Genomic DNA, 56,086 nt, shown 5'->3' with positions numbered 1-56,086 from the left:
AACACATGGACTAGATCAGCAATGAGAACAACAGTGGCCCCTCCATTAGGAACCCAACTAGCAAGAATTAAAACTAACATAAGAGAGCAAATCGAGTCTGGAGTCCTATCTGAAGGCCAAAAATTACCCTCTGAAAGAGAACTTAGCGAGTTATTCTCAACCACGCGCATTACCATCAAAGATGCATTGATCGCACTCGAAACGGAAGGGCGAATCTATCGCGAAGAACGCCGTGGTTGGTATGTCTCTCCTCAACGAATTCGCTATAACCCTCTGTGCCGATCTCATTTTCATCAAATGATTCGCGACCAAAACCGTATTGCAGAAACCAGACTGGTGAATGTACGAAGTGAAATGGCGGCAGGTGAATATGCTCAAGCTCTAGAGGTCAACACAATCACACCAATTCATATCATCGAAAGACTGAGATGCATTGATGGACGAGCAGTGCTATTTGTCGAGAACGTTTTAAAAGCGTCTTTATTTGAAGGCATATTAAGCGAAAACCTGACTATGTCGTTGACGGGCATTTATCGTGATAAGTTCGGCTATGAGACTTTGCGCTCACGCTTTGACGTCATTCCCACCTCAGCTCAAGCACATGTTGCCAAGGCCCTCAATCTAGCAGAAGGCCAACCCGTACTAAAAATCTGTCGCGTGAACTACAAGCAAGACGGACAACTAATGGACTGCGAGCTAGAGTACTGGCGACCAGACGCCATGATGATCTGCATCGATAGTGTCGAGTGAACGCGGCACTGACTCTATTGGTAGACGCTCACTACGGACATGCAGTGGGTAACGGTTTGCTCCTTTTCACCGACGGGCGCAACATAGTGAATGGCACTCTCAACGGCTTCTCGGCCTCCAAGTTTGCCAATCACCCAAGCCGCCAAGTACTGTGAAGACAAACAGCCTCCAGCTGTCGCAATGTTGCCTTGCGCATAAAAAGGCGGCAGCCATAGCACAACGAACAAAGAAGATGTGGATTCAGTTAGATAAATACCGCTTCCAGTTTGTTTCCATCAAGGTCACGCACAAATGCAGCGTAGTAAGTCTCACCGTATTCGGGACGCAAATTCGGTTTGCCTGCACACGAACCTCCTAGCGCCAACGCGCTAGCGTAAAATCGATCAACCGCCTCTCGACTTGGCGCATTAAAAGCAATATGAGTTCCATTCCCGGCAGACGCACCCTCTTTGCATGGACAACCGACCCAAAACTCAAAATGCTCACCATAAGCCGCTGCTACATTTTCGATGTAATGAGAGCGTTTAATAGACAAAGTAGAAAGCAGTGAATCATAAAAAGCGACAGACGAGGTCACATTCGAAACACCCACTGAGACATGGTTTAGAATCAATTTAAATTCCCTTTTTAAATACATTACGCAAACAGTTAAACCAATTAAAATGAAAGTGACCAAACGTTGCGAATCATTCTTAAATTTATTGTTAGCTATGTTGTTAGTTAGACATGTATCTTTTTGCAAAATCACGAAGAACCTTTGCATTATTGGCCGTAAGCTCATCGCCGCAAACTTGGCCATCTACACTTATGTCTGGACTTGAATATGCCGGAATTATATCTTTTTCATAAGACATGACTGTTCCTCGACTTGAGCAAGTAGCACCAAAGCTATACCTCTTATTTTTGTTTGGAAACGTATAGTTAACAAAAGAGTCCACATCAAACTTCGGACTATACTCAAGTACTGTTTTCATATCATGATTTGCACCGCTTAAATGCCCAATTTCGTGCTCCATTGCACTATCGTAACAATTTAGTCCAATTACGAAGTAGTTAGATGTCGCCGATGCGACCCCACACCATTGGGACTTAAAACTGTCAGCCGCATTTGAAAACAAAATTGCTTTGAAAATAGGAACGCCAGAGCTGTTAGTTTCTGGGATTTCAGATTTAGAATGATAATTCACAAGGCTCTTGGCAGCATCAACGTCTTGGAACAAAGAGCTATCTATGTTTGAAGTATATTCTACTTTTGTGACTTTTCTTTCTATTGGGATGCATGAGTTCTCTAGCGTAAGATTTGAATAGTTCACCCAAGTATTAATTTTAGAATTGACGAACTTTTCTGAATACTCATTAAGCACACTTTTATCTATATAAAAGTAAATTTCCGTTTCCAATTTAGGAGAGTTAGGGCAATCAGGGAGCTTAAGCCCTACTGCGAAAACATAGGCACATTGTACTGACAAGAAAATACTGAATATTTGTACTGCTTTCATTACTACCTCAAGAATAGCTAACGCCATGTTAAGGGGTGAGCAACGCAATACCGAAGCCGCTGCATACCACCTTAATCACTAAAACCAGCGCATAGTGAAAATGCCAAACGTTGCGAATCATTCTTAAACGCGTTGTATGTTTATCTTATACTTTCGTATATCTCATTGGCGATAAATGGCTGTTTAATCTCTTTTTGCAGAGTGTTTAGTTCTGGGATACCAACGCCTTTTGGAGGCTCTTGCTTGAACTCATGCAAACCAACATACTGATTAAAAAACAGTTGTATGTCATCAGATTGCTTTGCCAATGACATTTCAACGTTATTGACCTCTTCGCTAATGCACGAATTGAAAGCATACTGCGCTAGATAACTAAGTACTTGTTTTTGCTTGTTTTCAGTTAGACTTCGTAACCATTGAGACTCAGGGAACGAATGTAAACCATTTTTAGCTTTCTCAAAACAGGCTTCTTTTTTAGCCATTAACTGACTATATGGCTGAGTTAAACTTGGAGGCGAAGCCGTACAACCAACCAATGATATAAAAGCAATGCTACAGAGCAGCTTCACTGACACACTTCCAAAACTTTTGTTCTTCACCATAAGTAAACAGCTCTTCTTGTTGAGCAAGATAGTAAACTTGCTTTCTCAATACAGGATTAATAGATGCCATCGCATGTTCGAGCAGAGAGTTTCAGTCCTTTAACGGAACAGTAGTCTTTTAAAGACATATGAACTCCAAACTAACAAATGTGAAGGCAGTTTAAACCAATAAAAGCCAACACATTGAGAAACTTGGTGCACACTGAATAGAAGTCACAGTATGTCGATAAACATAACGCCAAATTAAGGTGTGAACAAAGCCAACGCCTTACCTAAGGCATTGTGCCATAAACACTAAATTTGAAGTAAAAGCAAAAATACCAAGCGTTGAGAATCCCTCTTAAATTTATTGTTATAAGCGTGGTTTGAGCATGTACACGAACTGTTCGTCCTGCCCTGTAACCTCAAAGCCAAACCTTTTGTAAAGTTGCCCTACTCGGTTTCCTTGTAAGTAGCAAAGCTTTATCGGTAACAACTTTTGTGCAGCAAGCTCAATGACCGCTTTTAATACTTGGCTACCAATTCCTTTACCCTGATATTCTGGTAATAGGAAAAAACGACCAAAGTACAGATACTCAGAATGGCACTGCACCAAGTAACTGCCTACTGCGACTCCATCGACTTCGATTATGGTTGGCTTTTCTTCGCCCCACTCATTGTGATGAATTTCTCTTTGAACACTTTCGTCCCAACCAAATACAGCTTTGATTGGTTCAAATTCTGCTGATTTCTTAAGTTCGAATAGGAACTCATAGTCACTATTTTCAGCTTTACGGGTTTCGTACACCTAACTCTCCAAACCTACAACTACGGATAGATAATAACGCCAAATTAAGGTGTGAACAACGCAAGCCACCTTACTTAAACCATTGTGCCATAAACACTAAAATTGAAGTAAAAGCAAAAATGCCGAGCGTTGTGAATCACTCTTAAATTGATTGTTATGATTGCGGCCGAGAAATCGTATATTCATAGAAAACTACACTACTCTCATTAGCAGGTTGCCCTATAAAACCCAGCTTCTTGAGTAGCTTCGCTGAAGCAATATTAGATTGGTCAACACCGCCTATGAGTTTTAACCATGATTCGGATTTCTCGACTTCATTGATGAAGCCTTGAAGTAATTCACTAGCTAATCCTCGTCCCCAGTATTCTTCAGCAAGCAAATAACCGATATGAGCAGACTCATCATTTTCCAAATAAGCGAACAGGAAGCCTATTAGATTGTGCTCCTCGGTTTCCACTTGAAGTAAGCGGCTCTCTGACAACATTCGCTCAAGCCAGATTGTGGCTTGTTCACTAGAACCTATCTCGTGGAAATATGGAGGAAGATTTTCTACAACTGCTGGCGTGAGGAGTTGAGGAATTCGCTCTAGCAAATATGAGTGTTTAGACAAATCAAGTCCACCAGCAACTTCTACTACTGTCAGCCTCTGACTTTCGAATGATATTGCCATACAACCTCCCCATTTCGATAAAAATCATAACGCCAAATTAAGGTGTGAACAACGCCTCCGCCCAAACCTAAAGCATTGTTCCATAAACACTAAAACTGAAGTAGAAGCAAAAAAGTACCAAGCGTTGTGAATCCCTCATAAATTGCTTGTTATGTTCCCGGTCACTGATTACCTTAAAAGACCTAGAGACTCACCTAACTTAATTGAGTCAAACGGCATTCCATATAGTGACTGAATCTTTTGAATTTCCTTTAGATCAAGGCCATCAATGTATTGTGCATGATTTGGGAGCTCTGTTACTCCCATAGCATCAAATAGTGATTTTTGCTCTTGAGACAACTGACTTTCAGAGTCTTTCAAAGCCTCTCTTTCAGTTTTTGAGCAATTATCTCTATTGTCTATAGATAGATACAACACGACTCTTTTCTGATCTTCTTCATTCAGTGAGACAAACCAAGGAGTCATTGGAAAACTCTCTGAGTTTTCTAGTTCAATAACTTTGCATTCCTCAATTTTATTTGCATAGTCTTCGAACCTTTCTTCGAATGATGCGGCACAGCCAGAAACAGAGAAAATCGATAATGCCAAAAATAATTTATAGTGCAGCACGACTAACGCACCTCCAAAATTCACCTTCTTCTCCTTGTGTCATCCACGTCATAGGTTCAGCTATATCTCGAATCCGTTTTTTCGTAATAGCACCGCTAGCTTGAGCCAGTTTACCAAACTCTACCCAATCATATGCAGCTATGTCGATCAATTGATTAGCGGCATTCTTACGGCCTAAAAAAATGTCTAAAATGAGAACCGCTGATAAAGATAGGGTAAATAACCGACTACTTTCTATAATACTTTGAATTTGTTTTACGGAATCCCGACTTCGACTAGATAACTTTAAGTTATTAATAGAACAGTAACCAAGCTCTGCCATATGAACCTCACGAAAGTGTAATTCTTCTAAAGCAGACTAATTGCTCGCCAATCAAATGACAAAACGACCAATTAAAATATGCAGAAAGATCACTATATTATCGGATTTTCAAAGGACACATAACGCCAAATTAAGGCGTGAACAACGCTAAACACCTAACTCAAACCATTGCACCTTAAACACTAAAGCCGAGTCTAAACTGAGATCGCCAAGGGTTGTAAGTCACTCTTAAATGCTTGTATGGGAAATTCTGTTAAAGAACATCCTGACAAAACCTAAACAAGTACCCATCTGGCGATTGCACAATGAACTGCTTTTGTATAACAGACTTGGTACCACATTCATACGATTTAGATTCAAGCATTAGATAAATCGAGTCATTAGATTTCGAGCAAACTTCACTATATAAGCTTTCAATATCGTTAACGTCCCACTGAAAGTTCACACCACAGCCCAGTGGAAACTCGGGTTTACCAGTAAGCCACTTTCGGCTTTTACTCGATAGACCTTCTAGCATTAAATCGACACCATCTAGTGTCAAATATACAAACTGTTCTTCTGGTCTTTCATATTTGACGGAAAAACCGAGAATATCTGTGAAAAAAACTTTGCTCACATTTATATCGATACAGTACAGCTCTGGAACTACTCGTAATGTCATTATTTTTCCTATTCACATGACGCCGCATTGAGGTGTGAGCGGCTTGGCTATACTTGAGCGAAGCGAAACTGCCAAGCGTTGCGAATTACTCTTAAATGCCTTGCTATAACGCAGTTTTAGCCTTAGGTTTTTCACCTAAGTACTGCGAAAACCTTAACAAATAACCGTCGGGATCTTGGACAAGGAACTCCTTTTGTCCAGACAAACACTCACCCACGTCGTACCAAGTTTCTTTTAGTTCTCTGAAGAGTTTAATATTAGAAGCCTTAACTCGTTCATACACTGGTGCAATATCAGAAAGCTCAATCTGAAAATTCACACCCCTTCCAAGTGGCCAAACCAACTCATCTGTCACCCATGCTTCATCGTGGATTTGCTCCAACATAATTTGAATTTGCTCAAGCTCTAGGTAAACAAAATCTGGCTCTTTTCTCTGATTTCTAATTTTGAAGCCAATGATTTCACAATAAAAATATATAGAGTTAGTAAAGTTAGATACCGACAACTCAGGCACCATCGGGTTCCAATATTCTTCCATTTCAATCCTTAATATATGGCGTACTCAAATGGGTTGTAACGCCTTGTTATATCTGGTTTTTTATTTGGTTTGCAATTGCCGTGATACAACGCTTTGCTGAATTACACACGCCAGATAACTGAAAGAAACCATGAATGACACCTAAATAATGGTCTAGGTAAACGTCAACTCCTTGTGCAAGCATCAATTTGTATAGTTGCTCGCCCTCATCGCATAATGGGTCAAACTCTGCTGTGATAATAGTAGTGATAGGCAAACCACTAAAGTCACCGTTTAAAAGGTTAAGCTCTGGTTCATTAATTTCTTGACCGCTGCAGTTCGCGTACAGCTCGAAACCAGAAAGAAGCATATCTGCCGTTATAATGTAATCTGAACCGTTTTCTCTGTAGCTCTGCGTACTACCTTTTGGATCCAACATTGGATAAATAAGAATCTGCTGACGAGGTAACCACTGTTCTAGCTTCTTTAGCCTAAGCGTCGTAGCCAAAGCTAACTGCCCACCTGCGCTATCACCTATAAATACCAAATGCTCTGAATCACCACCATACTTATGCGCTTGATCCTTAATACCAAGTACAGCTTGGTATACATCGTCATGTGCTGCTGGATAAGTATATTCCGGCGCCAGTCTGTATTGAATGCAAACCACTATAGCGTTGGACTGAAGAGCAATTTGTCTTAGCTGAACATCATGTGTTTCAAAACCACCACTGATGAAACAACCGCCATGAAAATAGACCGCGATAGGTAAGTTCGCTTCACTTGTGGGCTTGTAAATCTTAACTGGAATACCATTAAGTACATCTAAGTATTCACTTTCAATTTTAGGACTCTCGCCTGCTAGTGCGGTGCTACCGATATAACCAGCACGGCGTTCAGCGATTGTTTGTGCTGAAGGGCAAGGTTTACCATTAGATTGAAATTCTTCGACTAGCTCTCTGATGCCAGCTTCTAGGTGGTTGGTCATTTTATAACTCTATAACGAAAAGATCGCAGAATAATATACCAACGCAGATTCATGTATATACATACAGTTAAGATGTGTGATGTAAATGAGATATAACGCCAAATTAAGCTATGAACAACGCTGACACTTTACCTAAAGCATTGTGCTATAGCCACTAAACTTGTTTAAAGTGAGGGCGCCAAGCGTTGTGAATCACTCTTAAATTTATCGTTATGTTCCGCCTTCAAAGTTTGTCACATTCCTTTTTATCCTTGAGCAAATTTGTAAAGGCTGTTGCCTCTGTGCGCTCAAAGTCCTGATATGCTTCAAACATGTCTCCATCTTTATATCCTAGGAAACAAAGAGCTCCTTGAATAACTGCTGTGAAAAAGGAAATAACTAAAACCAGAAAAGGAATTACGCCAAATAAGTCTAGAGCTAGAAAAACCGAAGATATCGCCATAGCGGCAAAGGAAACAACAACTTTGACTTTACTTGTAAGTGCCATAACCACTCCTTATGAATGACCACCGCACATAATATAGACATCTAATTGCACATAATGTCAGACAAATCACACTAGGCACATAACATTCCATACCGACAAAGTGAGAAGAACGATGCGAACGACGCCGAAGCGATATGCGAGGCTGTTTCAAGACCGAAAACCCGTTTTGTTTCGGTAAAAAGTGAAGAGCAACAAGCCGTACTTTGCTTGCATCGAATTCGTCACAGTCGCTTGTATGGGAAATTTTTATAGATATGCACCTACTACTGACATACAGTGCTGAACAGTGCTTTCTTTTTCACCGACTGGCGCGACATAATGAATTGCCGATTCAGCGTCAGCCCTACCCGATAACTTGCTAATTACCCACGCAGCCAAGTACTTTGATGACAAACAACCACCTGCTGTCGCTAGATTACCTTTAGCATAAAAGGGCTGTTCTAAAACAGTGATTCCTGATTCGACAACCCAAGGTTTCGTTGTTAAATCGGTGCAAGCTGGCATTTGATGCAGTAGACCAAGTACTGACATGAGCAACGTACCTGAACATTGCCCACCAATTAACTGGGTTTTAGGGTCAAGCTTTAGCCGTGAAAGTATATCTCGGTCTTGTGCAATATCGCGCGTTAGTACGCCGCTACCAAATAAGACGACGTTGGCATGATTCGCAAACTCAAGAGGTTGTTGAGATTGGATTGTAACTCCGTTCATTGAAGTAACGTATTGAGATGGACTCGTTATTTGCACATTCCAACCAGCGTCTTTCATTCGGTTCAGAATGCCCGCAGCTATAAATGAATCCAGTTCATTAAATCCGTCAAAAGTTAGTACAGCAATGTCCATATTTACTCCTATTTGCCTAACGCCGCATTAAGGTGTGAGCGGCGCTTGGCTATACTTGAGCGAAGCGAAACTGCCAAGCGTTGCGAATCACTCTTAAATGCTTTGTATGGGTGCGTAGCTTATTCATGTACGACCTTTACCCATTTTGAGCGCCATTCTTGTGCTTCCATAGGATCAGGCCAAAATTCTTTTTGCTTGATGATTAAACCGTTTTCAACGGTATGAAAAGTAATAGCGCGGGCTTTTTGAACACTATCTGTAATCGATACATCAGTTACGACCGTTGCACCGTCACAGACTACCGAATGAACTTCAAACTCCCAAACACCATTTGCAGGGTAATAAGAATTGATAGCTGTGAAATTTTCCCTACCCACTGTAAGTTCATTTGATTGAGGCCAAAAGCCTTCGAAATTAGGACTAAGCCACTCACTAGCTTTGGCAAAGTCATTAGTTTTCATCGCATCCCAAAAAGCTAGGACAACTTCCTTTGAATTCATTATTTCCTCCAAGCACCTAACGCCAAATTAAGGTGTGAACAACGCAACCACCTTACCTAAAGCATTGTGCCATAAATACTAAACTGACTTAAAGTGACGGCGCCAAGCGTTGTGAATCACTCTTAAATTGCTTGTTATGTGCATCTGGCCAGCATGAACTGCCAATCTTGTTCAGAAACCCAAGACTCAAAGACCTTCACTCTGTGATAACCTTTTTGAGTCAAAGACGTAACGCGAATATAAGGTCGACCTACTATTGATTTCTGATGCCTTAAGGCAGCAGGTATACCAAATAAGTAGACTTCTTGAGCGTCCACTGTCAGATTGCTATCACACTTACGTTTAGTAGAAATGTACTGAATAATAGCACCAACAAGCACGAAGCCATAAGCAATTAGGCTTTGCTCCATAGAAAAAGCAAAGTCCATTATCAGTAAGATGGACGCACCGCCAAAGGCGGACGATAGGCTGAAAGAAAGCGCTCGGGAATGAGCGATAAACTTGATTTTACGCATCATGGAACCTCCTTCTCTCATTGTTCACGAAAACTAGAGAATGAAAGTGAGATTCAATAAACAATGCGAGTTTATTCACAGTAAATCATGCACATAACGCCGCATTAAGGTGTGAGCGGCGCTTGCCTATACTTTGAGCGAAGCGAAAACGGCAAGCGTTGCGAATCACTCTTGAATGCTTTGTTATGTGAATTTTTTGCCATCAGCACTGAACTCCCAAAGACTTTAAAGCTTGCTCACATTGAGAGGCACTTTCGAACTTAATAGATTTTATACCAACTGATTCTGCGCCTTCCACATTATATGGCATATCATCAATGAAGACGGTTTCTGAAGCATTTAAACCGTACTGGGAAAGAAGCAATTCGTAAATTTCAGGTTGTGGCTTCAATAGACCAACCTCAGCTGAAACTATTGCGCCTTCAAATAGGTCCCAAAATGTATAAAACGCTTTTAAGTGAGACACAATTTCATGGACGTTATCAGTTAATGCAAAGACGTGATATCCGGCAGATTTACAGCGTCTAATGAGTTCGACAGAGCCATAAATCAAAATCTGAGTTTGCTTTACGTAGTAAAACAGGCGCTCACATTCTAATTCAGTTAAACCTAGCTCCTTGCGATACTGAGATTTAGCACCGTTTTCAGATAGCAGCCCTTTATTCAAGTCTAACCAAATATCAGACTGAAATATCGATTTCGCTTTCTCTTCTAGGGAAGGGCTATCGCCAAAAGTAAGCCGAGTTATCTCTAAAGGAGCCCAACGCACAACAACATTACCGATGTCGAAAACTACATTTTTGATGTTTTCAGAACTCATTATTTACTCCTTTCACATAACGCCAAATTAAGGTGTGAACAACGCAACCACCTTACCTAAACCATTGTGCCATAAACACTAAACTGGCTTGAAGTGAAAGCGCCAAGCGTTGTGAATCACTCTTAAATTTATTGTTATGTAATAATTCTAATTGGCAGTATTTCTGATTACACCTAGTTGCTTGTGCCTAATAGGTGTTAAGCCATGAGGAAAGTCTATATCTGAAGACATACCTAGAATAACAACTTGATCTTCGATCTCATGGTAGTGAGTCGTTGCCTTTAACTTGAATGTGTAGGTATTGTTAGTCCCATTAAATGCAAACTCACTATCACAGTACATCTGTACTTCAAACTCCAGTTCTTCGCCATTAGACAGGACCACATAAAATCGAGTTTGGGTTAAATAGTCGCTCGGAAAGTGCCAACCGCCACAATCTATAAATACCACTGTTTGACAATGAAGCACCATCCGATCACGTTGATTTCGATAGGCTCGGATATCACAATTACTGAACGAAACTTCCAAATTGCCCCCTATTACATAACGCCAAATTAAGGTGTGAACAACGCTTACACCTTAGCTAAAGCATTGTGCCATAAACACTAAACTTGCTTGAAGTGAAAGCGCCGAGCGTTGTGAATCACTCTTAAATTTATTGTTATGCAATTATGAGAGCTGTTCGATCGCTTCTTTAATTAATGAAGCCAATTCCTTATACTTTCTTGCTGCATAGGCTTTCTGTTCAGGATTTCTAAACTGAACAAACTGGTCATTAATAATATTTAGTTCACTCAGGAGCTCCATTGTTGATGGGAGCTCTTCAATTGCCAAATAAACTTTAATAATACTTTCAGCGTGTTCTTCATCAAGCAACCCAAGTTGATTAAGTAGTTGCTGATATACATCATTAAACACAACTAAAGGTAGATAACCGTCACCCTCGTAATTAAAAGGACGCTCAAGTTGAATTGCTCGTGCTTCAAATGTACCAAGATTCACCCTTAACTCAGCTTTTAAGGCCGCCAATATTGTGAGCTTATTGTGGGCGATACGCTCTCTTTCTTGTCTTCTAGCAAAGTAGCCATTTGCGATAAGAGAAAGAATAACCCCAACGAAGCCAATCAAACCAGCTACCAATGTTTGGTAGTGAAAAATCACCTATATACTCCTATATTCCCGAATTGCATAACGCCGCATTAAGGTGTGAGCGACGCTTGGCTATACTTGAGCGAAGCGAAACTGCCAAGCGTTGCGAATCACTCTTAAATGCTTTGTTAGCCGTCTGTTGGAGCTGTTATATCGAAAATAATTTTACTCGATTCCTGCGACGTTTGAAAACTATAGCTAGCGCTATCACAGTCATAGTGTAAACCATTTTCATTGAAGTCCTGACAACTTAAATTACCCCACATATCCTCATAACATATTGCGTACACTTTTGATTCATGAGTTGCAGAGCTTAATAAATACTGACCGAAGTTACCTTTAGATAAAGTGTTTGATATTCCCGAAAGAAAACCTAACTCTACTTCGTTATTACAGGCTTCGACGCCCACCCATTTGTGGATTTTAAAAGTGATCTCGCTAAGTTTATGACCATTAATTACCAAGTCTTTATCATCTATGCTTGATATGTGGTCATTCATTATAATTAAACTATGAATAGCTAAAGCGAATTGAGACCGGCTCATCATAGACAATGCATCATCATTTTTCATTAGCGCTCTCATTGCTTCAGCAGCACCGTTCAAATCCATACCGCCAGACGCTTTGGTTGAAGCTAGAAAATCAGAAACTTTTGCATAGTCTTTAAGGTAGTGCGTCGTTACACTTTTAAAGTAGTAACTCTTATTTGAGGTGCACAATACACTTACTGAAGGGTTGATAAAAAAGTCAGGATCATACTTTTTGAGCCTACTAAGCTCGCTTCCTTTTATATCACTTGAGAAACCAAACAATACTGTGGGTGCGTAACCACCGATCTCTCTGAACTTCCTGAACTTTTCAATTGTAGTTTTTACTTCGGTCGCATTTAATGTACTTTTTACTTCAAAGTTATACTTTACAGCTTCTACAGGAACAAACGTTAGATCGTTTTTCATGTAGAGTGGTAATATTTCATTATCGTATATCAGAATGTCCGTTTCATGTGATTGCTCACCTTTTGAGTTTTCAATAATGCCCTTTGTAACCTGATACCTTTGGGGAATCACATCCTTTATTAAACTAGCCAGTTCAATCTCGTTAAAGCCACCTTTAACACCTTGATGCTCAATGTCTTGATTAACCTCGAATTCATTTTTTAAACTAGCTATCTTCGCACTGAATTTCCTAGATATTATACTCATATTCCAATACTCGTTGAGGTTACAATAATTTGAATTGACGGCTAACGCTTATTAGCAGGCAAAGTGCACTACTAATCGGTTTATACGTTGCATGCTTAATCGCTCACTATTTCAAAATACTATCACATAAAAGTATGAAACTAATGGATTAATTGGTTGAGCTTGTGTCGGCTACTTCGCAATTAGGCGGCAAAGTGTCGACTAATTATTGAAACAGTGCGAATAGAAGAGGACTGTACATAATATCAGTCGAATCACTGTCGGGGTCTAGGTTGAAAAGTCAGTTTTTGCTTAGCGTAAAAGAGCACATGTATGCTCGCCATTATTCGGCCAAAACCATCGAGGCCTACTTACTGTGGATCACAAAATACATCGTCTTTAACGGCAAGGTTCATCCCTCAAAGTTAAATGAACAGCACGTAGAAGACTTTTTAACCTACCTCGCGGTCGAGAAAAACGTCGCCGCTAAAACACAGGCATTGGCACTCAATGCTGTCTGTTTCCTCTATCGTGACTATTTTCGAACTCCCCTTTCTGTCGAGATGAAGTTCCAAAAATCTTCGCTAGATCGAAAACTCCCCATTGTTCTCACAAAGCAGGAAGTTCGTCGCTTCTTTAACCAACTAGACCCACGCTATCGACTGCCCATTATGCTGCACTATGGGTCTGGTTTACGTGTAATGGAGTGCGTCCGCCTGCGGGTCCAAGATATCGATTTCGATTACAAGGCTCTACGCGTCTGGCAAGGGAAAGGAGGCAAAAATCGCATCGTCACTTTGGCCGTTGAAGCCATTCCACTGCTAAGAGAGCAGCAAAGCCTCGCATTGCGATATTACAAAAAAGACATTCACTCGGCGGGTTATGCTGGTGTGCACATTAGCCCTTCCCTACAAAGAAAGTTCCCGCAGGCAGAGTTAGATTTTAATTGGCACTTTTTATTCCCTTCTCATCGCTTAACAGCCGATCCTTACTCCGGAGAGCTGCGGAGACATCATATTAATGCAACGTCGATACAGAGAGCCGTAAAGCGCACGGCAATAGAAGCGGGCATAAAAAAGGAGAGCCTAAGCTCCCCTTTTCTTAATCCTAATCACTAACTCTAATTAAAGAGCAGCTTTCGCCTTTTCAACTAGAACTGCAAATGCAGCTTTGTCGAATACCGCGATGTCAGCAAGGATCTTACGGTCGATCTCGATAGATGCTTTCTTAAGACCGTTGATGAAACGGCTGTAAGATAGACCATTTTGACGAGATGCAGCGTTGATACGTGCAATCCATAGTTGACGGAATTGACGTTTCTTGTTGCGACGGTCACGGTAAGCGTATTGACCAGCTTTAGTAACTGCTTGGAAAGCTACGCGGTAAACACGTGAACGTGCACCATAGTAACCTTTAGCTTGTTTTAGAACTTTCTTATGACGTGCACGAGCTTGTACACCACGTTTTACGCGAGGCATTATGCTTCTCCTAAACTAAACGATTAATAAACTAAAAAGAATTATGCGTATGGTAGCATACGAATTACTGCAGCCACTTCACACTTAGGAAGGATTGCATTTGGACGTAGCTGACGCTTGTTCTTAGTAGTACGCTTAGTCAGGATGTGACGTTTTGTAGCGTGCTTGTACTTAATACCACCAGCAGTTTTCTTAAAACGCTTAGCAGCACCTTTGTTGGTTTTCATCTTAGGCATGATGAATAACTCCGCATTGTTGAGTTGTATAAACAATAGTAATTAGGGCGAACAAACCCCGCCGTTTTAACAACGGCAGGGTTAATTACTTGCAAAGCCGTTAATTACTTCTTCTTAGGGGCAAGAACCATGATCATTTGACGACCTTCGATCTTCTTAGGGAAAGATTCTACTAAAGCGATTTCAGCAGTGTCTTCCTTCAGACGATTTAGAACGTCAACACCGATCTCTTGGTGTGCCATTTCTCGGCCACGGAAGCGAATTGTTACCTTCACTTTGTTGCCTTCTTCAAGGAAACGCGTCAGGTTGCGTAGTTTTACCTGATAGTCTCCAATATCAGTTCCAGGACGGAATTTTACTTCCTTAATCTGAACCTGTTTTTGCTTTTTCTTCTGCTCTTTAGCAGATTTGCTCTTCTCAAAGAGGAATTTACCGTAGTCCATTACACGACATACTGGTGGCTCAGCGTTTGGACTGATTTCTACCAGATCCATGCCTGCTTCTTCAGCTGCTGCTACTGCTTCTTGAATAGAAACGACACCAACTGATTCGCCATCAGCGCCAGTTAAACGAACTTCACGAACGCCACGAATTTCACCGTTTAAACGATGAGCATTTTGTTTGGCCGGTACTTGGCCGCGTCTTCCGCCTTTAATAGTTTATTCCTCCAGATTGAGCTTACGGGTAGAGATCTCGTCTTGGATGTAGGAAATAAAATCATCCACTTTAAACTTACCGAGGTCTTTACCTTTACGAGTACGTACTGCGATTTCACCAGCTTCCATTTCTTGGTCGCCACAAACAAGCATATACGGTACACGCTTCAAAGTATGTTCGCGGATTTTAAAGCCAATCTTCTCATTTCTCAAGTCCGCTTTAGCTCTAATTCCACATTTTTGTAGTTTTTGTGCCACTTCCTGAACATAATCTGACTGTTTGTCAGTGATATTCATGATTACAGCCTGTTCTGGCGATAACCAAGTTGGGAAGAAGCCGTAGTATTCTTCGATCAAAATACCGATGAATCGCTCTAGTGAGCCCAGAATCGCACGGTGAATCATCACTGGCACTTGGCGCTCATTATTTTCATCCACGTAGGTAGCACCTAGACGACCCGGTAGGTTGAAGTCTAGCTGAACTGTACCACATTGCCATGCACGGTCTAGACAGTCATGCAGCGTGAATTCAATCTTAGGTCCGTAGAATGCACCCTCGCCTTCTTGAATTTCGTATGGAATATCCATCGCTTCAAGAGATTGCTTCAGCGCTTCTTCAGATTGATCCCAGATCTCATCCGAACCAACACGTTTTTCAGGGCGAGTAGATAGCTTAACTACGATGTTTTCGAAACCAAAAGTTTGGTATGTATCGTAAACCATCTTGATACAGCTAGTCACTTCTTCTTGAATCTGACTTTCAGTACAGAAGATGTGAGCATCATCCTGAGTGAAACCACGAACACGCATAATGCCGTGTAGCGCGCCTGATGGCTCGTTACGGTGACATGAACCAAACTCAGCCATGCGAAGTGGCAGATCACGGTATGATTTCAGGCCTTGGTTAAAGATCTGAACATGACCTGGGCAGTTCATCGGCTTAAGTGCGTAGTCACGGTTTTCAGAAGAGGTAGTGAACATTGCTTCTGCGTACTTGTCCCAGTGACCAGAACGTTCCCACAGAACACGATCCATGATAAGTGGACCTTTTACTTCTTGGTAACCGTACTCTGTTAGTTTCGAACGAACGAATACTTCTAGGTCACGGAAGATAGACCAACCATTGTGATGCCAGAACACCATACCAGGTGCTTCTTGCTGCATGTGGAATAGGTCTAATTGCTTACCGATTTTACGGTGGTCGCGCTTCGCCGCTTCTTCTAAACGAGTTAGGTGAGCTTTAAGCGCTTTTTTATCGTGGAATGCAGTACCGTAGATACGTTGCAGCATCTTGTTGTCACTGTTACCACGCCAGTAAGCACCAGCTACATTCAGTAGGGTAAAGTGCTGACAGAATCCCATGTGTGGAACGTGTGGACCACGACACATATCGACATATTCTTCGTGATGGTATAAGCCTGGACGATCATCACGTGCAACGTTTTCGTCCAAGATTTCCATCTTGTATGTTTCACCGCGAGCTTCAAATGCATCGCGTGCTTCCTGCCAGCTGACCTTTTTCTTGATCACTTGGTACTTAGTCTTTGCCAACTCGTGCATACGCTTTTCAATCTTTTCAAGATCTTCTTGCGTGAGTGAGTGCTCTAAGTCGATATCGTAGTAGAAACCGCTATCGATAGTTGGACCAATCGCCATTTTCGCTTCAGGGAAAAGTTGCTTGATCGCATGACCTAGCAAGTGAGCGCATGAGTGGCGTACGATTTCCAGACCATCAACTTCATCTTTTACTGTGATGATTTCTAGGCTTGCGTCTTGTTCAATAAGATCACAAGCGTCAACACGATTACCATCTACACGTCCAGCAATGGTTGCTTTCGCAAGACCAGGACCGATAGATTGAGCAACATCAAGAGTAGAAACTGGGTTGTCAAATTGACGCTGACTGCCGTCAGGAAGAGTAATAATAGGCATTTAACTGTCCTTTACAGTGGTGTTGCACACCAAGCAACACGTGTATTTAAAACGTATCTTTAACTAGAAAATCAAGGCGTTAAAGACAAGAGGATTTGTCCTTTTATATGCAAATACGGATGCACAACTCAGGAACGAGCAAGCATTGTAACGGATTAGCGTGAAATAACAATCGAAGTCACAGAAATGGCTGAAAAAAGTTCGATTATTAGTCAGAAAGCCAATTATTGAGAACCGTACGAGAGTGGTGCACCACATCACTCGCCAACAAGCCAATTTGGCCTTCTTGATGTGCCAGTTCATCTGCCGCCGCGCTATGGAGCAGCACTCCCACTTTCGCGGCATCAACCAACCCAAGACCTTGTGCAAGCATCGCAGCGATGATCCCTGTTAGTACATCGCCCATTCCACCTGTTGCCATACCTGCATTACCCGCATAACAGACAAAGATATCCGTCTCGTCGCAAACCAAGGTACCAGCACCCTTTAGGACGACGACACCGCCAAACTTCGCTTGCAACTCACGCACTGCCGAGAATCGATCTTGCTCCACTTGCTTGACACTGCATTGCAGTAATCTTGCGGCTTCCCCAGGATGCGGTGTGATAATTCGTAACGGATCCCGATGGCAGTCAAAAGCCAACAGGTTGAGTCCATCGGCGTCAACGATTTTGGGCTTGTCGACACAGACCGTTGCTCGATAAATTTCTTGCGCCCACTCATCCTTACCTAACCCTGGGCCAATCGCAATGACATCAGCCTCTGATATCGCGTGGTGCAAAGTATCGTGTTGATGGTTCCAAGCTTGAGTCATCACCTCAGGACAACTGACCTGAAGAGCGATGCTGGAATGGGCATGGCATAGTGCTCTAATCAACCCAGCTCCATTACGTGCGGCGGCGCTCGCACATAATCTTATCGCACCAGCAAAACCTTCATTGCCCCCCAAACAAAGCAAGCGCCCATGATGCCCCTTATGGGCTGTGGGTTTGCGACGCGGCAATACGTCACGCATCTCATCGATATCGAGCAGAGAGCTAGACGCTTTTTCACACTGAAGAAATTCTCCGTCTACCCCCAATCCTGCGAAGTGGATTTGCCCTGTTACCTCACGCGCCTGTCCCGTCATCAAACCCTGTTTTACACCGATAAACGTTATGGTGTGATTGGCGCGTATCGCTTTGCCGAATACACGTCCCGTATCGCTACACAGACCTGACGGAAGATCAATTGATAAGGTAGGCAGATCAAGATGATTTACGCGCTCAATCTGATTCTGGAGTGGTAGTCGAACATCGCCCGAAAGCCCCGTCCCCAGCAAACCATCCACTACCACGTCAACATCGAGCCTCTCTAGGTCAAGAGACTCAAGAGAGGTAAACTCTCCGCCGCAGTTCAGCCACTCTTGCTTAGCCTTCAGCGCATCCCCCGCGAGCTTGGACTCGTCCCCGTATAGCGCTACGGTGACGTTCATGCCATCCGCTTGAGCGAGTTTGGCCACAACGAAACCATCTCCACCATTATTGCCACTACCAACGAGTATCAACAAACGTGAGGCTTGAGGATAGAGTCGCTTGAGCAAGTCATAAGCCGAACCGCCCGCACGTTGCATCAAGGTGTACATCTCTACGCCGGCGAGTTGCGCAGCACGTTGTTCGCCTCGTTTAACTTGTTGGCCCGTAAAAAGTGAACTAGGGATAGAGAGTTTCATAGTGTGTATCTTGGCTGGAATCGACTCTATAGCTTAGACGACAACGCCAAGGAGTTCCTTGGCGTTGTTGGCAAATTATTGATTTATTGACACCAGAGCTTCTGCGGTCGCGTCTTGAATTGAAAGAAACAAGGATCGGATTTCCCCTGTTGGGGTTCGCATCGGATTAAGCGTGATGTTCTGGTACATAAAATCTGCTTGCTGAGTCACTGGGCGTACGTTGCGGCACTTAAACAAGTAAGGGCGTTGTTGCCAAGTGATAAAGCTTCGACAGCCTAAATCATAGACTGGTTTGGTTTTCAATCTGAACCACTCCTGAGGAATTTCAGGGAAGAGCTCAAACAAGGACTTACCTATCGCATCATGTGCTTGTACACCACTATGATGAGTCATGAAGCCGTTCCAAACCTGAACGTTATGATCTTTGTCGAGAACGACCAGTCCTAAGTCGACATTCTGTACCATATCGACCATCCAATGGAATTGCTCAAATTCAGCTGGAAGATTTAACATCAGAAGTCCTCCATCAAATAAGCGAGTTTGTTATCTAGCAACGGCAAAGACTCGTCGACAAACATAAACAACAAATCACAACGAATTGAAGTGCCATCAATGTTGTAGCTGACTTCAAATGTCATGGTTTTCTTAAACGATCCTGAAGTGGAAGAAATGACCGAATCGATAGAAATATGCTGCCCCAGCAGGACGGGTGAGCTTTGGAAAAAACGCACTTCTGCTTGTTGGCCAAGGCCATTGAGAAATGAGCCCACGAGTATGTTTGACACATCCATAAGCAGTTCCAGCTCCTCGAGCTCTTCACTATCAGCGGGAACTTTCATCAATTTCTTGAGATCAGAAACACTCGAATCACTAAGTAAAACTAACGCTTCTCCGGCAATCCCCTCACCACTAAAGCCTTGGCAAACACCAGAAACCTGATCGTTTTCGGCGAGATCTCGCAACGCCATGTGAAGTTCACTCACTTCAAAAATATTGACGTTGGGTAACGGTAAGTGAACAAACACATCGAAATGTCGCGCAAGTGCATCAGCAGCGCGGCCAATCGCGACGTTAGCGACCTCCATATAGACATCTCGACGACGCAAAATGGGTAGCTCGATGGAAACGGGCGTCACAATCCGAGGTTGAGTAACGGGTTCAACCAACTGTTTAAGAACGCTATTGAGGATATCTTTATCTATGGGCTTTTGGACAAATGCCTTAGCACCAAGAGACATCACTCGTTCTTTAGCTTTAGGTTGAATATCACCAGATACCACCACTACGGAGATATCGATGTTTCGATTCGCAATTTCCTCTAACGTACCAAAACCATCCAACTCAGGCATGGTCAGGTCGAGAAACATTAATTTAAATTCTTGCTTTTCCAGCTGTTCCAGAGCGTCTAAGCCGTGCACAGCAAAGGAAATGTCAGCATTTAGCGAAGCAGGCAGTGAGCGAGCCATTTGCTTTCTCGCTAAAGCGGAGTCATCGCATATAAGGACGGGAAAAGTCATGCGTACACCTACTCCTCTATTGGTTGTTGTAACAATCACAGTGTAGCAGACCACCGAGTTACCAAATACAGCGCATTGATGCTTTATTAGCCAAACAGTTACAAAAAAAATTAATTAGCAACATTTTAATGGTAGACCACGTGAAAATTGGCGCTCTAAAAATGCACTCACAGTGCTAAAAATAGTTTTGCTGACTCAGTTGCTGGGTGACGAAATCTTGCCACTCGATGAGAAAACGTATCGAGTTAGGAGAGAGAAGAAGAGAAGTGGCGAATTTAAGACCAAAAAGCCTTCCGAAGAAGGCTTTGACGATTGGCTATTTAGCCATACGAATGAGTGATTTACCAATTAACCACTCCAGTTCTTTCGCACTACCCTCACCGAATTGTGTTTCAGCCATCTTGTACAAGCGGTCAATGCCATTGCTTGCAAACTCGTGTGTGCTCTGAGATGTAACAATATGGTGAAAAAGCAAGCGAAGGATGGCACGAAACTCTTCATTATCCAACGCTGCGATCCAACTAGATGAAAAGGCATCCAACCCATTATCGAACTCTACGTGGTCAACAAACATCTTGAAGATTCGACCATCTAGTGCGGCGGTGAAATCGGTCTTCTTCGGAAAATGGTGGCTGATGCCGGTTCTCGAAACACCAGTTTGCTGGCTCAGTGTGGTGTACGACATTTTGTCATAACCGAGACGCAAAAGCTGATCAACAACCGCATCCATGATTTTCTGAATCGTGATTTCGGTATCTTCTTTACTACGCTTTGGCATGTTCAGGCTCTTCTCTCTGTAAATCCGTCTAAACTCATATTGAGTCAATTATTGACGCCAAGTGACTAGCTTTCACTTCAACCCGTCATGTAACAATAGAAACCATGTCTCTTATGAAACACAAAGATCAAACAACGGCTAAACCGCATGAACTACCTAATTGTTGTGCAAGCTAAATATTTATAGAGACACTTTGTGTGTTTCTATAACCCACAAGGCATTATTTTTTTTTAATATAATTGTGAGCTATCGATAATCTTACAAATTGTTAGTTCTGACAACGAAATGGATGGCATTCTGACAAAATAATGACACGTATTTTCGTCATTAGTTGATCTACCTCACAGTCAAACAAGAACTATTATCGAACAAAAGATTAAAAATTACTCAGCTGTCAACATATCATGCTGCGCTTACACTGAAACCTGACACAGTGCTTTTTATGGATAAACATCAAATAACTCGCTAATATAGCCACATTATTTGTAGGAGGATGTCTAAATGAGCACCGAACAAGATCAAGTATGCGAGGCATGTGGCTGCGCAGGCGAAATGGGTTTCATCATTAAAGAAGGCGATGATGTTGCTGAAGTAACCATCTATGCAGCAGGTAAAACCCTTTTAGAAGCTGAGCTAAACAAGTACATTCAACTCGCTCAGCAAGTGTGCGCGAATGTAGAGCACGAAGTAACGCCAATTGATGACGAGTCATCAGAGTTAACCGCTCGTTTTAAATTTGAAGTGAGTGCAGAGAAACTGATTTTTGAGTTAAAAACTCGATCGCTAGCACGATAATCAGTGATTTATTCTTTATAAAACGGGCGCTTGTGCCCGTTTTTTTGACTTTGCTTGTCATTGTCATTGACCTGCTCTAGCCTAGAACTCATAGTGACCTAAAAGTAACTCATCTACTGGCTATGATTCGCAACCCACTTTACTTAATCCCATTGCTCTGCTCGCTGTGTTTTGTTGCCTACGCACAACCACTCGACCAGTTCCGTATTCTCAATCATCTCGACAACTACGGTAATCTGGATTTGCGTAATAAACCCTATACCGAGCTTCCCGCAGGACTTGTTGTCCAAGGCAATCTCAACATCGCAAAAACCCAAATTCAACATCTTCCGCAAGGAATGGATATCCAAGGCAGTTTAGATGCCTCCAACAGTGGCTTAAAGAAATTGTCAAAAGGGATTAATATTCGTGGATTTGCTAACCTGATCGGTTCCCAAATTACTCGTTGGCCCAGTGGGGTGAAAGTCGGCGGCTATATTAATTTAACTGATACACCAGTCACCTCTCTTCCTCCACGATTCAGAGTAAAAGGCGATCTCAGTGTCATACGTACGCCACTCGAATCACTTCCAGAAGGCTTAACAGTCGATGGGAATTTGTATATAGGCGGTTCGAAGATCACTCAGTTTCCCGAAACGATGACGGTAAAAGGGAATATTTTCCTCGGTGGCAATCGCATTACTAAGTGGCCAACAAACTTAACGTTGGGTGGAGCCGTTGCTCCCTAGCCTAAGCCAATAAAAAAGCCCCATGCAGAACATGAGGCTTTAAAAACTCAACGCCTAGCCACTACGGGCGGTTCTTTACTGGGTTGGCATAACTGGCAACCAAATAAGGCTGGGCATCCTTTGGTAGTAAGTTCAACTTTTCGGCAAACGTCTTTTTGACCTGTTCATCCACTTGTTCATTGCCCGCAGCAAGCTCATTGATTGGGAATAGCTTGTAGTTAGCATGAATCTGACGATCAATTTCTTGAGCCAGTGCTTCAGGTGTTTCAAAGTCCTGCTCAATCACATCACCAAATGCGACATGCACGTGTCCTTTATCGCCAACAATACCTTGGATAATGCTTTCAATATCTTCAAACTCGCCTTTCTCGTAACTGCCGACAGAATCTTTAGCATGCAACTCGATGGCTTTCGCAATATCACATGGGTCGTTTTCGTAAGAGATAGAAACCGGAACAATTTTTAGCGTCTTGATGTAGTCAGGAAATGAGAGCTTGAGCTTTCGACCTTCGACATGGAACATTTTTAAGATTGCTGGATCGGTAAAATCGTTACCATCTTTTGCGCGGCCTTCTTTCTGAGCGATCCAGATTGAGTGACCAGTATCCAAAGAGTGTTTGATATACCCAGACAAAGTACCGAGGGCCTTCATCATTTCGCGAGGGCCTTTCGCTGAACGTTTAACAATAAAGCTTTTGTTGAGCTTCATCAGCTCAGTCGCACAAGGCTTTTTCAGCAGGTTGTCACCGATAGCAATACGGACTGTCTTATGGCCATTCTTGAACAGACCATAGTTAACCAGAGCAGGATCCATCGCGATATCACGATGGTTAGAAACAAACAGGTAAGCCTGCTCTGTGTCTAAATTATCCAGACCACTGTAAGTCACGCCTCGAGTTGTGGACTTAAGGGTTTGATCTAGATACTTCTTAACCTCAAGTTGTATGGTCTCAACCGACTTGAGCTTGGACCATTTCATCTTCAGGTATATCTTAACCACTGGCGACATTAAGGTTTTAAACCAACCAGCGTGGTTTGAAAAGCGGTGCTGTAAAATCGCACTGATGAATTCTTCATCATTAACTAAGCGGTCAATTGCCGCGGGAATTTCATCGTCATTGTAAGGACGAATCTCAATAAAAGGGTCTGTGTTTGTCGTCATTATTCTGTTCGTTAGGTAAAAAGCCGCACTATTCTACGCTGAGAAATGGTTCTTAGCAGCTACAGTTCTCGCAGAATCGGCAAGGTCAGACCAGACTCTTTATCGGAAATTGGGCGATACCTTCCACAAAGTTGGCTTTTTTAACAATAAGCGTTAATCTTAGCGCCCCTTTACCGATGAGCGACACCATGCACTACGCAATCTCTTTCCAATCTGAGCTATACGACTTCCTTGTTTCTACATCACGAAAAAAGCTGCTGAAACATCAGCTTATTTGCGTTGAGAAGGGCTTGGCATTGGTTAAACTCGGTAAACAAGAATATGCAGTAGAAGCGGGACAATCTTTCTGGTTACCTTTCGACTCCCTGACAGCGATAACTTATACGCCGAAAACCCTCGTTCGTTCTGTACAAGTGTCGTCACGTGTCACGTCTCAATTACCTAAGCAAGGTGGATATGTTGAGCTCAATGAGTTAATGGCAGCCGTGCTTAATCGACTCGCAACACTCGTCGCCAACCGCGAGGCACAACTCGACTTGCTGGCGGTTTTACGCCAAGAACTCACCTCTTTAAAACCGGTTCTAAAAGAGAGCAAACTCAGCCAGAAAATCAATCACTGGAAAGTGAATCAAACTTCTTCATTAGCCAATGAACTCCAATTAGTCCTAACGGTTAGAGAGGCATGTAAGCAGATGAAGTCTGGTAAAAAACGCGCACAAGTTGTCTCGACGCTATTTGATGGTAACGAATCGTTGTTGACGGGATTAGAGAAAACCATACTCGGCCTTTAACTGATAGAAAAGTTTTAGTTTTTTCTGGCTGAATACTCATTTCATAACTATAGATCTATAAATAAAGAGTTTATCTATAGTTATGAGGATCATGAAATGAAATTTAGCCATAAGATTGTGGCCGCTTCGTCTGTCCTGCTTTTAGCGACTGTTACACTTCTGACTCTTCAGCAATACTATATTGTTCGAAGTGAAGTGAAATCTCAGGTTACTTCTAGCGTCACCGAAATCGTTAACGGTGTCCGAGACACGACCGCATCTGAAATTAATGCTCGTAAAGCGATAGCCTCTTATGCCACAAGTATGCTTGAGCTTGACCTTTCACCTGACGCTATTTCCGAGGTTATCACCCGACCTGTGATAAAAGAGACTTTCCTCCTTGCTGGGTTAGGGTTTGAAAGCGACGGTTCACACATAGGTAATGAAGCATCATGGGACCCTGGTGCAGGTTGGGATCCCCGTGTCAGACCATGGTATATTGACGCAAAAAACTCTGGAAAGCTCATCATTACTGCGCCATACGCAGATTCAGGCACGGGTGAAATACTGGTTTCGATCGCCACCCCAGTGCGAGATAACGGTAAATTTATTGGTGCGATATTTTATGACGTGAGCTTGGCCGCGCTCGCTGAACTGGTTAACAAGGTCGATCTGTTTAACGCGGGGTACGTGTTTATCGTCTCTGGTGATGGCACAACCATTGCGCACCCAACGACAGCGTTAAATGGTAAGCCTATGAAAGAGTACTTAGGCGATACACAGATTAAAGACCAACCCCAAGAAACCATTATAGATGGTAAAGAGTACACTCTCGACTTCGCCAAAGTGCCCGGCGAAGATTGGTATATTGGTGTAGTACTTGATGAAGAGATCGCATATCAATCTCTTGCTGACCTGAGAAACAGCTCCATCATCTACACGGTGATTGCCTTGGTTATCAGTATCGTCATCCTTTTGGTTTTGATCAAAACATTGATGCGCCCTCTCGATTCGCTCAGCGATGCCATTCAGGACGTAGCTTCTGGTCAAGGGGATCTGACGCAACGTCTTGATACCAAGACTGACAAAGAGTTCTCTATCCTCGCCAGTGGGTTTAACGATTTTACCAGCCAGCTCCAGCAACTGATTACTCAGTCTAAAGCGATCGGTTCTGAAATTTTGCGAGGTTCAGAAATGACTTCTGTCGGCTTGCAAGAATCGGCTTCAGCACTGCAAGACCAACTTCACGAACTGGAACAGTTGGCCACCGCGATGCATGAAATGGCCACCACGTCAGGCGATGTCGCCAACAATGCTCAAGGGGCTGCGGCTGCGGCAAAAGAAGCCGATGATGCAACCAGTATCGGGACATCTGTTGTCAGTGAAACCACCAGTGCTATCGACAATCTTTCTCAGAAAATTGATGAGGCGGTCGAGGAAGTTAAAGTCCTAGAATCTGCAACAGACAACATTGAAACCATACTCAAAGTCATTAATGACATCGCAGACCAAACAAACTTGCTGGCACTCAACGCAGCGATTGAGGCGGCTCGCGCCGGTGAATCGGGGCGTGGTTTTGCGGTCGTGGCTGATGAAGTTCGCACGCTCGCGCAACGAACTCAGGAATCTACCACGGAAATCCGTAACATGATTGAGCAATTACAGGCAGGGGCAACGTCTGTGTCGAATGCCATGAATATGAGTAAAACAACCGCTAGCACCGCTGTCGAGAGAGCTCAGGAGGCCAACAGAGCACTCGAAAGCATTCGCGATGCCATTCAGCGAATCAGTGACATGAACATTCAGATCGCTTCAGCCGCCGAAGAGCAAAGCTTAGTCGCCGAAGAGATAAACAACAACACAGTGAAGATCAAAGACTTGTCCACTCAGGTTGCAGAAGCCGCAAATAATGCCAACATTGCCATGCAGGCTCAAACCGAAAACATTCGCGAACAAGACAGTATTTTGAACAAATTTACCGTCTAATCTCAACCCAGAAAGAGTAAGGCGCACCGTAACTGGTGCGCCTATTGTATTAATCCGTAATTAACATCCGTGCGCTTTGTGCTGGCACATCTAGGTGACAGATGCCAGCCTTAGAAAGGAACGTCTGCTTTGTCAGTAGATCAACCCAAGTTGCGCTGCTGCTTAGTTCAACGGTTTTAGCTCTGACCGATTTATTGAGAATAACCATACCTTCTTCTCCTCGAGCGAAGACCAGTAGATCATCACCAGCCTCAATCATGGTCATCGGTTTAGCGTGCATACGATTGTGGAAATCAATTGCTGCAAGCATCCGCGGATCATTCCACGTATTAAGCCAACGCGGTTGCTGATCTTTGCCATGAATGCCACTGGTATCCAGATCGGTATAAATAAGCGGAACACCACCATCTCGTCCCAATAGATAGCAATAAGCCAACCATTCTTGTGCTTGGGTCATTACCAAATTCGCAAACACATCGTTATTGGGTATGTCATGAGTAATTGCGAACGTGATCGCTCGCGTCTCAGAGAGTGCCTGACCAAAACAGTACGGATCGACCAGACTCTTCATACTGCCCTTTGGCTGCAATGCGTCATACAAGGTTTGAAACAGTGGAAAATCGTAAGCCCCTAGCCGCGTCTGAGCCAGATATGGCTCGAGGAACAGCTCATACTCTGGCTGAGTTGCGCCGCCGCTAGTAATGATTTCGCCAAAGATATGTATGTCCTGACAAATTTCATCAGTCCATACCTGTTTAAGATGTTCTAGCGTCATATGTTTCGCAGCGTCAATACGAAACCCCTTCACTCCGAGTTTCTTCAAAGCCTTTAAGTAAGACTGCTGTTGCGAGATGACATTGGTACACACACGTAACGTGGGTAAACCTGGGTCGCTAGGACCACTCGTAATGCGTCCATTTTGTACTTGCCAACGATCTTGCCAATCTTCAATACCAAATGCCTCAACAAAATCATCATGGTTAAACAGTGGCTTAGAGAGATCTCCAAACAAACGTTGATTTTGATAGTACTCTTTGTTGGCTTGGTAGTCGTCTAGGTCGGTAGCCGATGGATACTGTAGATCGTTACGGACTGACGATTCGTTCGCCATATGATTGAAGACCACATCCGCATAGATGCCAATCCCATGCTGTTTGAGGGCATTAAGCATCGACTTAAACTGTTGAGAATTGCCCAATTGATTGTCAATAACACGATAGTCTTGAGGCTGATAGCGTTGCCACCACTTTGTCCCCTGCGGTTTTTTTAACGACTTCATTGGCGGGGAGACCAAAACATACTTATAGCCCGCTTGCTGAATTTGGCGAGCTCGTTGTTCAACTAGAGGATAAGGCCAGTCAAACGCATGCAAAATTACATCTGTCGCGTGAGCAGTTAACATCACGATTTCCTTAACAATATACCTAGTAAAAGCTAGGCGTCATCATTGATTTCGCTATCCTATCAAAACAGGACAGGCCACGACTTCAGCCTCAAGCCATTTTTTAACGTAGTAGTAACTGGGCGTAGAGCTGTTCAAATTGCGAAGTAATGCTCAAATCTTATCATTAAGCTCTCTATAATTATTGATAGCAGTAGTAGAAGGACGTTGAGATGAACAAAATTCGAATAGACATCGTTTCAGATGTCGTTTGCCCATGGTGTATTATCGGTTACAAACGACTCGAGCATGCTCTTGCCAGTCTCAGTGAGAGTATTGAAGCTGAGATCCACTGGCATCCGTTCGAATTGAATCCCGCAATGGGCACCGAAGGCCAAAACCTGCGTGAGCACTTACACGAAAAATATGGCATATCTGAAGAAGCCAGTATTGCGGCACGAGAGACCCTTACTCAGCTTGGCCGAGAAGTGGGTTTTAAGTTTAACTTTTATGATGGGATGAAAATCTACAACACCCGTAAAGCACATCAGTTATTGATGTGGTCACAGAGTGAAAATAAACAGTTTGAACTTGAAATGGCATTGTTTGAAGCCTATTTCTCAGGTGCAAAAGATGTCAGCGATCCACAAGTGTTGATTGAATGTGCTCAGTCCGTAGGACTAGATATCGAGCTGGCGGGTAACATCCTCAATGATGAAAGTTGGGCGCAAGCCGTTGCGTCAACAGAGCAGCAGTGGCTTGAAGCAGGGATTAACGCGGTTCCAGCCATTATCATTGATAGAAAGCATCTCATTTCAGGAGCACAAACCAGCGAGCTGCTCACTTCGGCACTAGAGAAAATCACCAAGGGTGAAAGCAATGAGGGTGACGAAATCGGAAAATAGGGCTCGATTGTCGAGCCCTGTAGAAATCGATGACTAACGTTTTAGCTTCGATATCACGTGCCATATCGCCACAACAACAAGACCACAAACCACACCAATCAAGCCGTTAAGCAATGAAGGAAACAGCGCTTTTGCCAATGACAGATTTGGGATGTCCATGATAATGGGTTCAATCCAGTGGTGAATGGCTGGAACGTTATGGACAACGATGCCACCGCCAACCAAAAACATTGCCGCAGTTCCTATCACCGCCAATGCTTTCATTAGCTTTGGTGCAAAAGTGATCAATCCGCGCCCCAATGCGGAACGAAGCCCTCGCCCTTGCGAGCAACGTTCTAGGTAAAAACCCAGATCATCGAGCTTTACAATTCCAGCCACTAGCCCGTAGACACCTATCGTCATAAGCACAGCGATTAAGCTCACAACCAATATTTGAGTTGTCGTTGACTGTCCCTGAACCGTACCCAGTGCAATGACAATAATCTCGGCTGATAAAATAAAGTCGGTACGGATTGCTCCAGCGATCTTGTTACGTTCATACTCTTCGATAGAAAGCGTCGTTTCAATGGTTTTATCTTCACTTTCATTCGGTTGATGGGTGAACTTCTCAATGATCTTTTCTGCGCCCTCGTAGCACAAAAACAAACCACCAATTAGCAGTAAAGGCATAATAAGCCAAGGGATGAAAGCGCTGATTAATAGCGCGGCTGGAACCAGTATCAGCTTGTTGCGAAACGAGCCTTTCGCCACACTCCAGACTACCGGAATTTCTCGCTCAGCCGCTACCCCTGACACTTGCTGGGCATTGAGCGCGAGGTCGTCTCCAAGCACGCCAGCCGTTTTTTTGGCAGCCACTTTAGACATCAAAGCAACGTCATCTAAAACCGTCGCAATGTCATCAAGTAACGTTAATAAACTTGCACCTGCCATTGTTTCTTCTCATATTAAATTAGGTTCAATGTAACTAAATGTAACACCGCAACGCTAAAGCTCAAACTCAATTGACGTCAGCACACAGTCAATCTTTTTATTTCAGCGATAGAACATTTGCCTGTACGGTTACAGCACTCTATCCTAGGTGCAATTTTCCAATAACAATAAAGGCAAGGTAATGCGCAGTACTTACACTTATCCAATCGGAACCCCTGGGCAAAAATGGGGCGAAGCGGAAAAAATCGCATGGCGTCAACAAACCACTATTAAACGCGAATATCAGCAACAAGTCGTCCCTAAGATTCTCGCTCTTAAAAACCAATTTGATGTCGAGCAATATGGTGCGCTCTCTTATGACCCTAAACGCTATCCGCTTTTTTGCATCAAAACTAAGAACTGGGACATATCGAAACCCGTCGTTTTGGTGACTGGTGGTGTACATGGCTACGAGACCAGTGGCGTGCACGGTGCACTCCAATTCGCCGCAGATGAAATGGCCACTTACAGTCAGCACTTCAATATTATCGTCGCCCCTTGTGTCAGCCCGTGGGGTTACGAAACCATCAATCGTTGGAATCCATTGGCTATCGACCCTAACCGTTCATTCTATGCCGATAGCCCAGCGGAAGAATCCGCCAATCTGATGGCGCTAGTCGCCGCTATCCAAGGCAAGATCCTAGTTCATATCGACCTGCATGAAACCACAGACAGCGATGAAGACGAGTTTCGCCCTGCTCTAGCAGCTCGCGATGGTATTGAATACATTGAAGGTATGATTCCCGACGGTTTCTACACGGTCGGCGACACAGAAAACCCTCAATCAGAGTTTCAAGCGGCGGTTATCGAATCCGTTGCGAAAGTCACGCATATCGCGCCCGCTGATGAGAAAGGAGAAATCATTGGTTCTGCTGTCGTTCAGCACGGGGTGATCAACTACCCTATGGTTAAGCTGGGGCTATGTGGCGGCGTGACAAACTGTGTTTATGGCACGACAACAGAAGTCTATCCAGACAGCCCGAAAGTCACCAATGAAGAGTGTAACGATGCACAAGTGGCCGCGATTCTCGGCGGATTGAATTACGTTCTTAGTCAAGGTACTAACGTCTAATCCATGAGTGAATCCTAGCAGAACCATGCTTTCTACTAGGAATAATTAAGCCGCACCTTAGACTCGCGTGCGGCTTTTATTTTCTACTCGCTTATTGACGGTCTTGGTCAAAGTCACCGTGGAAGTGGTCATGATCTGAAACACTATCCGCCGCTTTTAACTTCTCCCCCACACGCAGCTTGTTCTGAGGAACGAACACTGCGTCCATGGTACGCAGCGCTGGAACAACTTCAGGCTGTTGCTGTGGGAATACCGGCTGACTGAATGCATAGAAGGTCGTCACGTACGCCAACGACTGAGTGTTCACGTACAACGCTGTCTGACTGATGTTATTCAAATCATCACAGGCTTGGTGGTAGCATTTGTCGTAAGCCACATCAATCTGACCACCAAATTGATCGACTTCTTCTGCTGATTTCACATTTTCCGCACCTGTAAACAGGCCACCAAATGCCACTCCCCAATCTGCAAACCCTGCGTAATCTGAACGCTTAGAAAGTGCTTGTGGAACAGTAGCGTGTGATTTGCTGCTGAAGAAACGATTGAACGTAGACTCTATATCAGAGGTACCATACGGCGGTTTGAAATCGCCCGTGTAGGCATTGTCTGGGCTATCTTTGGTATCCGATAGGTCTCCGTCCATAACGCCAAAGATATAGTTTGGAGAACCGATCATATCAAAGTTCAAGTAGAGCTTAACCTTGTTCAACTCATAGTAACGCGCATCCACCAGATCGACTTGCTCCGGGGTTAGTGGACTAGCATCATCAAGACCTAGCTCAGCACGAATTTCTCGTTCAGCTTGATCACGAAGAGGGGCGAAAAGATCATTGGTGTAGTATTCCGAACCCACTAAACCGGCTTCTTCTGCGGCCCACCAAGCAAAGCGAACTTTGTTTTTCACTGGGGCATTCAGATTTGCCAGTGTGACGGCATATTCCAATAACCCAGCTGTACCGGAACCATTATCGTTGATGCCGGGACCTTCAGGAACAGAATCAAGGTGAGCGCCTAACATAACCACCTGATTCTCATCACCACCTTTTGTTTCGGCGATGATATTCTGCGTCAGAACAACGTCATCTTGTACGCTGAGTTGAAGGCTAACAGGCACGTCAGTCGTCTTGCTTAAGTCGTACCACTGTTTGCCTAATTCGTAGCGCGCGCCAAAAGCAGGTATCGTCGCTGTACTGTCGTTACCCAAGGTGCCATTCACCACGCTGCTGCGGCCTTCTCCATTGCCTTGGTTAAAGACAATCACGCCTTTTGCACCCGCATTTTGTGCATTGACTACCTTAGTACTAAAACTACACCCACCCCGTTGGATGATGGCAATTTTGTCTGCGACGTCTTTGCCTATAAAGTCCGCTGATTCACAACCATCAGTATCATCATAGTCTGGTGCATCAAATCGAAAATCAGGCGTCACAAAGGCTGCTTGTGCGGCTAAAGTACCGTTTGACTTACCCGAATAGGACATAACAGCAAAATCAGCATCAACGCCTTCTCCTGCCTCTCTGACACCAATCAAGCGAGTACCGTTAACACTTAGCTGTGTTCCAGCCAATTCCTCCCAAGCTCTAAAATCAAACTCTTGGATAGAAACTTGGTAGTTGTGCTCCTTCATCGTATCGACAATATAGTCTAGTGATTCTGCATAGCCCTGTGTTCCAGCCGCTCGTGTAACAGAACTTCCATCACTGGTTTTCGATGCACGACCTTCCAACTCGACTAAGTGTTCTACCACATCGTCTCGGTCGATTTTACTGCTGACGTATTTCGCTGCTTTTTCAGGATCATCCCAATAACACCCTGATAGAAGGGTGGTGCTGATAACCGTCGCGATCATTGTTTTTGTTGTTGTGATGCTTACTTGCATTTGTGACTCCTTATAGTAAACCGCATCACATAGTTACCGAATAACAAAGGTTACAAAAATGTTAAAAAGCAATTAATTATCAAAATATGAAGCAGCTTCATATATAAAGTTTTTATTAGATTTATTAGTTACATATGTAATGAATTACAATCACACATTGAGAATCAATATCACCCACCACGTCGGAATAAGGCGCTAAATCAATCAGGATTTACTGAGCATCCCAGATAAATCTTTAGGATAAAAGAGCTCGCTTTAGTCCGATTAGTCTCCAAGAGCGTTTAGTAATTATCATCTATTGATGAAATTTTTCTTAACTCCTCCCTTTCTTTAGCTGAGTGGCATTTAGAAATTCTGTGAATGTTATGACCACTTTACCTAGAAATGACTTATCTAAGTTATTTCTAGTTGGCACTGTTTTGCGCTAAGGATTGATGGGGATCAGTTATGACAGATATATCAAAGACCATTGAAGTCTGGTTGCTTCAAGGCAATCTATCTATCTTGGCGCTATTCCTCGGTATCGTCCTACTTTCGTACCTACTAGAAGATCTTGCGATCGTTACGGCGGCAAGCTTGGCAGTCGAGCAAGCACTGCCAACGTCGATTGCCCTACTCGCTGTCTTTGCCGGCATCAGTTCAGGTGATCTTGGGCTGTATATGATCGGCAAAATGGCACAAAGAGTTCGTTTTCTTCGCTATCGTTTGTTCCGTTATCAGCGGACGAGAAGTCTGCGACACATATTGCATCGACGAGCGTTCATGACGCTATTTTTGGTGCGATTCATTCCGGGATTACGAACCGTCGGATTCACATTAAGTGGATTTCTTGGTGTAGCCAAAACCACATTCTTGTTCGCCGTACTCACAGCAACCGCTTTATGGACGGTGCTTATTTTCGGTTCTTTCTTCCAACTTGGTAACGCGCAGTGGTTTCAACAACACCAGTCAGGTTGGGTGCTCATTCCACTGGGAGGCTTCCTGATGGTGCTTGTAAACAAACTTCTAACCAAAACGCTATTAAGGGATACCTATGATAGAGCTCGCTAACCTTGACGTCATTCCACAGGGAATGGTCAACGCGGGAATGCCCGTTTTAGAGCAACCAAAGCGCGTTATCTCGCCTTTTGAATTCCTACCCGCATGGTTTTTCTACACTCCCGTTGTACTCCAAAGTGCCGTGTTAAGTATGGCGCACCGAGATTGGGCACTGCCGCTTATTGCTAACCCTGCGATTAAGTTGAGTGGCATGGTGGGAGAATCCAAACACGATATATTCACCTCGGCAGGCGAGACAGCGAATCAATGGATTTTGCCCTTTATTACCTTGGTCAAATCCTCAAACCACACTGATGACCTACTAAATGAGTCGTTACAGCAACTCGACGCGGCGAACCTGAGCTATCCACTGGTGGCTAAACCCGATCTGGGTTGCCGTGGTGTCGGTGTCAAGCTGATTCATTCCAATCAACAACTGAGAGAGTACATCGAAAGCTTTCCTCTCTCCGGACGCTTTCTGCTTCAGAAGAAGTCACCGTACAGCGCAGAAGCTGGCGTTTTCTACGTCAGACAGCCCGGTGAAACCAAAGGCAGGATCATCTCGATTACGTTGAAATATTCACCGTATGTGGTTGGAGATGGTCAATCGACCCTACAACAATTGATTGATAAGTGTCCGAGAGCGGGCAAGTTACAGCATCTCTACCTACCACGCCACAGTGAGCACCTCGACCTCGTCATTCCAGCTAACAACCAATTCCAATTGGCGTTTGCGGGTAGCCATTCTCGTGGCGCTATTTTTCGTGATGGTAATCAGTTCATTACGCCGGCACTTGAGCAGCAGCTAGATACGATTCTCACTGAGTTTGAGGGTTTCAATTACGGCCGTCTCGATATCAAGTTCAGAGATATTCACGCATTAATGAATGGGGAATGTTTCGACATCTTAGAGATCAATGGTGCCAGTAGCGAAGCTGCGCATATTTGGGATAGCGATACCCGCCTAAAAGATATTTTTTCGACGCTATTAACTCAATATCGTCTGCTCTATCAAATTGGGGCTAAGCAAAAAAAGCAGGGACACAAAACACCAAGCTTGGGCGCATTACTTCAAGCTTGGCGAGAAGAAAAGCGGCTAACACAGCGCTACCCAATGACGGATTAACTGAATTGCTAGTTTAGGAGCAAACGATGAAAAATCTAACCACAAGCTCAGAGAATGACGCACAGATACACCCTTCCCTCGCGGTAATGGGATGCATCGAAACGTTAAATCAAGGCTATGAATTTCTCGAAACCCTCAGCGACGATGACTATCTTTTTATTGCTCATCCGCATGTAAGCAGTTCTATCGGTGAACACTTTCGCCATTGGCTCGATTTATTCCAGGCGATCAAACTTGAACCGACATCCATTGACTACAATGTTCGTCGACGAGGCCATACGGTTGAGCGCAGCATAGAGATGGCTAAGCAGGAGATTAGTGAGTTAATTGAATGGCTGTTTGGATTGCCATCTAGTGAGCTCAATCAGGCAGTTAACGTTGAAACAGAGGTTATGCTTTCACGAACAAGCGTTGAGGAGGTTTCGTCTACGCTGGTGCGCGAGCTTACCTTTGCAGCTTTGCATGCAACCCATCACTTTGCCATGGCGAAAGTCGTCGCCTCACTGCGCGGTGTGCAATCCGATGATCATTTTGGTGTCGCACCAACCACTGCCACCTATCAGAGGGCACAATAACTATGTGCACACTATCTTGGGTTTACCACGGCAATACGCACTATGAGGTTTGTTTCAACCGCGATGAACAACGAACTCGCCTACCAGCAATCGAACCACAAAGTGTATTGATTGATGACGTTCGCTGCTTAATGCCCATTGACCCTGTCGGTGGTGGCAGTTGGATCTCAACCAATGAGCATGGTTTAACCGTCTGCCTGCTCAATTTTTACCAAGGAAAGGTGCCAAACGGCAATTTGACCAGCCGCGGCTTGGTCATCAAGCAACTTGCAAGTTGCTGTTCTAGTCAGTCAGTTGATCACCGTCTTCTATCCATGAGACTAGGCTCCTTTGCCCCGTTTACTTTGGTCTCTTTTGACACTCATCGTACTGCGAATGAAACGGTGCTTTGGACATGGGATGGAGAAAGATTAACCCGTTCGCACGCGGTTGCTCCGATCGTTTCCGCGGCAGTGAACTTTACCCAAGCACGTGACTACCGCCGAAGATTGTTTGAGCGTTTAGTTACCCGATTACCTAATGAGCAAGTGGGTCGAGAATTTCATCTAACCCACGACACCACCAGCCCTCATCTTTCACCATTGATGGCAAGAAATGATGCCAGAACGGTAAGTTTTACTTCCGTTGTCGTGTCTTCTACCAAGCAAGAAATGCATTACCAATCTATCGACAACCTTCGCAACGTGGACTTTAACACCCGTGTTACTTGCCTCAAGCATGACATTGTCGAACAAGGAGTTTTTAAATGAAAAAGTTATTTGGTCTAGTTATTCTTTTACTAAGTTTTGCTTCATTCGCCGCAGATGAGGTATCTACAGGCATCTTTAGCAACAAGGCAGTCAGTGGCTACGACACCGTGGCTTATTTTACTCAAGGTAAGCCCATTAAAGGGGACAGCAAATGGCAAACCCAATATAAAGGTGCAGATTGGTACTTCTCTTCACAAGCCAACCTAGACACTTTTATTGCCGATCCAGAAGCTTACGCTCCTCAATATGGCGGGTACTGCGCTTGGGCGGTATCAGCAAAAAATGACTTCGCACCCTCTGACCCAAATCAGTGGTCAATCATCAATGGCAAGCTCTACCTTAACTACAACGCCGAAGTAAAAGCCTTATGGGATGCCGATCGCGCTGGTCACATCTCAACGGCTGACCAAAACTGGCCAACCCTCATTAAACAGTAAGGCGGATTACTATGACGTTTCCCCCTTTGAGACATATACCAGCAAACTTTATCGCTTTGGCTGAACTGATTACCACCTCGCTCCTGCTACGCGATCTACAAGACCAAGGTAGCGTTACTCACCGCCTTGTTACCCGAGGAGCTAAGTATGATTGATAGTCCATTCCGATTACCACGTAAAACACCATTTGGCATTGGCGAATCAGTCGTCGAATGGGCAACAGGCCTTTCTAAACTTGATTCACTCTATCGGCAAGAAGCGCTGCCAGAGGACAGTTTTGAATTTATGAACGAAGCCTTAGCTCGTATAGGGACTCAATATCAGGTGGATCACGGCCGCCTTGAAAATATTCCCAGTCAAGGCCCGGTATTGATTGTCGCCAACCATCCATTTGGTGGTATTGAAGGCATCATCCTCGCATCTTTGGTTTCAAGAGTGCGCAAAGATGTCAAAGTCCTTGCTAATGAGTTACTTAAACGGATTCCTGAGCTTAATGATTTGTTCATTGGCGTCGATGTATTTGGTGGTGAACAAGCCAAACGAACTAACCGACGAGCAATCCAAGAAGCAAATCAACACCTTTCACAAGGAGGCGTGTTGATACTCTTTCCTGCCGGAGAAGTCTCTTCATGGCAAGCGAATGAGAATAAGATTACCGACAAAACTTGGAGCAAGTCAGTCGCCAAATTTGTCAAACATGCACAAGCGACAACCGTTCCATTGTTCATCCAAGGTATGAATAGCAAGTTGTTTTATCAGGCAGGGCGAATTCACCCACTACTAAGAACGGCCATGCTGGGAAGAGAACTCCTGAATAAATCCGGTAAAACGGTTTCAGTTTCGGTCGGCAATCCTATCCCGTACACAGAGATCAAAGACTTCGCTAACGATGAAGAGATTGCCCAGTACTTTCGTTTAAATACCTATCTAATGGGTAGCGTGACCCACAAGCGACCTCTTACTCCCTTAGATGGCACTCTCGAGCCAATTATCGCGCCTGTGCCGGTAGAACAATTACACCACGAGCTGTTAGACCTCGAACAGTACAAGCTACTGGAACAGGGAGACTTCGATGTCTATTGTGCTCCAACCCCAACCATTCCGAGGATGATGCAAGAGATTGGACGAGTACGAGAAGAAAGCTTTCGAGATGTGGGAGAAGGGAGCGGTAAAAGTTGCGATCTAGACCATTTTGACACCCAATACTATCAATTGTTCGTTTGGAACAGAGTCAAGCAAGATCTTGTTGGCGCCTATCGTTTAGGATTAGTCGATGAGTTGATTCAACAAGGAGGAATTGACGCCCTCTACTCTTCTAGCTTATTTAAATACGATCAAGCATTTATAAGCAGCCTCGGGCAATCAATTGAACTGGGCCGTTCAGTCGTCGCTAAACAATATCAGCGTAATATGCACTCCTTGCTACTCCTGTGGAAAGGGATTGCGGCGTTTGTTTACCGCCACCCTCAGTACACGCATCTATTTGGTCCGGTCAGCATCAGCAATGACTACAGTCCCGTCGCGAGGCAGCTTATTGCATCCGTGATGACCGTTCACTACTACGACAATGACAAAGCTAAATTGGTCGCTCCAACAAGTCCTCTAGAAAAAAGTGGGCAAGAATTCTGGCGTCCTGACATGCTAAGTTCACTGTCTAAGCTCCCTATCCTGTCAAAAGTTCTTAATCGACTAGAACAAGGGATGGGGCTCCCCGTATTGCTAAGACAATATTTGGGCATGAATGGTAAGTTGGTCTGTTTTAACGTTGACCCAGCCTTTAACTACGCCCTTGATGGACTCATCGTGGTTGATCTAGCGTCTGTCCCGATAAAAACTCTAGGCAAGTACATGGGTAAAGAGCAAGCAATCCAATACTTGAACAAACATTTATCAAGAAAATGAAGCTCCTCTACTGAGGAGCTGAATAAGGTTTTGGTTTGACTTGGGTGAGGTTCAAAATGACGGTTGCGAGGAGGATCGCCACCGAAATAGAGATAAGTCGTATTACTTCAGCACTGATAGGTTGCTCGCCTTGGTAAGTGAGTAGCTGGTTTAGCAACACAATAAAGTTAGTAAACAAGAGTTGATAGATGCTGAGTCGGCACTCACGTCTGATCGCAAAACACGCCAGTTGCAACCCCATAAAACAGGTCACACCAATCAAGGCCCATTGTGGCATTGCTAAGTAGTTTTGCGCTGCCATTATTGGTAATGTGGCTAAAATTCCGGCTAGGGTCGCGACCAAACGATTGTTACGAAAAATACGCTGATCTCGTGATACCGGTATTTTAATCATGCTGCCCAAAGTAATTGCGATCAGTAAAGTTTGCGAGCTTGCTGTTCCCACAAGGACATACATCGCTAGAATAAGCGTTGTCGCCTTAAATGCGATTAAGCCTAGATGTGTTTCTGCCCCATCCATGTCTTGTTCATCTGGCAAAATATCTTTCTGATCGCCAGGGAAAAGTAAAAAACTAGCGTAAGTCACGATAATTGCCGTGAGGAACGTTTCTAGCATCAACCAGGGTAGATTTGAGACCGAAATATCAAACTGTAAATTGACGATAAAAGTAATGATCACGAACAGAAGCAAGAATGTCGCAAGCATATCTTTTGGGTCATTGTGACTTCGGTAAAAGCTCCAAAATAACATCAACCAGCAAAACAAGCCGAATCCAGTGGGTGAATCAAACAATACCTGCCCTAACAACACCACTCCCAAGCTGACTACCAAAACAACCGCCAATAGTTTCAGTAACATATCAAGTGGTGGCTTGGATGGTATTATGGTGAGAAAAATCACCACAAACATCGGCGCAAGCACTGGCAAAAACTGACCTTGATAAATCAGGTAATAAAGCAGCAGAGTGGGTGCAAGCACCAATCTTAATACTGGGTTTGCTGAACTACGAAACATAAGTCCAAATACTCAAAATTCGCATCCAGATACCCGCTAAAAATTCTCCAAAACCACTTTGTTCTGTATAAAACGCGACGGTTGCTTGGGAGCCATAACGGATGTTGGTTAACTGTTCAAGATCATCAAATACGACATTGATAGGATAACGTTGAGGTGCGATATTGCCTTGACTCGAATTCAGAAAACCAGTCGCAGGATCGATATTGTTTGTACCTCCCGTCCCCCATCCAATACTCTCTACCTTACCGTTTAGGACTCTTCCTGGCAGTGCATCAAGCACTATCTTTACTGTTTGACCTTGCTTGATAAACTCCATCGAGTTTTCACGTACCTGCGCGGAAATCCATACGCTGCGAGGATCTAAAAAAGTTAAAACTGGTGAACCCGCCACCACATTTTGCCCGACAGTGAGCTGCATGTTGGTCACCACGCCGTGTGATGGCGCTAAAACTTGAGCCTTTCTTAGATCTAATTCAGCTTTCTCAAGACCCGCCATCGCGGCAAGGATTTGAGGGTTGTTCTCACCCGTTGGCCCCAGATTTTGCTTTGCTTGAACTAAAGAGGCTTGCGCCGCTTCGAGTCCTGCTTGAGCTCGCTCTTTTGCCTCAATCGCGTTGTCTAGATCTGACTGGCTTAACACACCACGTGCCGCTAGACTTTCAGTTCGAGTCGCTTGCTCACGAGCATTATCTCGTGCTGCGAGTGCATCAACCACTTTTGCTTGAGCCACTTCAACGGCAGCAGTATTCGCTCCAATGTTCTGGCCTGCAATCGCCAAATTTGCTTGAGCAGAAGCAAGCGCTATTTGATAATTGCGCGGGTCAATCTTAAACAACTCTTGACCTTGCTCTACGATTTGGTTGTCCTCAACACCGACCTCAACAATATTACCAGAGACCTCTGGTGCAATACGCACCAAGTAAGTATGAACTTTAGAGTCTGTGGTAATAGGCGTTACTCTATCCGCCCACAAACTGTAGAGCCAAATAGCCAATACCACTGAGATGATATAAATACTGAGTTTACGAGACGATTTTTCCGCTGCTGACATACGCTTCTCTAGTCATTAATTTAGAACAAAATATCATCGACAATGAATTCACTCGATGTACTTTCGATAGGATTTATTTTGCAAAATAAATGAGTTACAAGCCACCACCAATATTGAAATATAGCGCAGTTTTTTCTTCTCTTTAAATGAGGCTAAAGTAAGCGGCTTTTGTACTGTTCTGGTGTTAGGCCGGCGTATTTCTTAAACATAGCAATAAATGGACTGGCTTGGTTGTAACCGAGCGTTAAAGCGACCTCTTTAACTGAGTGTCCTTTGCGTAGCAACTCCATTGAGTATAAGTAGCGCACTCTTAGTCTCCACTCGGTAAAGCTCATTCCAAGCTCTGCCTGACAATGCCGAGCGAGCGTCCGTTCCGTGGTGTGCACTCGCTCCGCCCAGAGGGAGAGACTGGTGTTGTCAACGGGGTTCTCTTCCACCGCGGCCAGTATTTTAGCGAGATATTTATTATCGGTTGAAGGTAAGAAGTGGTGTTGAGTATCGCGAGTCGCCAACTGGTCGAGCAACACCTGCACCAAACGTTTGTCAGAGTCAGTTTTCGCGACATTTATATCCCGCTGCCGAAAGTCTTCCACGATGGCAGAGACGATAGGCGTCACTTTTATCAAGCTGGTGCATTCGGGGAAGTTCTTAGTAAACGCCTGAGCAATATTGAGCGAGCAGTATGAGAGAGGTTTACGGTTATAGCTGGTGTGCCTTACGCCCGCTGGAACCCAGATTGCCAAATGTGGCGGAGCAAGGAAACGGGTACCTTCCGCCTCCATTTCCAAGATTCCACCACTGATTAACTGCACTTGTCCCCATGGATGGCTGTGCATTCGCGTTTCCGTATTAGACAGAAATGCCTCGAAATTCATAAACACATCTGATGGTGCCTTATCAATTGATAACGAGGGGTGAAGGTGTTTTGCTGATTTTCTCAAACCTGTCTTCCTATGACTCATAATGTCTTTTTAAAGATATATATATTTATATCGACCTGTCAAACTGTTCACGGTCTAATTCATTTCTTGGTGCTGGCATGGTTTACCTACTCCCTCTTTTTACGGTTTTTATTTGGGGCGGAAATGCGATCGTAAATAAGATGGCCGCAAGTACCATTGAACCGAGTGCAATGAGTTTTTATCGCTGGCTAGTGGCGATCGTTCTTCTCACTCCTTTCTGTCTGCCTAACGTCATCAAGCACTGGCAAACTATTCGTCCTTATTTAGCGAAACTGGCTTTTCTGGCGATGCTTGGTATGGTGCTCAATCAGTCTCTATCCTACTACGCGGGTCTAACAACAACTGCGTCTAATATGGCATTGATTACCTCTCTTGTGCCTCTGCTAGCCATATTTCTTAGTGTGCCGCTCTTGGCAAAGCCTATCTCGCCACTCAGTATCGTAGGAGGCGTGTTGGCTTTGGCCGGGCTAATGTTTATGCTCGGTAAAGGCGATATAAGTTTTTTCCTCCATCAAGACATCACGCCGGGTGATGGAATTATGGTTTTGGCGTCAATATGTTATGCCGCATACTGCGTCCTGCTCAAACGTTGGAAAATGCCTCTGTCAAACTGGACGATGGTTTACATGCAGGGCACTCTCGCGTTACTCATGCTTACACCACTCTGGCTTTCCAGTGAACAATTACTCCCTTCTCAGCAAGCTATTCCTTTAATCGCCTATGCGGGCCTCGCGGCTTCTGTCGCCGCGCCTTGGATGTGGGTCAAAGCAATTGACTTAATTGGTGCAGATTCCAGTGCAATGTTTATGAATCTGATGCCCGTGGTTTCCATTACGTTAGCGGCTTCATTGCTAGGCGAAACGGTTCGTGATTACCATGTAATTGGTGGTCTCCTAACCGTGTCTGGGGTACTGCTATCTCAGTTGAAACTGCGAAGTCGCGTTTCAAAAATTGTCCAAAACATTTAGCAAATCTAGGTACTGATACAAAAATAGGTATAAGGTTATTAAAGAAGTTCTGTTAAGCCCAAGGTATAGGGGGCAACTTGCCCTTTGCCTTTAGCTCTTTGAGTTATTGACGATTGACTCAGCCTCACGGCAGTTAGGAGGTCAAATGATCAAGCTAAAGCACATAGACGATATCGATAACCCAGCCAAATTCGCCCTTCATGAAATGGTGCTCAATGAAATTGGGTCTTACGTTTTTATCAAGAATCGCAAGGGAGAGTATCTGTATGCCAATCAACTAACCCTAGATCTTTTTGACACCTCGCTTGAGAATCTAAAAAACAAAACCGATGCGGATTTCTTCCACCCCGATTTGTTAACCGATATATTGCGCAGCGACAACATGGTGTTTGAACATGCTCAAACCGTGATCAATGAAGAACGCGCTCAATCCATTCCCGATGGTAAAGTCAAAATCTATCGCGCCATCAAAAAGCCTATTTTTAGTAGCAAAACGCAAGAAGTCATTGGTCTTATCGGTGTCTCAACAGATATCACGGATCTGGTTAACATGCGCGAACAGTTGATCGAACAAGCCAACACTGACGAGCTCACTAAACTGTGTAACCGACGCAAGCTGTGGGAGTTTTTAGCCGACTCCTATCAAGCAGCCAAGCTGCATCAATTCCCACTGAGTTGCATCATTATCGATATCGACCATTTTAAACAAGTAAACGATGAATATGGACATGATTTCGGTGACAACGTGATGATAGATTTGGCAGATATAATCCGTCATAACCTAAGAAAATCAGACTGCTGTGGTCGAATAGGTGGCGAAGAGTTTCTCATTGTTCTCAATCACACCGCGACCGAAGAGGCCTATCAGATAGCAGAACGGCTTCGTATCCAATTTCTTCAGTCGTCACTCAACAACAAAAACATGCCCTTTTCACTCAGTTGTGGAGTTACACAGCTTAAAGATATGGATAGTGAGTTTCTCGATCTCTACCGCCGAGCGGACAATGCACTGTATAAAGCCAAGCATCAAGGCCGTAATCAAAGTGTCCTAGAATGAAAAAAGCAGCCCTATTCTCGGCTGCTTTTTATCTATGACTTGAGCGAACGCTTAGCTTACCACTTCAACATCTGTTTGCGGTACGCTACAACATGCAAGCACTACCCCCATATTTCGCTCATGTTCTTGCAACGCGGGCACGTCGGGTTGATGAACAACTCCTGATTCCACCGTGACCTTACATGCACCACACAGACCAGCACGACAACTATTCGCGATTGACGCTCCCGCATCTTCCGCTTGTTCAAGCAGTGTTTTCTGATTATCCCCTTTGAAAACGTGCCCATTAACACTTAGCATCAGTTCTTTAACTGGCTGCTGAGAAATCTGGCTCACCCCGAACGCTTCTTGGTGATAGTTTTCTTCCGGTAGCCCTTTTTTAATCAGCAAGTTTCTTGCTTTTTGCATAAAGCCATCAGGGCCACAAACAAATACTTGGCGGGACTTTGCATCCTTGATCTGTTTGAGGTGAGCTAGGGTTAAACGTCCCTTTAAGCCGAACCAATCGATAGGTGCCTGAGAAAGAGAGATGAGCACTGTTAAACCAGGATGTTGACGACGTAAATCATCCAACTCCGACTGACATGGAATGTCCTCTACACTGCGGCATTGGTGATAAAACACCACATCATCCAACTGATTATGATCTGCCAAATAGCGCAACATAGATAGCATAGGTGTGACACCACTTCCCGCTGATAGCAGCAATAACGGCTGATTGGACTTATCACCCAAATGGAAACTGCCATCTGGTCTTTCGCAAGTTAGCGAGTCACCAAGCGCAAAGTTGTCAACCAGCCAGTTAGAGACACGCCCACCATCAATACGCTTAACAGAGATTGCCAGACGCCCAGGTCTTGAAGGGCTAGATGATAAGGTGTAGCGACGCGCGATGGTCTCCGCACCAATTCTCAATGTAATCGGCAGATGTTGCCCTGGCTGATAAACGGGGAACTCTCCATGCTGTGGTTCCAACCAGAAAGTGATAAAATCTCTAGCGATCTCTTCTCGTTCAACGCATGTCATCACTAAAGTTTTCGGACTGTTGTCGGGATAAAACTCTTTATCTTTGTATTCAAGCACTTCAACTTTATCGCCCTGATGAATCACACCTTCATTAAGAGCGACGAGGTTTTGGCCGAAAAATACCCCGCCACGCTCATTTGCACGAAACTGTGACAAGGTATTCAGTGGTTCTTTACTTGCTCTAAACTCACCTTTGTCAACATCAACCGTGGTCAGGATACAACGCTCACACGGCTTCACAGCTTCAAACTCGACTTCACCAATACGTATACGTTTCCATCCATCTTCAGCAAAAGGCTCGGTACCTGAAACCACTAAGTTAGTACGAAACTGATCCATAGAGTGAGTTTCAGGACTACGTCGGTTGAGCTCGGATAGCGATGCTTCGCTGATCACCAACAAAGGGTATCCATCTGCAAAACTCACGTTATGGCCGAATTTTTCACGCACACGATTCGACTGTTCACCGCAATAAAGCAGTTCCACACGCTGACCAAGAACATCACTAAACCAATCATCGGCAGCATCTGTGGTGGTGTAAGCAACGAAGTTATCACTCCACACCTGTGCTGGCGCTTGTTGCATTTTAAATTCTGAATAGCGAATTCGTAGGTTTGAATATCCCTTCGCAGTAAAGATAACGCCATCTGGCGAGAGATTCGCTTGGACTCTAACCATCTGTGGGTACTTGCGTGCAGTGACCATCGAACCATCCGCCAAGGCAAGCATAAAGCGGCGATCGAACATCAATCCTTGTTTTTCAACCCAAGAAGTTGAGAGTGACAAACCGCCAACGGATTTGACCGGATAGACATTGATTTGTGAAAGAATAGGTGCTGACATTGCTTATCCTAAGCAGTAATTATTGTTGCGGTATTATACCTAATTCCGTTTGATTTAATTGAGTTTATTTTACAAATAACCAACAAGCACTGAGCGTCTCAAAAATGAAATCCGCGCCTAAAACACGTAAGAATACTCTGAATATTATCGTCTGCTAGGCTAATAGAATAGACATCCTGTCGCGGAACGAGATAATGCCGAACAGGTACAACCGATGTATTCAATTTATTGGAGTTAAGCAGACTTATGAACAAACTAGTGATGATCCTACTGTGTATTTTTCTACCACCTTTGGCCGTCTTTCTCGATAAAGGTTTGAATAAAGACTTCTTCATCAACCTGATTCTGACGTTTTTCTTTTTCATTCCAGGTTCGATTCACGCACTATGGTTAACGGTCCGCTAACCACAACCGTTGAGGCGAGTAATTACCCAACCAATAGCTTCCACCAAAAAAGAAGATGAAATAGAAAGCGCTTTGCTCTATCATCCTGTCGCCTAAGCGTAAGCGTTTGCCTTCAAGGTTTTCGCATCGGTTAGGCTCCAATCAGACAACTTTTACAATGGTGGGAGCAAAAATGACAACACTTACGATCACACGTCCTGACGACTGGCATGTTCATTTACGTGACGGAGAAGTTCTAAAGGATACCGTGCGAGACATTAGCCGCTACAATGGACGCGCGCTAATCATGCCAAATACAATCCCACCTGTTACCGATACCGATATGGCTCTGGCTTACCGTGAACGCATCATGGCAGAGAAGCCAAGTGAACAGTTCGAGCCTTTAATGGCACTTTACCTAACAGATAACACAACACCTGATGAGATTCGTAAAGCTAAAGCTTCTGGTGCGGTAGTTGCAGCTAAGCTTTACCCTGCTGGTGCCACAACTAACTCCGATTCTGGTGTGACGAATGCAAAGAACATCTACCCTGTTTTAGAAGCGATGCAAGAAGTGGGAATGTTACTGCTGGTACACGGCGAAGTCACTCACCACCATGTTGATATCTTTGACCGCGAGAAAGCGTTTTTAGACACTGTACTGGCACCTATCGTCAATGACTTCCCTGATCTAAAGATTGTTCTTGAGCATATCACTACCGCCGACGCTGCGAACTTTGTGAAAAATGCGAATGAAAACGTCGCGGCGACGATTACTGCTCACCACCTACTTTACAACCGCAACCATATGTTGGTAGGAGGCATCAAGCCTCACTTCTACTGCCTGCCGATTCTTAAACGCAACACTCACCAGCAAGCTCTAATTGAAGCAGCGACAAGCGGTAGTAAGAAGTTCTTCCTTGGTACCGACTCTGCACCACATGCAAAAGGCATGAAGGAAGCGGCTTGCGGTTGTGCGGGTTCATACACAGCGCACGCAGCACTAGAGCTTTATGCAGAAGTATTCGAACAAGAAGACAAGCTAGAGAATTTAGAAGCGTTTGCTAGTCATAACGGCCCAGATTTCTACGCTGTACCACGTAATACCGATACCGTCACTCTAACCAAACAAGAGTGGACAGTGGCAGAGTCTATGCCTTTTGGCAAAGATGTTGTCGTGCCAATCCGTGCGGGTGAAACCATCGCGTGGACTGTGAAGTAATAGCAGGTTAGTCTCACTATAGTCACAACAGCCCTCATAGCTTAACTTGAGGGCTGTTTTTATTTCGCCGTTGATATCGCTAGCAGCATTTTCTCACACTCTTCTTGCTGCATGTACCTAGGGACCGGATAGTTCCATCTCGCCTCATGTAACGACTGTTTTGCCAGTTCATTGACGTGCTCATGAAGAATATTGTCAAAATGAGTCGGCAGATCCAATTTATGCTGTAGCAACTTTACATACTCAATTAAAGCCTGCGCTTTGTCTCGATCAGGGGTGTATGGATTAGTAAGGTTCAACGCCGACGCAAGTTCGGCAAGACTCGATTCTGCTTCGTTTTTGGAAAACTCTAAAACATGGGGTAAAACCACCGCGTTGGCCAGCCCGTGTGGCGTGCCGTACTTAGCGCCGAGGGTATGAGCAATGGCATGAACATAACCTAAACTGGCTTTGGTAAACGCAAGCCCAGCGTAGTAGGATGCCAATGCCATGTTTTGGCGTGCGGTCGCATTCTGACCAAATCTCACCGCTTTTTCTAAGTTCTCGTCTATAAGAGTGATAGCGGCGAGCGCATAGCGATCTGTTTCAGCAGTAGCGTTGCAGGAAATGTATGCTTCAATGGCGTGAGTCAGCGCATCCATGCCTGTTTGGGCTGTAATAGAGGCAGGTAGCGCCAGCATTAAAGAAGGGGCAAGCGCTGCCGCAATCGGCACCAACTTAGGATCCACAACTGGGGTTTTCTTATGGGTGACTGGATCAGACACAACCGCCGCAACGGTGACCTCAGAACCTGTCCCTGACGTGGTGGGAATCACGAAGGTTGGAGCTGGCGATTTCCAAACTCGCAATAATCCAACCAGACGTCGCACTGGTTTGTTATTGGTCGCACACGCAGCAATAACCTTTGCACAATCTATTGGTGAGCCTCCACCAATCGCGACCACGCCTTGGCACTGCTGCTCACGATAGATCACTAATCCAGCATCAACTTGATCATAGGTAGGGTCAGGGAGGACATCACTGAAGATGACGCACTTGACGCCAACTCGCTCGAATTCAAAAGCGAGTCGTTTGGCAAAGCCTAGTTTGACGATCCCAGCATCCGTCACGATTAGAACCTTACTAATGCCCATGATGGAAACAGTGTGGCAAAGCTGCTTCAAGGCATCCTTACCAATAAATAGTGTTGGTTTCGTAATCGGCAACACTTTAGCGGCAATTCGAAGCCCCAACATATAGAGCCTATGTAGCCAATAGTTAAGTTTCTGTAGCCAATAGTAGAGTTTCTGTTCCATCAGATATCTCTAAGTGATTGAATTGATACTTTTAGCCTAGACTTTACAAAGAGTTCTCTCTAGTAGTCACGTATATTTTTTTGAATTTTATGACTCAGGCTAAATATGCGATAACAGACGTCCAACCCAGGTGATTTCACCAAATGCGATCAAATCATAAATAGTGAAAAACAGCGCGGAGATCAACGCCAGCTTAATTAAACGATATACAATAAACATCTTTGTTTCCAAACGTTAAAAAGCCGCACTCGGCGGCTTCTGAATCAGTCATCAATACAAATTAATGCACTGGCTTATCATTCTTAGCGTAGAACTTACCAAAGTACTGCTCTAGGACTTCTGGGGTCAATTTACCTTCGGCTTCAAGCTTCTTTAACTCTTGTGCAATCGCTTTCTGCTCATCAATCGACGGTAATGCCACTTCTGGTTCATCACCCATTTCCTGAGCCATCTGTTCTAGCTCTTTTTCGAAATCACTCATGATCTCACTTACCTTTTAAAATACAACTGGGGCTAAGTTTACCCACTTAGCCCCCGTTATGCCAGTCTACATCAGAGTTTAAAGCTACCAACCATAGTGTCCAGACGCACCGAAAGCTCTTTAAGCTCAGCACTTGCTGCCGCTAACTCTTGCGCGGTTCCTGTGGTCATTTCATTGATAGCATTTATCTCTTCAATGTTCTGATTGATGGTATGAACAACCGTCGATTGCTCCTCTGTCGCGGTAGCTACCTGAGTATTTCGGTCTGAGATGTCATGGATACGCTCTGAGATATTGACCAACACTTCCACAGCTTCATCAGATGCAGAGACACCTTCTCCGGTAACGCTCTTACCTGCTTCCATTGCCGATACGGCATCTTTTGCATCACTTTGCAGCTGGTTAATCATTTTCTGAATCTCTTCCGTCGAATCAGCTGTACGGCTAGCGAGATTTCTGACTTCATCGGCAACCACCGCGAAGCCACGTCCCTGCTCGCCCGCACGTGCCGCTTCGATTGCAGCATTAAGCGCCAATAAGTTGGTTTGCTCAGAAATGTCGCGAATCACATCCAGAATTGAACCGATCTCTTGAGTCGTAGATGCCAGCTGTTCAACCACTTGGCCGGTATTTTCTATATCCAACGCTAAACGGCTGATCGCATCTTTCGCCTTAGAAACAACATTCTGACCCACCTGAGTATTATCCGAAGCTTGCGACGCTGTATCCGCGGCTGTCGCTGCGTTGCTAGCGATTTCGCTAATCGTAGCACCCATCTGGTTGATCGCTGTCACTACTTGAATCGTCTGATCACGTTGAATCTGGCTGTTATCATAAGTGGTATTCGCTTTGCTCGACACCCCATCCGCCGCCGATTGTAGCGCGTGACTGGTTGAAGCAACTTCCTTTATCGATTGATGGATTTTCTCAATAAAGTCATTGAAACCTTCCGATAGCTGACCGATTTCGTCATGGCCTCTAATCGCGATACGCTGAGACAGATCACCGTCCCCTTTTCCTAGGTCAGCAAAACGAGAAGCGATTTCACGAATTGGACGTGCAATACTATTCGCTAAGAAAATACCCATGAAAATAAATAGTGCGGCAACAACAATCGTTGTAATCATCATCTGCTTAGCGACCGCGTCCAGATCAGCAAACACCTCATCAACGGGCACCACACCAATCACGAACCAGTTCATGGCAGGAATGTACATACTAGCGACAAAAACGCGTTGCCCTTCGTAATCTGACTCAATCAGATTGAAACCAGACTTACCCAGTAATGAGCTAGACTCGGCACCAAACAGCTTGGCTAACGACGACTTCGCTTTACTGCTATCACGATGAATTTGAACATCGCCTTGCGCATCGGCTAGGAATACAAATCCGGTTTTTTCAATGGTAAAACCATTAAGTAATTTCACCATGTCATCCATCGACTTAGATAATCCAGACATGGTAAGGCCATTAGCCTGTTGATAGTTGGCAAACAATTTCACATCGCCATTAGCTTCTTGGAAAATACTGACTGAAGTCGCATTACCAGATTGTTTAAAGCCAAAGAACCAGCCATCTTGCTGCTGATTTAACTGGCGTAGAAAGCCATTTTGGTTCCAGTAGTAAGCCGTATTTCGGTTCGCTACAGAAGCGTCATTCAACTTGTATTGGCTACGTACATTATTCAGTTGCTTGATCAGCTTCGCCTCAACATCGGGAGAGATAGAATTAGTATCAACCGCTTGTTTAATAAATTCGTTGTTGGCTATCTGTTCTGCAGCCAATAAAAGTTGGGTAACTTCGCGGTCAATTTCACTATTAATTTGTTCGAGCATCGAAGGCAGTTCAATATCAACTAAGCGGTGCTCTAGTACCTCACGCGCCTGTCGCTGAGCCATAACCCCAACAATGATGGTCGAGGCCAATACCGCAAAAGTAATACCTGCAACCACCTTCTGTTTGATACTAATCGAGTTCAATTTCATATTCTGCGCCTTTCCAAGCCATTCTGCATTCGTTGATATCTTGGTCTGCAAACTTCGGTGTTATCACCAAAGTGCCATCCCTAATTTAGACCCTTTCCATGAGATTAGCATATCGACCGACAGTCAGTTTTCTTTATAAATTAGTCAATAAGAATGAAATGCAATTTTTCCTGCTGAGAGATTCGCCACTCAACCTAACTTTGCACAAATGAAAACTTGCAACTGAGATTTTCACCCCCATATTTTAACCAACTGAAATACATACATTTGTCGAGATGCTACTATCACAGCCTGCTGATATATTCACCTCTTGACCGAGGAGATGGATTTCACACGGAACTTTTTCAGTTAGCGAGCTACTAAGTGAAAAAATAAGGAGAAGCGAAATCATGAACGCACACGCTCTACAACACCTGCGCGATTATTTGAATAGCCAAATTATTGGCCAGAGCGAACTCGTGAATCAACTACTTGTCGCCTTGCTCGCAGATGGCCATATTCTTGTCGAAGGGCCTCCTGGGCTTGCCAAAACTCGAGCGGTAAAGTCCCTTGCCGACTGCATTGAAGGCGATTTTCATCGTATCCAGTTTACTCCGGATCTATTACCCGCAGATCTCACGGGTACGGATATTTTTAGGCCGGAAACTGGCGAATTCTGCTTCCAAGCCGGACCTATTTTCAACTCATTGATCCTCGCTGATGAAATCAACCGCGCTCCTGCCAAAGTGCAAGCTGCGATGCTCGAAGCGATGGCAGAAAAACAGATAACGGCAGGTCGTAAAACCTACCCATTGCCAGAATTGTTTCTCGTGATGGCAACACAGAACCCGATCGAGCAAGAAGGCACTTATCCTCTACCGGAGGCGCAGCTTGACCGTTTCTTGATTCACCTAGACGTTAGTTATCCTGACGCAGAAAGCGAACTGGCTATCTTGCGCCTGAATCGTGGTGAAGCTAAAGGGAATAACAGGGTTACGCCCCCCTCTTTATCTCAAGCGGATGTTTTTGCTGCGCGTCAGGCTGTACTGGATATCCATATGGCAGAAACCATTGAGCAGTACATCATTCGTTTGGTTATGGCTACAAGAGAGCCTTCCAAATACGATGATACCTTGGCGCAATGGTTGGAAATGGGTGTCAGCCCACGAGCCACCATTGCACTTGATCGTTGTGCACGTGCTTATGCGTGGCTCAATGGCCGAGACTATGTGTCCCCGCAAGATGTTCAAGCCATGGCCTACCCAGTGCTACGTCACCGTTTACTGCTAAGCTATCAGGCTCAAGCAGAAGGCATCGAAGCAAACAAAGTCATTAGCAAGTTGTTGTCTTTAGTTGGCAGTGCTTGAGGCGTTAAGGTATGGACACTCAATTACCTCCCTACAGCGATGGCGTAAATCTCTCACTAGATGAACTGATGTACTACAAGCAACAGTGCATCAAGTGGTTACCACCTGGCAAAAGTTTATGGTCCCAGATGCTCGGTCAGCATCAAAGCCGTCAACTAGGACGAGGGATGGATTTTAGTGAAGTCCGACAATACCAAGCGGGCGATGATATTCGCACAATCGATTGGCGTGTGACCGCTCGCACTGGCAAACCCCACACAAAACTATTCTCAGAGGAACGTGAAAAACCTATCATCCTCTACATCGATTTATCACATAGTATGATGTTCGGTTCGACACTATTGCTGAAGTCGGTTCAGGCCGCGCATATGGCAAGCCTAATCGCTTGGCTGAGCGTAACTGAGCAAGATCGTATAGGCGCGGTAATCGATACAGGGGAACGTCTTATTGAACTCAAACCTACAGGGAGAAATAAGGGGGCGTTAACGCTTATTCAGTCGTTGATAACACTCCATCAACAGCAACTGAAACAAAATAGCAAGATTGACTATGGCTTTGAGCAAGGCTTACGAGCAATTGCGCGTCTTTGTCCAAAAGGGAGCGAAATTATCATACTGAGTGATTTCTCTCGTTTTACACCAGCGTCGGAGCCACAACTCAGTCGCCTAACTCAACACAACCGCGTACGCTTAGTACAAATTGTCGACCCACTCGAACGCGGCGAAACCGCTTTTCGTGGTAGCGAGCAAGTGTCTGATCAACGCAATACATTATGGCTAGATTTTTCATCAGCTAAGACCCGCCAAGGTATAGGGCAGGCCTTCGAACAACAGCAGCACTATCTCAAGCAACTAACACAGAAGTTAGGCATCCGTTTTTCTACGCTCTCTAGCGATGCTGCTCTTACTCAACAACTACACGGATTTCAAAAATGAGCAACGAGACTCAACAATCACTTTTACCTCTTAACGCTATGCACCTCCCAGAACCACCAGCGTGGTTGCCTTTAGCCTGGGGATGGTGGGCTAGCATAGCTGGTGTCGCCTTATTGCTCATAGCCAGTTTGTTCTTCATTCGCTGGAACAGAAAACGCTTAGCCCCCAAAAAAACAGCACTACGCCTTTTGGCTCGAGGCCAAAAACCTTCTGAGGCGTTCGAGTTAGTCAGGCAAGCTGCACTATGCTACTACCCTCGAGAAGAGATAGCCCAACTAACGGGCAAGGAGTGGTATGCATTTTTAGACAGCCAAGCGGGTGGTTCTCATTTTGGTGATAACTACGATTTGTGGCAACAGGCTCTCTACACTTCTCAACCAATCGACAATGCACCTGAACTCATTCAGCATTGCAGTGACTGGGTTGAACAGGCACTGCCACCGAAAAAAAGGAGAAGAAAGCGTGACTAATATCAGCTTCGTTTGGTGGTGGGCCTTGTTGCTGGCACCACTGCCGTTGTTGATCTATTTTTTGCTGCCGAGTATTAAAGCTTCGGCCCCGATTCGCCTGCCCTATCTGCCGAAATCATCCAGTGGTCAGGTTCCCAAAAATAGAGTGGCAAAGCTGCTGGCTGCTCTTTTTTGGCTTACGTTCATCATCGCCTTAGCCAGACCGGTTTGGTACGGCGAACCTGTCACCAGCCAGCCTAAGCACCGAGATTTGATGCTGTTGATCGATCTTTCCTACTCTATGAGTCAAAAAGATATGCAGAGTCAAGACGAGTATATCGACCGTCTTACCGCAGTTAAAAAAGTGGTCTCTGATTTTGCTCAACAACGCAAAGGCGATCGGCTGGGATTGGTGCTCTTTGCTGATCATGCTTACCTACAAACGCCATTAACTTTAGACAGAGCTTCAATATCCCAACAAGTGGATTCACTAGTCCTACGCCTGATTGGTGATAAGACCGCCATTGGCGAAGGGATCGGTCTGGCAACCAAAACCTTTATTGATAGCGATGCGCCACAGCGAGTGATGGTACTCCTCAGTGATGGTAGTAACACATCAGGTGTACTCGACCCTATTGAAGCCGCACAGATCGCCAAGAAATATCAAGCAACTATCTACACCATTGGTGTTGGTGCCGGCGAAATGATGGTGAAAGAATTTTTTATGACCCGAAAAGTCAATACCGCCCAAGATCTCGATGAAAAGACTTTGCAGCAAATTGCGCAAATCACGGGGGGGCAATATTTTCGCGCCCGTAACGCCAGCGAGTTGGCAACCATTTACGATACCATCAATAGCCTAGAGCCGATAAGCAACGCATCGCAAACTTGGCGTCCGCAAAAAGAGTGGTTTGGGCTACCACTCTTGATAGCGCTGCTTAGTTTCACACTTTTGCTGGTACTAAGGAGAGATCATGTCTGAGTTTGTCGTTCTCTATCCATGGGCGCTGTTGGCACTTATACCATGGGCGATGGTGATCTTTTGGCTAGTCAAAAGAACTCGTACACAAACACTTATTGCTCCTCACCTTGCCGCAGCAATGGGCGTATCTGCCCCGGCTAAAAAAACCGTAAGACTCTATATCACAGCCCTTTGTGGAATCGTGGTGATTGTTGCTCTTTCTGGGCCTAGCATGTCCAAACAACCCCGACCTAGTTATACAAACACTAGTGCCCGTGTCCTTGTGATGGACATGTCGATGTCGATGTATGCCACTGACATCAAACCAAACCGTTTAACTCAGGCGCGCTTCAAAGCGACAGACCTTCTGTCTAGTTGGAAAGAAGGCAGTACAGGACTCGTCGCATACGCTGGCGATGCCTATCAGGTCAGTCCCATGACTAGTGACAGCAAAACCATCGCCAATTTACTGCCAAATCTATCCCCTGACCTGATGCCATATCCAGGCGCCGATGCCGCTGCAGGAATAAAGCTCGCGATCGAAATGATGACCAATACTGGCTTGGCCTCCGGTGACATCATACTGATAACAGATGATATCGATGATCTAGAGCAACGAGAAATCTCCAAACAGTTAGCCGGTACGCCATGGCGACTCGTTATTTTGGGGGTCGGCACTCGTTCGGGCGCACCTATCAAGCTTGCTGATGGTTCTCTCATGACCGGTAGCAGCGGACAACCTGTAGTAGCAAAAGCCAACTTCGACAATATGCGAGCGCTAGCTTCTCAGTTGGACGGTTACTTTGTACCCGTTCAGGTGACAAACAGTGACGTAGAGAGTATTGTTCTGGCGACTTCCCATGTCGATGGCACCAGCACATCGTTAGCCAATCAAACGATTTCAGAACAAATCAATCAAGGCTATTGGCTGCTGCCTCTCCTTATTATTCCTGCGCTGCTCGTATTTAGACGTGGTGTGTTTTTCGCCGCTACACTGATACTGTTGCCAGCTTTGTCGCCAAAGCCAGCGCTTGCCAGCCCTTGGCTCAATGACAATCAAAGAGCGATGGAGATGTATAACAAACAAGAGTATGCGGAGGCTGCCGAGCTATTTGAAGATAGTCAATGGAAAGGCATTGCCCAATATCAGGCTGGTGATTTTTCGGCTGCCATTAACTCCTTGCAAGGTGCTCAAGAACTAGAGCAAAGATACAACCTCGCCAATGCCTATGCACAGAATGGTCAACTCGACCAAGCCGCCGAGATGTATGAACAGATCTTAACAGAACAACCTGATCACAAAGATGCCAAACAGAATCTCGACATAGTACGTAAAGCACAGCAACAGCAACAGCAACAGCAACAGCAACAGCAACAGCAACAGCAACAGCAACAGCAACAGCAACAGCAACAGCAACAGC

General features: G+C 44.5%; 62 protein-coding genes and 2 pseudogenes. 26 read left to right on the top strand and 38 right to left on the bottom strand.

Going from position 1 to position 56,086, the window contains the following annotated elements; all coding sequences use genetic code 11:
* The first annotated feature begins 21 nt into the window (after positions 1-21).
* On the top strand, positions 22-750 hold the full coding sequence (locus tag ACQEXT_RS14210; protein WP_138972039.1) for a UTRA domain-containing protein: 729 nt from the start codon (positions 22-24) through the stop codon (positions 748-750).
* A 14-nt stretch (positions 751-764) separates the two neighbouring features.
* Here the strand turns inward: ACQEXT_RS14210 and ACQEXT_RS14205 are convergent.
* The 12 genes and pseudogenes from ACQEXT_RS14205 to ACQEXT_RS14150 form a co-directional block, all read right to left on the bottom strand.
* Positions 765-953 (bottom strand): annotated as a pseudogene (locus ACQEXT_RS14205) (AraC family transcriptional regulator); the annotation flags it as partial.
* Between the two features lie 41 nt (positions 954-994).
* Positions 995-1,363 (bottom strand): VOC family protein, encoded by a 369-nt coding sequence (locus tag ACQEXT_RS14200; protein WP_138972040.1) that lies wholly within the window; start codon positions 1,361-1,363, stop codon positions 995-997.
* Between the two features lie 103 nt (positions 1,364-1,466).
* Positions 1,467-2,249, bottom strand: coding sequence for a hypothetical protein (locus ACQEXT_RS14195; protein ID WP_426952642.1), 783 nt, complete (start codon positions 2,247-2,249; stop codon positions 1,467-1,469).
* A 140-nt stretch (positions 2,250-2,389) separates the two neighbouring features.
* Entirely contained in the window at positions 2,390-2,731 is a 342-nt protein-coding gene (locus ACQEXT_RS14190) for a hypothetical protein (RefSeq protein WP_138972042.1), read from the bottom strand.
* Between the two features lie 472 nt (positions 2,732-3,203).
* Positions 3,204-3,638: a GNAT family N-acetyltransferase gene (locus ACQEXT_RS14185; RefSeq protein ID WP_426952640.1), complete on the bottom strand. Its 435-nt coding sequence runs from the start codon at positions 3,636-3,638 to the stop codon at positions 3,204-3,206.
* Positions 3,639-3,792: 154 nt separating this feature from the next.
* Positions 3,793-4,308 (bottom strand): GNAT family N-acetyltransferase, encoded by a 516-nt coding sequence (locus ACQEXT_RS14180; protein ID WP_426952638.1) that lies wholly within the window; start codon positions 4,306-4,308, stop codon positions 3,793-3,795.
* Between the two features lie 168 nt (positions 4,309-4,476).
* Entirely contained in the window at positions 4,477-4,941 is a 465-nt protein-coding gene (locus ACQEXT_RS14175; protein WP_138972046.1) for a hypothetical protein, read from the bottom strand.
* Entirely contained in the window at positions 4,904-5,239 is a 336-nt protein-coding gene (locus ACQEXT_RS14170) for a hypothetical protein (protein ID WP_426952637.1), read from the bottom strand. Before ACQEXT_RS14170 ends, ACQEXT_RS14175 begins: the two co-directional genes overlap by 38 nt.
* A gap of 253 nt (positions 5,240-5,492) precedes the next feature.
* A complete protein-coding gene (locus tag ACQEXT_RS14165) occupies positions 5,493-5,900 on the bottom strand; it encodes a VOC family protein (protein WP_331428539.1) in 408 nt (135 codons plus the stop codon).
* A 103-nt stretch (positions 5,901-6,003) separates the two neighbouring features.
* Complete coding sequence (locus tag ACQEXT_RS14160) at positions 6,004-6,438, bottom strand: bleomycin resistance protein (protein WP_426952635.1); 435 nt, start codon at positions 6,436-6,438, stop codon at positions 6,004-6,006.
* A 46-nt stretch (positions 6,439-6,484) separates the two neighbouring features.
* Positions 6,485-7,405, bottom strand: a complete 921-nt coding sequence (locus tag ACQEXT_RS14155; protein ID WP_426952633.1) for an alpha/beta hydrolase — start codon at positions 7,403-7,405, stop codon at positions 6,485-6,487.
* Positions 7,406-7,628: 223 nt separating this feature from the next.
* Positions 7,629-7,892, bottom strand: coding sequence for a hypothetical protein (locus ACQEXT_RS14150; RefSeq protein WP_331418222.1), 264 nt, complete (start codon positions 7,890-7,892; stop codon positions 7,629-7,631).
* An 87-nt stretch (positions 7,893-7,979) separates the two neighbouring features.
* On the opposite strand from ACQEXT_RS14150, the pseudogene ACQEXT_RS14145 reads away from it, so the two are divergent.
* Positions 7,980-8,120, top strand: a pseudogene (locus ACQEXT_RS14145) (IS110 family transposase); the annotation flags it as partial.
* An 18-nt stretch (positions 8,121-8,138) separates the two neighbouring features.
* Here ACQEXT_RS14145 and ACQEXT_RS14140 read toward each other — a convergent pair.
* The 7 genes from ACQEXT_RS14140 to ACQEXT_RS14110 all read right to left on the bottom strand — a co-directional run bounded on the left by ACQEXT_RS14140 (position 8,139) and on the right by ACQEXT_RS14110 (position 12,921).
* Positions 8,139-8,735: a DJ-1/PfpI family protein gene (locus ACQEXT_RS14140; RefSeq protein WP_061058642.1), complete on the bottom strand. Its 597-nt coding sequence runs from the start codon at positions 8,733-8,735 to the stop codon at positions 8,139-8,141.
* A gap of 119 nt (positions 8,736-8,854) precedes the next feature.
* Positions 8,855-9,235 carry a nuclear transport factor 2 family protein gene (locus ACQEXT_RS14135; protein WP_025818922.1) on the bottom strand — a complete coding sequence of 127 codons (381 nt, stop codon included), beginning with the start codon at positions 9,233-9,235 and terminating at the stop codon, positions 8,855-8,857.
* 134 nt (positions 9,236-9,369) lie between these two features.
* Positions 9,370-9,753: a hypothetical protein gene (locus ACQEXT_RS14130; RefSeq protein ID WP_426952631.1), complete on the bottom strand. Its 384-nt coding sequence runs from the start codon at positions 9,751-9,753 to the stop codon at positions 9,370-9,372.
* 199 nt (positions 9,754-9,952) lie between these two features.
* Positions 9,953-10,570, bottom strand: a complete 618-nt coding sequence (locus tag ACQEXT_RS14125) for an HAD family hydrolase (RefSeq protein ID WP_426952629.1) — start codon at positions 10,568-10,570, stop codon at positions 9,953-9,955.
* A gap of 147 nt (positions 10,571-10,717) precedes the next feature.
* Positions 10,718-11,098, bottom strand: coding sequence for a hypothetical protein (locus ACQEXT_RS14120; RefSeq protein ID WP_426952627.1), 381 nt, complete (start codon positions 11,096-11,098; stop codon positions 10,718-10,720).
* Between the two features lie 141 nt (positions 11,099-11,239).
* Positions 11,240-11,731, bottom strand: a complete 492-nt coding sequence (locus tag ACQEXT_RS14115) for a hypothetical protein (protein WP_426952626.1) — start codon at positions 11,729-11,731, stop codon at positions 11,240-11,242.
* A 116-nt stretch (positions 11,732-11,847) separates the two neighbouring features.
* Positions 11,848-12,921 (bottom strand): DUF6602 domain-containing protein, encoded by a 1,074-nt coding sequence (locus tag ACQEXT_RS14110; protein ID WP_426952624.1) that lies wholly within the window; start codon positions 12,919-12,921, stop codon positions 11,848-11,850.
* A gap of 272 nt (positions 12,922-13,193) precedes the next feature.
* Between ACQEXT_RS14110 and ACQEXT_RS14105 the strand changes: the two genes are divergently transcribed.
* Complete coding sequence (locus ACQEXT_RS14105) at positions 13,194-14,018, top strand: integron integrase (protein ID WP_426952623.1); 825 nt, start codon at positions 13,194-13,196, stop codon at positions 14,016-14,018.
* Positions 14,019-14,024: 6 nt separating this feature from the next.
* Here the strand turns inward: ACQEXT_RS14105 and rplT are convergent, their stop codons facing one another.
* From rplT to ACQEXT_RS14070, 7 genes are all read right to left on the bottom strand, one after another.
* Positions 14,025-14,378, bottom strand: coding sequence for a 50S ribosomal protein L20 (gene rplT / locus ACQEXT_RS14100; protein ID WP_004401084.1), 354 nt, complete (start codon positions 14,376-14,378; stop codon positions 14,025-14,027).
* A 41-nt stretch (positions 14,379-14,419) separates the two neighbouring features.
* Positions 14,420-14,614 (bottom strand): 50S ribosomal protein L35, encoded by a 195-nt coding sequence (rpmI, locus tag ACQEXT_RS14095; protein ID WP_005377932.1) that lies wholly within the window; start codon positions 14,612-14,614, stop codon positions 14,420-14,422.
* A 104-nt stretch (positions 14,615-14,718) separates the two neighbouring features.
* A complete protein-coding gene (gene infC, locus ACQEXT_RS14090) occupies positions 14,719-15,270 on the bottom strand; it encodes a translation initiation factor IF-3 (RefSeq protein WP_269375890.1) in 552 nt (183 codons plus the stop codon).
* Between the two features lie 3 nt (positions 15,271-15,273).
* The gene (thrS, locus tag ACQEXT_RS14085) at positions 15,274-17,202 is read right to left on the bottom strand and encodes a threonine--tRNA ligase (protein WP_426952621.1); all 1,929 of its coding nucleotides are present in this window, start codon (positions 17,200-17,202) and stop codon (positions 15,274-15,276) included.
* Between the two features lie 208 nt (positions 17,203-17,410).
* Positions 17,411-18,913 carry an NAD(P)H-hydrate dehydratase gene (locus ACQEXT_RS14080; RefSeq protein ID WP_426952620.1) on the bottom strand — a complete coding sequence of 501 codons (1,503 nt, stop codon included), beginning with the start codon at positions 18,911-18,913 and terminating at the stop codon, positions 17,411-17,413.
* A gap of 75 nt (positions 18,914-18,988) precedes the next feature.
* Complete coding sequence (locus tag ACQEXT_RS14075; protein ID WP_138973241.1) at positions 18,989-19,426, bottom strand: PAS domain-containing protein; 438 nt, start codon at positions 19,424-19,426, stop codon at positions 18,989-18,991.
* Positions 19,426-20,430: a response regulator gene (locus tag ACQEXT_RS14070; protein ID WP_138973240.1), complete on the bottom strand. Its 1,005-nt coding sequence runs from the start codon at positions 20,428-20,430 to the stop codon at positions 19,426-19,428. Before ACQEXT_RS14070 ends, ACQEXT_RS14075 begins: the two co-directional genes overlap by 1 nt.
* Positions 20,431-20,602: 172 nt before the next feature.
* On the opposite strand from ACQEXT_RS14070, the gene ACQEXT_RS14065 reads away from it, so the two are divergent.
* Entirely contained in the window at positions 20,603-20,770 is a 168-nt protein-coding gene (locus ACQEXT_RS14065; RefSeq protein WP_426952619.1) for a hypothetical protein, read from the top strand.
* On the opposite strand, the gene ACQEXT_RS14060 is transcribed toward ACQEXT_RS14065, so the two are convergent.
* Positions 20,747-21,208 carry a TetR family transcriptional regulator gene (locus tag ACQEXT_RS14060; RefSeq protein ID WP_138973239.1) on the bottom strand — a complete coding sequence of 154 codons (462 nt, stop codon included), beginning with the start codon at positions 21,206-21,208 and terminating at the stop codon, positions 20,747-20,749. The two genes, ACQEXT_RS14065 and ACQEXT_RS14060, sit on opposite strands and share 24 nt — an antisense overlap.
* A gap of 501 nt (positions 21,209-21,709) precedes the next feature.
* On the opposite strand from ACQEXT_RS14060, the gene ACQEXT_RS14055 reads away from it, so the two are divergent.
* Together ACQEXT_RS14055 and ACQEXT_RS14050 are read left to right on the top strand one after the other, a co-directional pair.
* Positions 21,710-22,003: a YfcZ/YiiS family protein gene (locus ACQEXT_RS14055; RefSeq protein ID WP_138973238.1), complete on the top strand. Its 294-nt coding sequence runs from the start codon at positions 21,710-21,712 to the stop codon at positions 22,001-22,003.
* Between the two features lie 122 nt (positions 22,004-22,125).
* Positions 22,126-22,731, top strand: coding sequence for a hypothetical protein (locus ACQEXT_RS14050; RefSeq protein ID WP_331428073.1), 606 nt, complete (start codon positions 22,126-22,128; stop codon positions 22,729-22,731).
* A 61-nt stretch (positions 22,732-22,792) separates the two neighbouring features.
* On the opposite strand, the gene ACQEXT_RS14045 is transcribed toward ACQEXT_RS14050, so the two are convergent.
* On the bottom strand, positions 22,793-23,893 hold the full coding sequence (locus ACQEXT_RS14045; protein ID WP_138973237.1) for a 1-acyl-sn-glycerol-3-phosphate acyltransferase: 1,101 nt from the start codon (positions 23,891-23,893) through the stop codon (positions 22,793-22,795).
* Positions 23,894-24,081: 188 nt separating this feature from the next.
* On the opposite strand from ACQEXT_RS14045, the gene ACQEXT_RS14040 reads away from it, so the two are divergent.
* On the top strand, positions 24,082-24,684 hold the full coding sequence (locus tag ACQEXT_RS14040) for an AraC family transcriptional regulator (RefSeq protein WP_426952618.1): 603 nt from the start codon (positions 24,082-24,084) through the stop codon (positions 24,682-24,684).
* A gap of 96 nt (positions 24,685-24,780) precedes the next feature.
* Positions 24,781-26,649, top strand: coding sequence for a methyl-accepting chemotaxis protein (locus ACQEXT_RS14035; protein WP_426952616.1), 1,869 nt, complete (start codon positions 24,781-24,783; stop codon positions 26,647-26,649).
* 49 nt (positions 26,650-26,698) lie between these two features.
* Here ACQEXT_RS14035 and ACQEXT_RS14030 read toward each other — a convergent pair whose 3' ends face one another.
* Complete coding sequence (locus ACQEXT_RS14030; RefSeq protein ID WP_426952614.1) at positions 26,699-28,051, bottom strand: alpha-amylase family protein; 1,353 nt, start codon at positions 28,049-28,051, stop codon at positions 26,699-26,701.
* Positions 28,052-28,263: 212 nt separating this feature from the next.
* Here ACQEXT_RS14030 and ACQEXT_RS14025 point away from each other — a divergent pair, with 212 nt between their 5' ends.
* Positions 28,264-28,935, top strand: coding sequence for a DsbA family oxidoreductase (locus tag ACQEXT_RS14025; RefSeq protein WP_426952612.1), 672 nt, complete (start codon positions 28,264-28,266; stop codon positions 28,933-28,935).
* Positions 28,936-28,968: 33 nt separating this feature from the next.
* Here the strand turns inward: ACQEXT_RS14025 and ACQEXT_RS14020 are convergent, their stop codons facing one another.
* Entirely contained in the window at positions 28,969-29,865 is an 897-nt protein-coding gene (locus ACQEXT_RS14020) for a DUF808 domain-containing protein (RefSeq protein WP_138973233.1), read from the bottom strand.
* A gap of 181 nt (positions 29,866-30,046) precedes the next feature.
* Between ACQEXT_RS14020 and ACQEXT_RS14015 the strand changes: the two genes are divergently transcribed.
* Complete coding sequence (locus ACQEXT_RS14015; protein ID WP_426952610.1) at positions 30,047-30,976, top strand: M14 family metallopeptidase; 930 nt, start codon at positions 30,047-30,049, stop codon at positions 30,974-30,976.
* A gap of 91 nt (positions 30,977-31,067) precedes the next feature.
* Here the strand turns inward: ACQEXT_RS14015 and ACQEXT_RS14010 are convergent, their stop codons facing one another.
* Entirely contained in the window at positions 31,068-32,855 is a 1,788-nt protein-coding gene (locus ACQEXT_RS14010; protein WP_426952609.1) for a M28 family metallopeptidase, read from the bottom strand.
* 447 nt (positions 32,856-33,302) lie between these two features.
* On the opposite strand from ACQEXT_RS14010, the gene ACQEXT_RS14005 reads away from it, so the two are divergent.
* The 7 genes from ACQEXT_RS14005 to ACQEXT_RS13975 are packed head-to-tail and all read left to right on the top strand — an operon-like array spanning position 33,303 to position 38,682.
* Positions 33,303-33,905 carry a DedA family protein gene (locus ACQEXT_RS14005; RefSeq protein ID WP_426952607.1) on the top strand — a complete coding sequence of 201 codons (603 nt, stop codon included), beginning with the start codon at positions 33,303-33,305 and terminating at the stop codon, positions 33,903-33,905.
* A complete protein-coding gene (locus ACQEXT_RS14000; RefSeq protein WP_426952605.1) occupies positions 33,889-35,019 on the top strand; it encodes a D-alanine--D-alanine ligase in 1,131 nt (376 codons plus the stop codon). Before ACQEXT_RS14005 ends, ACQEXT_RS14000 begins: the two co-directional genes overlap by 17 nt.
* Before the next feature lie 26 nt (positions 35,020-35,045).
* On the top strand, positions 35,046-35,594 hold the full coding sequence (locus tag ACQEXT_RS13995) for a hypothetical protein (protein ID WP_331418210.1): 549 nt from the start codon (positions 35,046-35,048) through the stop codon (positions 35,592-35,594).
* Between the two features lie 2 nt (positions 35,595-35,596).
* Positions 35,597-36,343 (top strand): NRDE family protein, encoded by a 747-nt coding sequence (locus tag ACQEXT_RS13990; protein WP_426952603.1) that lies wholly within the window; start codon positions 35,597-35,599, stop codon positions 36,341-36,343.
* The gene (locus ACQEXT_RS13985; RefSeq protein ID WP_138973228.1) at positions 36,340-36,780 is read left to right on the top strand and encodes a YHS domain-containing (seleno)protein; all 441 of its coding nucleotides are present in this window, start codon (positions 36,340-36,342) and stop codon (positions 36,778-36,780) included. The genes ACQEXT_RS13990 and ACQEXT_RS13985 overlap by 4 nt, the downstream gene beginning before the upstream one ends.
* Before the next feature lie 11 nt (positions 36,781-36,791).
* Entirely contained in the window at positions 36,792-36,935 is a 144-nt protein-coding gene (locus ACQEXT_RS13980) for a hypothetical protein (protein ID WP_426952601.1), read from the top strand.
* Positions 36,928-38,682, top strand: a complete 1,755-nt coding sequence (locus ACQEXT_RS13975; RefSeq protein ID WP_426952600.1) for a lysophospholipid acyltransferase family protein — start codon at positions 36,928-36,930, stop codon at positions 38,680-38,682. The genes ACQEXT_RS13980 and ACQEXT_RS13975 overlap by 8 nt, the downstream gene beginning before the upstream one ends.
* A 7-nt stretch (positions 38,683-38,689) precedes the next feature.
* On the opposite strand, the gene ACQEXT_RS13970 is transcribed toward ACQEXT_RS13975, so the two are convergent.
* The 3 genes from ACQEXT_RS13970 to ACQEXT_RS13960 all read right to left on the bottom strand — a co-directional run bounded on the left by ACQEXT_RS13970 (position 38,690) and on the right by ACQEXT_RS13960 (position 41,692).
* A complete protein-coding gene (locus ACQEXT_RS13970) occupies positions 38,690-39,697 on the bottom strand; it encodes a DUF2955 domain-containing protein (RefSeq protein ID WP_426952598.1) in 1,008 nt (335 codons plus the stop codon).
* Complete coding sequence (locus tag ACQEXT_RS13965) at positions 39,687-40,751, bottom strand: HlyD family secretion protein (protein ID WP_426952597.1); 1,065 nt, start codon at positions 40,749-40,751, stop codon at positions 39,687-39,689. The genes ACQEXT_RS13970 and ACQEXT_RS13965 overlap by 11 nt, the downstream gene beginning before the upstream one ends.
* Positions 40,752-40,903: 152 nt before the next feature.
* Positions 40,904-41,692 (bottom strand): helix-turn-helix transcriptional regulator, encoded by a 789-nt coding sequence (locus ACQEXT_RS13960; RefSeq protein ID WP_331418205.1) that lies wholly within the window; start codon positions 41,690-41,692, stop codon positions 40,904-40,906.
* 98 nt (positions 41,693-41,790) lie between these two features.
* Here ACQEXT_RS13960 and ACQEXT_RS13955 point away from each other — a divergent pair, with 98 nt between their 5' ends.
* Both ACQEXT_RS13955 and ACQEXT_RS13950 read left to right on the top strand, forming a co-directional pair.
* The gene (locus ACQEXT_RS13955) at positions 41,791-42,681 is read left to right on the top strand and encodes a DMT family transporter (RefSeq protein WP_331428052.1); all 891 of its coding nucleotides are present in this window, start codon (positions 41,791-41,793) and stop codon (positions 42,679-42,681) included.
* A gap of 145 nt (positions 42,682-42,826) precedes the next feature.
* A complete protein-coding gene (locus tag ACQEXT_RS13950) occupies positions 42,827-43,738 on the top strand; it encodes a diguanylate cyclase (RefSeq protein ID WP_426952594.1) in 912 nt (303 codons plus the stop codon).
* A 51-nt stretch (positions 43,739-43,789) separates the two neighbouring features.
* Here the strand turns inward: ACQEXT_RS13950 and ACQEXT_RS13945 are convergent, their stop codons facing one another.
* Entirely contained in the window at positions 43,790-45,607 is a 1,818-nt protein-coding gene (locus ACQEXT_RS13945; RefSeq protein WP_426952592.1) for an MOSC N-terminal beta barrel domain-containing protein, read from the bottom strand.
* A gap of 246 nt (positions 45,608-45,853) precedes the next feature.
* Here ACQEXT_RS13945 and ACQEXT_RS13940 point away from each other — a divergent pair, with 246 nt between their 5' ends.
* Together ACQEXT_RS13940 and pyrC are read left to right on the top strand one after the other, a co-directional pair.
* Positions 45,854-46,012: a YqaE/Pmp3 family membrane protein gene (locus ACQEXT_RS13940; RefSeq protein WP_331428048.1), complete on the top strand. Its 159-nt coding sequence runs from the start codon at positions 45,854-45,856 to the stop codon at positions 46,010-46,012.
* Between the two features lie 172 nt (positions 46,013-46,184).
* Positions 46,185-47,213, top strand: coding sequence for a dihydroorotase (gene pyrC, locus ACQEXT_RS13935; RefSeq protein WP_331417456.1), 1,029 nt, complete (start codon positions 46,185-46,187; stop codon positions 47,211-47,213).
* A 59-nt stretch (positions 47,214-47,272) separates the two neighbouring features.
* On the opposite strand, the gene ACQEXT_RS13930 is transcribed toward pyrC, so the two are convergent.
* The 3 genes from ACQEXT_RS13930 to ACQEXT_RS13920 all read right to left on the bottom strand — a co-directional run bounded on the left by ACQEXT_RS13930 (position 47,273) and on the right by ACQEXT_RS13920 (position 50,974).
* A complete protein-coding gene (locus ACQEXT_RS13930; RefSeq protein ID WP_426952590.1) occupies positions 47,273-48,508 on the bottom strand; it encodes an iron-containing alcohol dehydrogenase in 1,236 nt (411 codons plus the stop codon).
* 280 nt (positions 48,509-48,788) lie between these two features.
* On the bottom strand, positions 48,789-48,989 hold the full coding sequence (locus ACQEXT_RS13925; RefSeq protein WP_138973218.1) for a restriction endonuclease subunit S: 201 nt from the start codon (positions 48,987-48,989) through the stop codon (positions 48,789-48,791).
* 71 nt (positions 48,990-49,060) lie between these two features.
* Complete coding sequence (locus ACQEXT_RS13920; protein ID WP_426952588.1) at positions 49,061-50,974, bottom strand: methyl-accepting chemotaxis protein; 1,914 nt, start codon at positions 50,972-50,974, stop codon at positions 49,061-49,063.
* A gap of 389 nt (positions 50,975-51,363) precedes the next feature.
* On the opposite strand from ACQEXT_RS13920, the gene ACQEXT_RS13915 reads away from it, so the two are divergent.
* The 5 genes from ACQEXT_RS13915 to ACQEXT_RS13895 form a co-directional block, all read left to right on the top strand.
* Positions 51,364-52,320 (top strand): AAA family ATPase, encoded by a 957-nt coding sequence (locus ACQEXT_RS13915; RefSeq protein WP_138973217.1) that lies wholly within the window; start codon positions 51,364-51,366, stop codon positions 52,318-52,320.
* 11 nt (positions 52,321-52,331) lie between these two features.
* Positions 52,332-53,255 (top strand): DUF58 domain-containing protein, encoded by a 924-nt coding sequence (locus ACQEXT_RS13910; protein ID WP_426952586.1) that lies wholly within the window; start codon positions 52,332-52,334, stop codon positions 53,253-53,255.
* Complete coding sequence (locus tag ACQEXT_RS13905; protein ID WP_331417460.1) at positions 53,252-53,725, top strand: DUF4381 domain-containing protein; 474 nt, start codon at positions 53,252-53,254, stop codon at positions 53,723-53,725. The genes ACQEXT_RS13910 and ACQEXT_RS13905 overlap by 4 nt, the downstream gene beginning before the upstream one ends.
* Complete coding sequence (locus tag ACQEXT_RS13900) at positions 53,718-54,686, top strand: vWA domain-containing protein (protein ID WP_426952584.1); 969 nt, start codon at positions 53,718-53,720, stop codon at positions 54,684-54,686. Before ACQEXT_RS13905 ends, ACQEXT_RS13900 begins: the two co-directional genes overlap by 8 nt.
* Positions 54,679-56,086: VWA domain-containing protein (locus ACQEXT_RS13895; RefSeq protein ID WP_426952582.1), on the top strand; the 1,408-nt coding region annotated here is incomplete at its 3' end. The genes ACQEXT_RS13900 and ACQEXT_RS13895, both read left to right, overlap by 8 nt.

This window comes from Vibrio sp. TRT 29B02 (genome assembly GCF_050113655.1).
GTDB lineage: Bacteria > Pseudomonadota > Gammaproteobacteria > Enterobacterales > Vibrionaceae > Vibrio.
Note: the sequence above shows the minus strand (reverse complement) of the source record. Positions and strands in the feature narration are given on the sequence as shown.

What these genes read in the sequence shown, in the direction of transcription:
- ACQEXT_RS13915 (WP_138973217.1), top strand. Translation starts at nt 51,364, where the DNA reads ATGAACGCACACGCTCTACAACACCTGCGCGATTATTTGAATAGCCAA.
- ACQEXT_RS14130 (WP_426952631.1), bottom strand. Translation starts at nt 9,753, where the DNA reads ATGATGCGTAAAATCAAGTTTATCGCTCATTCCCGAGCGCTTTCTTTC.
- ACQEXT_RS14045 (WP_138973237.1), bottom strand. Translation starts at nt 23,893, where the DNA reads ATGACGACAAACACAGACCCTTTTATTGAGATTCGTCCTTACAATGAC.
- ACQEXT_RS13955 (WP_331428052.1), top strand. Translation starts at nt 41,791, where the DNA reads ATGGTTTACCTACTCCCTCTTTTTACGGTTTTTATTTGGGGCGGAAAT.
- pyrC (WP_331417456.1), top strand. Translation starts at nt 46,185, where the DNA reads ATGACAACACTTACGATCACACGTCCTGACGACTGGCATGTTCATTTA.
- ACQEXT_RS14165 (WP_331428539.1), bottom strand. Translation starts at nt 5,900, where the DNA reads ATGACATTACGAGTAGTTCCAGAGCTGTACTGTATCGATATAAATGTG.
- ACQEXT_RS13920 (WP_426952588.1), bottom strand. Translation starts at nt 50,974, where the DNA reads ATGAAATTGAACTCGATTAGTATCAAACAGAAGGTGGTTGCAGGTATT.
- ACQEXT_RS13945 (WP_426952592.1), bottom strand. Translation starts at nt 45,607, where the DNA reads ATGTCAGCACCTATTCTTTCACAAATCAATGTCTATCCGGTCAAATCC.
- ACQEXT_RS13940 (WP_331428048.1), top strand. Translation starts at nt 45,854, where the DNA reads ATGAACAAACTAGTGATGATCCTACTGTGTATTTTTCTACCACCTTTG.
- ACQEXT_RS14160 (WP_426952635.1), bottom strand. Translation starts at nt 6,438, where the DNA reads ATGGAAGAATATTGGAACCCGATGGTGCCTGAGTTGTCGGTATCTAAC.
- ACQEXT_RS13950 (WP_426952594.1), top strand. Translation starts at nt 42,827, where the DNA reads ATGATCAAGCTAAAGCACATAGACGATATCGATAACCCAGCCAAATTC.
- ACQEXT_RS13905 (WP_331417460.1), top strand. Translation starts at nt 53,252, where the DNA reads ATGAGCAACGAGACTCAACAATCACTTTTACCTCTTAACGCTATGCAC.
- ACQEXT_RS14030 (WP_426952614.1), bottom strand. Translation starts at nt 28,051, where the DNA reads ATGTTAACTGCTCACGCGACAGATGTAATTTTGCATGCGTTTGACTGG.
- ACQEXT_RS14155 (WP_426952633.1), bottom strand. Translation starts at nt 7,405, where the DNA reads ATGACCAACCACCTAGAAGCTGGCATCAGAGAGCTAGTCGAAGAATTT.
- ACQEXT_RS14000 (WP_426952605.1), top strand. Translation starts at nt 33,889, where the DNA reads ATGATAGAGCTCGCTAACCTTGACGTCATTCCACAGGGAATGGTCAAC.
- ACQEXT_RS13910 (WP_426952586.1), top strand. Translation starts at nt 52,332, where the DNA reads ATGGACACTCAATTACCTCCCTACAGCGATGGCGTAAATCTCTCACTA.
- ACQEXT_RS14150 (WP_331418222.1), bottom strand. Translation starts at nt 7,892, where the DNA reads ATGGCACTTACAAGTAAAGTCAAAGTTGTTGTTTCCTTTGCCGCTATG.
- ACQEXT_RS13975 (WP_426952600.1), top strand. Translation starts at nt 36,928, where the DNA reads ATGATTGATAGTCCATTCCGATTACCACGTAAAACACCATTTGGCATT.
- ACQEXT_RS13925 (WP_138973218.1), bottom strand. Translation starts at nt 48,989, where the DNA reads ATGAGTGATTTCGAAAAAGAGCTAGAACAGATGGCTCAGGAAATGGGT.
- ACQEXT_RS14010 (WP_426952609.1), bottom strand. Translation starts at nt 32,855, where the DNA reads ATGCAAGTAAGCATCACAACAACAAAAACAATGATCGCGACGGTTATC.
- ACQEXT_RS14125 (WP_426952629.1), bottom strand. Translation starts at nt 10,570, where the DNA reads ATGAGTTCTGAAAACATCAAAAATGTAGTTTTCGACATCGGTAATGTT.
- ACQEXT_RS13990 (WP_426952603.1), top strand. Translation starts at nt 35,597, where the DNA reads ATGTGCACACTATCTTGGGTTTACCACGGCAATACGCACTATGAGGTT.
- ACQEXT_RS14005 (WP_426952607.1), top strand. Translation starts at nt 33,303, where the DNA reads ATGACAGATATATCAAAGACCATTGAAGTCTGGTTGCTTCAAGGCAAT.
- ACQEXT_RS14080 (WP_426952620.1), bottom strand. Translation starts at nt 18,913, where the DNA reads ATGAAACTCTCTATCCCTAGTTCACTTTTTACGGGCCAACAAGTTAAA.
- ACQEXT_RS14075 (WP_138973241.1), bottom strand. Translation starts at nt 19,426, where the DNA reads ATGTTAAATCTTCCAGCTGAATTTGAGCAATTCCATTGGATGGTCGAT.
- ACQEXT_RS13980 (WP_426952601.1), top strand. Translation starts at nt 36,792, where the DNA reads ATGACGTTTCCCCCTTTGAGACATATACCAGCAAACTTTATCGCTTTG.
- ACQEXT_RS14040 (WP_426952618.1), top strand. Translation starts at nt 24,082, where the DNA reads ATGCACTACGCAATCTCTTTCCAATCTGAGCTATACGACTTCCTTGTT.
- ACQEXT_RS14170 (WP_426952637.1), bottom strand. Translation starts at nt 5,239, where the DNA reads ATGGCAGAGCTTGGTTACTGTTCTATTAATAACTTAAAGTTATCTAGT.
- ACQEXT_RS14210 (WP_138972039.1), top strand. Translation starts at nt 22, where the DNA reads ATGAGAACAACAGTGGCCCCTCCATTAGGAACCCAACTAGCAAGAATT.
- ACQEXT_RS14190 (WP_138972042.1), bottom strand. Translation starts at nt 2,731, where the DNA reads ATGGCTAAAAAAGAAGCCTGTTTTGAGAAAGCTAAAAATGGTTTACAT.
- ACQEXT_RS14055 (WP_138973238.1), top strand. Translation starts at nt 21,710, where the DNA reads ATGAGCACCGAACAAGATCAAGTATGCGAGGCATGTGGCTGCGCAGGC.
- ACQEXT_RS14050 (WP_331428073.1), top strand. Translation starts at nt 22,126, where the DNA reads ATGATTCGCAACCCACTTTACTTAATCCCATTGCTCTGCTCGCTGTGT.
- ACQEXT_RS13985 (WP_138973228.1), top strand. Translation starts at nt 36,340, where the DNA reads ATGAAAAAGTTATTTGGTCTAGTTATTCTTTTACTAAGTTTTGCTTCA.
- thrS (WP_426952621.1), bottom strand. Translation starts at nt 17,202, where the DNA reads ATGCCTATTATTACTCTTCCTGACGGCAGTCAGCGTCAATTTGACAAC.
- ACQEXT_RS13970 (WP_426952598.1), bottom strand. Translation starts at nt 39,697, where the DNA reads ATGTTTCGTAGTTCAGCAAACCCAGTATTAAGATTGGTGCTTGCACCC.
- ACQEXT_RS14035 (WP_426952616.1), top strand. Translation starts at nt 24,781, where the DNA reads ATGAAATTTAGCCATAAGATTGTGGCCGCTTCGTCTGTCCTGCTTTTA.
- rplT (WP_004401084.1), bottom strand. Translation starts at nt 14,378, where the DNA reads ATGCCTCGCGTAAAACGTGGTGTACAAGCTCGTGCACGTCATAAGAAA.
- ACQEXT_RS13965 (WP_426952597.1), bottom strand. Translation starts at nt 40,751, where the DNA reads ATGTCAGCAGCGGAAAAATCGTCTCGTAAACTCAGTATTTATATCATC.
- ACQEXT_RS14060 (WP_138973239.1), bottom strand. Translation starts at nt 21,208, where the DNA reads ATGCCAAAGCGTAGTAAAGAAGATACCGAAATCACGATTCAGAAAATC.
- ACQEXT_RS13930 (WP_426952590.1), bottom strand. Translation starts at nt 48,508, where the DNA reads ATGGAACAGAAACTCTACTATTGGCTACAGAAACTTAACTATTGGCTA.
- ACQEXT_RS14025 (WP_426952612.1), top strand. Translation starts at nt 28,264, where the DNA reads ATGAACAAAATTCGAATAGACATCGTTTCAGATGTCGTTTGCCCATGG.
- ACQEXT_RS14195 (WP_426952642.1), bottom strand. Translation starts at nt 2,249, where the DNA reads ATGAAAGCAGTACAAATATTCAGTATTTTCTTGTCAGTACAATGTGCC.
- ACQEXT_RS14070 (WP_138973240.1), bottom strand. Translation starts at nt 20,430, where the DNA reads ATGACTTTTCCCGTCCTTATATGCGATGACTCCGCTTTAGCGAGAAAG.
- ACQEXT_RS14110 (WP_426952624.1), bottom strand. Translation starts at nt 12,921, where the DNA reads ATGAGTATAATATCTAGGAAATTCAGTGCGAAGATAGCTAGTTTAAAA.
- rpmI (WP_005377932.1), bottom strand. Translation starts at nt 14,614, where the DNA reads ATGCCTAAGATGAAAACCAACAAAGGTGCTGCTAAGCGTTTTAAGAAA.
- ACQEXT_RS14015 (WP_426952610.1), top strand. Translation starts at nt 30,047, where the DNA reads ATGCGCAGTACTTACACTTATCCAATCGGAACCCCTGGGCAAAAATGG.
- ACQEXT_RS13995 (WP_331418210.1), top strand. Translation starts at nt 35,046, where the DNA reads ATGAAAAATCTAACCACAAGCTCAGAGAATGACGCACAGATACACCCT.
- ACQEXT_RS14020 (WP_138973233.1), bottom strand. Translation starts at nt 29,865, where the DNA reads ATGGCAGGTGCAAGTTTATTAACGTTACTTGATGACATTGCGACGGTT.
- ACQEXT_RS14140 (WP_061058642.1), bottom strand. Translation starts at nt 8,735, where the DNA reads ATGGACATTGCTGTACTAACTTTTGACGGATTTAATGAACTGGATTCA.
- ACQEXT_RS14180 (WP_426952638.1), bottom strand. Translation starts at nt 4,308, where the DNA reads ATGGCAATATCATTCGAAAGTCAGAGGCTGACAGTAGTAGAAGTTGCT.
- ACQEXT_RS14135 (WP_025818922.1), bottom strand. Translation starts at nt 9,235, where the DNA reads ATGAATTCAAAGGAAGTTGTCCTAGCTTTTTGGGATGCGATGAAAACT.